The 57,671-nt window shown below is 41.9% G+C and carries 44 protein-coding genes; 15 read left to right on the forward strand and 29 right to left on the reverse strand.

The annotated features are described in order from the left end of the window. Positions 1-145: 145 nt before the first annotated feature. From D0T57_RS04620 to D0T57_RS04630, 3 genes are read left to right on the forward strand one after another with little or no spacing between them, the layout of a single operon-like run. The gene (locus D0T57_RS04620) at positions 146-1,777 is read left to right on the forward strand and encodes a C69 family dipeptidase (RefSeq protein WP_163271362.1); all 1,632 of its coding nucleotides are present in this window, start codon (positions 146-148) and stop codon (positions 1,775-1,777) included. Positions 1,778-1,835: 58 nt separating this feature from the next. After that, positions 1,836-2,867, forward strand: a complete 1,032-nt coding sequence (locus D0T57_RS04625; RefSeq protein WP_163271364.1) for an iron ABC transporter permease — start codon at positions 1,836-1,838, stop codon at positions 2,865-2,867. A 3-nt stretch (positions 2,868-2,870) separates the two neighbouring features. Continuing rightward, complete coding sequence (locus tag D0T57_RS04630; protein ID WP_185154628.1) at positions 2,871-3,893, forward strand: ABC transporter ATP-binding protein; 1,023 nt, start codon at positions 2,871-2,873, stop codon at positions 3,891-3,893. Between the two features lie 4 nt (positions 3,894-3,897). On the opposite strand, the gene rodA is transcribed toward D0T57_RS04630, so the two are convergent. From rodA to carA, 17 genes are all read right to left on the reverse strand, one after another. Continuing rightward, a complete protein-coding gene (gene rodA / locus D0T57_RS04635; RefSeq protein WP_163271366.1) occupies positions 3,898-5,352 on the reverse strand; it encodes a rod shape-determining protein RodA in 1,455 nt (484 codons plus the stop codon). Positions 5,353-5,355: 3 nt separating this feature from the next. Further along, positions 5,356-7,293, reverse strand: coding sequence for a penicillin-binding protein 2 (gene mrdA, locus D0T57_RS04640; protein ID WP_255490493.1), 1,938 nt, complete (start codon positions 7,291-7,293; stop codon positions 5,356-5,358). Positions 7,294-7,365: 72 nt separating this feature from the next. Further along, on the reverse strand, positions 7,366-7,899 hold the full coding sequence (gene mreD / locus D0T57_RS04645; RefSeq protein WP_163271370.1) for a rod shape-determining protein MreD: 534 nt from the start codon (positions 7,897-7,899) through the stop codon (positions 7,366-7,368). Then, on the reverse strand, positions 7,886-8,743 hold the full coding sequence (mreC, locus tag D0T57_RS04650) for a rod shape-determining protein MreC (RefSeq protein WP_163271372.1): 858 nt from the start codon (positions 8,741-8,743) through the stop codon (positions 7,886-7,888). Before mreC ends, mreD begins: the two co-directional genes overlap by 14 nt. Positions 8,744-8,822: 79 nt before the next feature. Further along, positions 8,823-9,848, reverse strand: coding sequence for a rod shape-determining protein (locus D0T57_RS04655; protein ID WP_163271374.1), 1,026 nt, complete (start codon positions 9,846-9,848; stop codon positions 8,823-8,825). A 35-nt stretch (positions 9,849-9,883) separates the two neighbouring features. Beyond that, positions 9,884-11,407: a bifunctional phosphoribosylaminoimidazolecarboxamide formyltransferase/IMP cyclohydrolase gene (purH, locus tag D0T57_RS04660; protein ID WP_163271376.1), complete on the reverse strand. Its 1,524-nt coding sequence runs from the start codon at positions 11,405-11,407 to the stop codon at positions 9,884-9,886. A 243-nt stretch (positions 11,408-11,650) separates the two neighbouring features. Continuing rightward, positions 11,651-12,571, reverse strand: coding sequence for a cation diffusion facilitator family transporter (locus tag D0T57_RS04665; RefSeq protein WP_163271378.1), 921 nt, complete (start codon positions 12,569-12,571; stop codon positions 11,651-11,653). Between the two features lie 97 nt (positions 12,572-12,668). Then, on the reverse strand, positions 12,669-14,600 hold the full coding sequence (gene rho / locus D0T57_RS04670) for a transcription termination factor Rho (protein ID WP_163271380.1): 1,932 nt from the start codon (positions 14,598-14,600) through the stop codon (positions 12,669-12,671). A gap of 383 nt (positions 14,601-14,983) precedes the next feature. Next, a complete protein-coding gene (locus D0T57_RS04675) occupies positions 14,984-15,409 on the reverse strand; it encodes an amino acid-binding protein (RefSeq protein ID WP_163271382.1) in 426 nt (141 codons plus the stop codon). Between the two features lie 46 nt (positions 15,410-15,455). Then, positions 15,456-16,757 carry a phenylacetate--CoA ligase family protein gene (locus D0T57_RS04680; RefSeq protein WP_163271384.1) on the reverse strand — a complete coding sequence of 434 codons (1,302 nt, stop codon included), beginning with the start codon at positions 16,755-16,757 and terminating at the stop codon, positions 15,456-15,458. Between the two features lie 146 nt (positions 16,758-16,903). Beyond that, positions 16,904-18,214, reverse strand: coding sequence for a pyridoxal phosphate-dependent aminotransferase (locus D0T57_RS04685; protein WP_163271386.1), 1,311 nt, complete (start codon positions 18,212-18,214; stop codon positions 16,904-16,906). Positions 18,215-18,282: 68 nt separating this feature from the next. Then, on the reverse strand, positions 18,283-18,870 hold the full coding sequence (locus D0T57_RS04690; protein ID WP_163271388.1) for an indolepyruvate oxidoreductase subunit beta: 588 nt from the start codon (positions 18,868-18,870) through the stop codon (positions 18,283-18,285). Between the two features lie 93 nt (positions 18,871-18,963). Next, the gene (locus D0T57_RS04695) at positions 18,964-20,541 is read right to left on the reverse strand and encodes a thiamine pyrophosphate-dependent enzyme (RefSeq protein WP_163271390.1); all 1,578 of its coding nucleotides are present in this window, start codon (positions 20,539-20,541) and stop codon (positions 18,964-18,966) included. A 4-nt stretch (positions 20,542-20,545) separates the two neighbouring features. Then, a complete protein-coding gene (locus tag D0T57_RS04700; RefSeq protein ID WP_163271392.1) occupies positions 20,546-21,307 on the reverse strand; it encodes an amidohydrolase in 762 nt (253 codons plus the stop codon). Between the two features lie 129 nt (positions 21,308-21,436). Further along, the gene (locus D0T57_RS04705) at positions 21,437-22,198 is read right to left on the reverse strand and encodes a hypothetical protein (protein ID WP_163271394.1); all 762 of its coding nucleotides are present in this window, start codon (positions 22,196-22,198) and stop codon (positions 21,437-21,439) included. Positions 22,199-22,475: 277 nt separating this feature from the next. Continuing rightward, the gene (gene carB / locus D0T57_RS04710; protein ID WP_255490496.1) at positions 22,476-25,694 is read right to left on the reverse strand and encodes a carbamoyl-phosphate synthase (glutamine-hydrolyzing) large subunit; all 3,219 of its coding nucleotides are present in this window, start codon (positions 25,692-25,694) and stop codon (positions 22,476-22,478) included. A gap of 24 nt (positions 25,695-25,718) precedes the next feature. Continuing rightward, positions 25,719-26,789 carry a glutamine-hydrolyzing carbamoyl-phosphate synthase small subunit gene (gene carA, locus D0T57_RS15790; RefSeq protein ID WP_255490497.1) on the reverse strand — a complete coding sequence of 357 codons (1,071 nt, stop codon included), beginning with the start codon at positions 26,787-26,789 and terminating at the stop codon, positions 25,719-25,721. A 244-nt stretch (positions 26,790-27,033) separates the two neighbouring features. Here carA and tilS point away from each other — a divergent pair, with 244 nt between their 5' ends. After that, positions 27,034-28,350: a tRNA lysidine(34) synthetase TilS gene (gene tilS / locus D0T57_RS04715; RefSeq protein ID WP_163271396.1), complete on the forward strand. Its 1,317-nt coding sequence runs from the start codon at positions 27,034-27,036 to the stop codon at positions 28,348-28,350. Positions 28,351-28,400: 50 nt separating this feature from the next. On the opposite strand, the gene D0T57_RS04720 is transcribed toward tilS, so the two are convergent. The 4 genes from D0T57_RS04720 to D0T57_RS04735 form a co-directional block, all read right to left on the reverse strand. Continuing rightward, positions 28,401-29,282, reverse strand: coding sequence for an HAD-IIA family hydrolase (locus D0T57_RS04720; RefSeq protein WP_163271398.1), 882 nt, complete (start codon positions 29,280-29,282; stop codon positions 28,401-28,403). 14 nt (positions 29,283-29,296) lie between these two features. Further along, positions 29,297-30,562: an MFS transporter gene (locus D0T57_RS04725; RefSeq protein ID WP_163271516.1), complete on the reverse strand. Its 1,266-nt coding sequence runs from the start codon at positions 30,560-30,562 to the stop codon at positions 29,297-29,299. A gap of 146 nt (positions 30,563-30,708) precedes the next feature. Then, positions 30,709-32,067 (reverse strand): sn-glycerol-1-phosphate dehydrogenase, encoded by a 1,359-nt coding sequence (locus D0T57_RS04730; RefSeq protein WP_163271400.1) that lies wholly within the window; start codon positions 32,065-32,067, stop codon positions 30,709-30,711. A gap of 50 nt (positions 32,068-32,117) precedes the next feature. Then, the gene (locus D0T57_RS04735; RefSeq protein ID WP_163271402.1) at positions 32,118-32,999 is read right to left on the reverse strand and encodes a glycerophosphodiester phosphodiesterase family protein; all 882 of its coding nucleotides are present in this window, start codon (positions 32,997-32,999) and stop codon (positions 32,118-32,120) included. A 235-nt stretch (positions 33,000-33,234) separates the two neighbouring features. On the opposite strand from D0T57_RS04735, the gene D0T57_RS04740 reads away from it, so the two are divergent. The 5 genes from D0T57_RS04740 (at position 33,235) to D0T57_RS04760 (ending at position 37,448) form a co-directional block, all read left to right on the forward strand. Beyond that, on the forward strand, positions 33,235-33,999 hold the full coding sequence (locus tag D0T57_RS04740; RefSeq protein ID WP_163271404.1) for a DeoR/GlpR family DNA-binding transcription regulator: 765 nt from the start codon (positions 33,235-33,237) through the stop codon (positions 33,997-33,999). A 148-nt stretch (positions 34,000-34,147) separates the two neighbouring features. Then, complete coding sequence (locus D0T57_RS04745) at positions 34,148-34,930, forward strand: formate/nitrite transporter family protein (RefSeq protein WP_163271406.1); 783 nt, start codon at positions 34,148-34,150, stop codon at positions 34,928-34,930. 227 nt (positions 34,931-35,157) lie between these two features. Continuing rightward, a complete protein-coding gene (locus tag D0T57_RS04750; protein ID WP_163271408.1) occupies positions 35,158-35,904 on the forward strand; it encodes an ABC transporter permease in 747 nt (248 codons plus the stop codon). Next, positions 35,901-36,674, forward strand: a complete 774-nt coding sequence (locus tag D0T57_RS04755) for an ABC transporter ATP-binding protein (protein WP_163271410.1) — start codon at positions 35,901-35,903, stop codon at positions 36,672-36,674. Before D0T57_RS04750 ends, D0T57_RS04755 begins: the two co-directional genes overlap by 4 nt. Before the next feature lie 9 nt (positions 36,675-36,683). Beyond that, positions 36,684-37,448, forward strand: coding sequence for an exodeoxyribonuclease III (locus tag D0T57_RS04760; RefSeq protein WP_163271412.1), 765 nt, complete (start codon positions 36,684-36,686; stop codon positions 37,446-37,448). Here the strand turns inward: D0T57_RS04760 and nadC are convergent, their stop codons facing one another. From nadC to D0T57_RS04780, 4 genes are all read right to left on the reverse strand, one after another. Further along, positions 37,449-38,315 (reverse strand): carboxylating nicotinate-nucleotide diphosphorylase, encoded by an 867-nt coding sequence (gene nadC, locus D0T57_RS04765; protein WP_163271414.1) that lies wholly within the window; start codon positions 38,313-38,315, stop codon positions 37,449-37,451. Next, positions 38,302-39,885 carry an L-aspartate oxidase gene (nadB, locus tag D0T57_RS04770; protein ID WP_163271416.1) on the reverse strand — a complete coding sequence of 528 codons (1,584 nt, stop codon included), beginning with the start codon at positions 39,883-39,885 and terminating at the stop codon, positions 38,302-38,304. The genes nadC and nadB overlap by 14 nt, the downstream gene beginning before the upstream one ends. 90 nt (positions 39,886-39,975) lie before the next feature. Further along, positions 39,976-40,977, reverse strand: a complete 1,002-nt coding sequence (gene nadA, locus D0T57_RS04775) for a quinolinate synthase NadA (RefSeq protein WP_221412284.1) — start codon at positions 40,975-40,977, stop codon at positions 39,976-39,978. A 266-nt stretch (positions 40,978-41,243) separates the two neighbouring features. Then, a complete protein-coding gene (locus tag D0T57_RS04780) occupies positions 41,244-42,464 on the reverse strand; it encodes a hexokinase (RefSeq protein WP_163271420.1) in 1,221 nt (406 codons plus the stop codon). A gap of 279 nt (positions 42,465-42,743) precedes the next feature. On the opposite strand from D0T57_RS04780, the gene D0T57_RS04785 reads away from it, so the two are divergent. The 5 genes from D0T57_RS04785 (at position 42,744) to D0T57_RS04805 (ending at position 49,958) form a co-directional block, all read left to right on the forward strand. Beyond that, positions 42,744-43,862, forward strand: a complete 1,119-nt coding sequence (locus D0T57_RS04785; protein WP_163271422.1) for an efflux RND transporter periplasmic adaptor subunit — start codon at positions 42,744-42,746, stop codon at positions 43,860-43,862. A 19-nt stretch (positions 43,863-43,881) separates the two neighbouring features. After that, positions 43,882-46,929: an efflux RND transporter permease subunit gene (locus tag D0T57_RS04790; protein ID WP_163271424.1), complete on the forward strand. Its 3,048-nt coding sequence runs from the start codon at positions 43,882-43,884 to the stop codon at positions 46,927-46,929. 31 nt (positions 46,930-46,960) lie between these two features. Continuing rightward, positions 46,961-47,440: a hypothetical protein gene (locus D0T57_RS04795; protein WP_255490498.1), complete on the forward strand. Its 480-nt coding sequence runs from the start codon at positions 46,961-46,963 to the stop codon at positions 47,438-47,440. 211 nt (positions 47,441-47,651) lie between these two features. Beyond that, complete coding sequence (locus tag D0T57_RS04800; RefSeq protein WP_255490499.1) at positions 47,652-48,737, forward strand: glycosyltransferase family 4 protein; 1,086 nt, start codon at positions 47,652-47,654, stop codon at positions 48,735-48,737. Between the two features lie 72 nt (positions 48,738-48,809). After that, a complete protein-coding gene (locus D0T57_RS04805) occupies positions 48,810-49,958 on the forward strand; it encodes an iron-containing alcohol dehydrogenase (protein WP_163271426.1) in 1,149 nt (382 codons plus the stop codon). Positions 49,959-50,016: 58 nt separating this feature from the next. On the opposite strand, the gene D0T57_RS04810 is transcribed toward D0T57_RS04805, so the two are convergent. Beyond that, positions 50,017-51,948: a DUF349 domain-containing protein gene (locus D0T57_RS04810; protein ID WP_163271428.1), complete on the reverse strand. Its 1,932-nt coding sequence runs from the start codon at positions 51,946-51,948 to the stop codon at positions 50,017-50,019. A 447-nt stretch (positions 51,949-52,395) separates the two neighbouring features. After that, entirely contained in the window at positions 52,396-53,415 is a 1,020-nt protein-coding gene (pheS, locus tag D0T57_RS04815; RefSeq protein WP_163271430.1) for a phenylalanine--tRNA ligase subunit alpha, read from the reverse strand. 313 nt (positions 53,416-53,728) lie between these two features. Here pheS and D0T57_RS04820 point away from each other — a divergent pair, with 313 nt between their 5' ends. Then, entirely contained in the window at positions 53,729-54,589 is an 861-nt protein-coding gene (locus D0T57_RS04820; protein WP_163271432.1) for a hypothetical protein, read from the forward strand. 74 nt (positions 54,590-54,663) lie between these two features. Here the strand turns inward: D0T57_RS04820 and D0T57_RS04825 are convergent, their stop codons facing one another. Both D0T57_RS04825 and D0T57_RS04830 read right to left on the reverse strand, forming a co-directional pair. Further along, on the reverse strand, positions 54,664-56,235 hold the full coding sequence (locus D0T57_RS04825; RefSeq protein ID WP_163271434.1) for a hypothetical protein: 1,572 nt from the start codon (positions 56,233-56,235) through the stop codon (positions 54,664-54,666). 13 nt (positions 56,236-56,248) lie between these two features. Continuing rightward, positions 56,249-57,412 carry an ATP-binding cassette domain-containing protein gene (locus D0T57_RS04830; RefSeq protein ID WP_163271436.1) on the reverse strand — a complete coding sequence of 388 codons (1,164 nt, stop codon included), beginning with the start codon at positions 57,410-57,412 and terminating at the stop codon, positions 56,249-56,251. Positions 57,413-57,671 lie beyond the last annotated feature (259 nt).

A 57,671-nucleotide genomic window follows, 5' to 3' on the forward strand; every position in this document is an offset into this window, starting at 1 on the left:
TGTTTGCAGACTTCTAAATAACTACTTAGGGCTGAATCCACCAAATGGAAGCAGCCCTAAGTATTTGTAGGCTAAAAAGTTTTACCGGACAGCAATAATTACAAATTAATGAGTTATCTTTACACTAAAATTTAAAAATAAACAAATGAAAAAGGGATTACTCGTATTATTAATTTTAGTCGCGCAGAATCCGATATTTGCGTGTACCAATTTATTAGTAGGCAAAAAAGCGTCTGTCAACGGGTCTACTATGATAACATATTCAGCCGATTCCTATGCCTTATTTGGCGAATTGTATCATTGGCCGGCTAATACTTACGCCAAAGGCACTATGCTGAAAGTATATGATTGGGATTCTGGTAAATATTTAGGTGAAATAGCTCAGGCTCTTCAGACATACAACGTAGTAGGCAATATAAACGAACACCAGCTCACTATTGCCGAAACAACATTTGGAGGCCGCGAAGAACTGGAAGACTCGAAAGGCATAATAGACTACGGTAGTTTGATCTATATAACCCTTCAACGGGCTAAAACTGCGCGCGAAGCCATCAAAATAATGACTGACCTGGTTGCCGAATATGGCTATTATAGCGGAGGCGAATCATTCTCTATCGGCGATCCAAACGAAATATGGGTATTGGAGATGATAGGAAAAGGTACAGGCAACAAAGGTGCTGTTTGGGTGGCTATACGTATTCCCGACGACTGCATCACTTCGCATGCCAATCAGGCACGTATCCATCAATTCCCGTTAAAAGACCCGGAAAACTGCATTTATTCTAAAGATGTTATCTCATTTGCCCGTCAAAAAGGTTATTTTTCAGGTAAAGATGAAGATTTTAGCTTTGCCAATGCGTACAACCCTCTCGATTTTGGTGGACAACGCTTCTGCGAGGCACGGGTATGGAGCTTCTTCAATCGCTATAACAAGGATATGGCTAAATATGTAACCTATGCACAAGGAAAAACACAAGAGCCTATGCCGCTGTACATCAAACCAGACAGAAAACTGTCTTTAACCGATTTGCAGGAAATGATGAGAGATCACTATGAAGGTACAGAACTAGACTGGACAAACGATGTGGGAGCAGGCCCTTTTAAGTCGCCTTACCGTTGGTCGCCCCTTACATGGGAATCCGATTCTGTTCAATATTGTAACGAACGTCCTATTGCTACACAACAAACAGCATTTACATTTGTTTCGGAAATGCGCTCGTGGTTGCCCAATCCTATTGGCGGAGTGCTTTGGTTTGGAACAGACGATGCCGACCAGACAGTATATACACCGATATATTGCTCGATAACCGAAACTCCGGAGTGCTATCGTGCTGGCAATGGCGATCTATATACCTTCTCGTGGACATCTGCTTTCTGGATACAAAATTGGGTATCGAACATGGTCTACAACAGATATAGTGATATGCATACCGACCTGGAAAAGCTACAAAAAGAACTGGAAAATAAATTCTTGGCAGATCAGGAAAAGACTGAACAGGAAGCATTGGCTCTATACAATGAAAAACCGGCAAAAGCTGTTGAGTATCTGACAAAATACAGCTCTTCGCAAGCGCAGTATGCTTTCGACAAATGGAAAAAATTGGGTGAGTTCCTTATTATTAAATATATGGATGGTATCGAGCGTAAGGAAAAGGATGGAAAATTTATCCGTAACGAATATGGCCAGCCATCTTCTCCTTTGCGCCCGGGTTATCCGGCAGATTTCCGTAAGAAGGTTGTAAAAGAAACAGGTGATAAATACAAAGTATTATATTAAAAAATTATATAAAACCCCTCCATCAACCAGAGGGGTTTCTTCTATAAATGAATAAGAAATGAAGAAAGGGATTATCTATATCCTTATTTTTATTGTTGGCTGTATAGTATTGTTTATTGCTAACCTGTTTCTGGGCTCCGTTTCTATTCCATCCCGCGCGATACTGGATATATTAATGGGGAATGAGGTGGAAAAAGAAGCCTGGAAGTTTATAATTCTGGAATCGAGAATACCTCAAGCCGTCACAGCACTGTTCACCGGAGGAGGAATTGCCGTTTCAGGGCTTTTATTACAGACGGCTTTCCGAAACCCATTGGCAGATGCGGGTATCTTGGGCATAAGTGCAGGTGCTAATTTAGGTGTTGCATTGGTCATTCTCCTGCTCGGAGGAAGTGTAGGCTCACTCACCGGATTCGATTTGTCGTATTCTTTGGCGATTGTACTGGGCGCTTTTATCGGCGCATCGGCCATCCTTGTTATCATTATGGGATTTGCATCTGTAATCCGCAATAGTATCATGCTTTTGATTATAGGCATTATGGTTGGCTACCTTACATCTTCTATTATCTCTATCTTGAAATTTTGGAGTACAAGCGAAAATGCTTATTCTTTCATGTTGTGGGGAATGGGCAATTTTTCGAGTGTGTCGTCCGACCAATTACTGTTTTATTGTATAGTGGTCTGCATTGGGCTGCTTTTATCTGTTTTGCTGATAAAGCCGTTGAATGCGATGTTGTTGGGTGAACGATATGCTGCAAATTTAGGTGTGAATGTCAAGTCCACACGCTTCCTTCTACTTCTATGTGCCGGATTGATAACGGCAATTACTTGTGCCTTTTGCGGCCCGATAGCATTTATTGGCTTGGCGGTTCCTCATATAGCCAGGCTTTTATTAGGAACTTCCAATCATAAATCGCTACTCCCGGTAACAATCCTGGCAGGTTCATTTATCGCTTTGCTGTGTAACCTGATAAGCATATTGCCCGGAGCATTAGGCTCACTGCCTCTGAATGCTATAACTCCTATTTTTGGTGCGCCTGTTATTATATATGTGATTATCAACCAGAAAAAGATACAATACTTTAACTAACTGATGAGCAAAAAAGTTGTCATATCGGCAGAAAGCATTAGCATTGGCTACTCTACAACAAAAAAGGGAGACAGGAATATTTTATACAATAACCTGAATTTCGATTTATATCAGGGCGAACTTGTTTGCTTGCTTGGAGCAAACGGAGCAGGAAAATCGACTTTGCTAAGGACAATAAGTACATCGCAGCCTGTACTAAACGGGCAAATTTCCCTTTACGAAAAAAATATTGTATCATATTCTAATAAAGATATTTCCCGAAATATAGGATTGGTACTTACAGAAAAAACATCTACAGGAGGCTTGCTTGTCAGAGAACTTGTAGAGCTTGGGCGATATCCATATACCAGTTTCTTCGGTCGATTGGGTAAAACAGACAATGAAATAGTATCGAAAGCAATGTACGATGTGGGCATCGGGCATAAAGCCGAATCTTATGTTGCCGAACTATCGGATGGTGAACGGCAGAAAGTTATGATTGCCAAGGCGCTGGCTCAGGAGTGTCCTATCGTTATATTAGACGAACCCACTGCTTTTCTCGATATAGAAAGCCGTATAGAAATTATGAACCTGCTGCATCATCTGGCAGTTTCTCAAGATAAAACGATATTGTTGTCTACTCACGATATAGATGTTGCACTGCTTTTGGCAGATCGCCTGTGGCTTCTTTCGAAAGAAAACGGATTACGCTGTGGCACAACAGAAGATATTGTTTTGTCCGGTGCCATAGATAATTTCTTCAAGAAAGGAAATATTGAATTTAATAAAGAAACAGGTTCTTTTCTGCCAATAAGGAATTTTGACAGGAAGATATATTTATCAGCAGAAAATCAGACATTGTATTTCTGGACAAAGAACCTACTATTGCGGAATGGGTTTGCCCTGACGGATAATAAATCCGACTCACCTCTCATTCTTGATATAAGAAATGAAAAGTGTATGGAGTTGGATGCTATGGATGAGAACGAGACAAAGGAATTTGAATCTTTTCAAGATTTATCCGACTATATAAAAAGCTTGAAGTAATACTTTAACGCCGTTTTCTTGCCATATCTATACGAAGAAAAATAAAAAGCAATATTGTAAAGCCCCACAATGAAGATCCTCCATAACTAAAAAACGGCAAAGGAATACCGATAACAGGCGTCAATCCAATTACCATCCCGATATTGATGACTAAGTGAAACAGGAATATGCAAGCCACACAATAGCCATACACCCTGCCGAATATATTTTTCTGCCTTTCGGCTAGATATATCAGGCGCAGTATCAGTGTGAGGAATAATAATAAAACTAAGGAAGAGCCCACAAAACCTTGTTCTTCGCCCACCGTACAAAATATGAAGTCTGTATCTTGTTCGGGTACGTATTTCAATTTGGTTTGAGTTCCATTCAGATATCCTTTTCCTAAGAATCCACCCGAACCAATTGCTATTTTCGATTGGTTGACATTGTATTCTGCTCCCATAGGGTCTTCGGCCATACCCAATGTTACCTTTATACGCATTTGCTGGTGTGGTTGCAAAACGTCTGTAAACAAATAGTCGATAGAACTGACAAACAACATGCCACCAATGGCAAATGTTACGATAAGCAAATGAACTTTCGACCAGTTTTTCCTAGCTAAAAATAGCAGGTAGGCTATTATTATACCTAAGGCTATTAGGCCGAAAAGTCCCCAATTGATCGGGATAATTAGTGATATTAGATATAAAATTCCGAAATATCCTACACTACCAAGCAAAATATATTTTGCATTCTTCCAGTCCTGCTTGTAGTTGATTAGTAATATTGAACTGGTGATAATAATAAGTAGCAATGTGACAAATTCTCCAAGGGAAAGCATTCCCATCTCAGTCTCTGAAAACTTCAAGCCGACAATAAAAAATACGACAGCCGATACACCTAAGAATAGAATTATACCGGGCAGCCCTTCTCTGTACAACATCAGTATAAAAGCCAGATATACAAGTGCCGAACCTGTTTCCTGCTGTAAGATGATAAGCAACATCGGCAATAATATTATACCGGCAACTAGTAGTAAATTTTTGGTTCTGAGCAACTTGAAATTATATGTATTCAACAACCGGGCTAAAGCCAATGCTACTGCAAACTTAGTAAACTCTGCCGGCTGAATTTGTATTGTACTTGTTATTTTCAGCCACGAACGCGATCCCCTGGTATCTGTGGCTATAGCCAAAGTGAGCAAAAGCAAAAGGATAAAAGCAGCATAAATATAATAAGCAAGAATGTCGTATATATTGCTATCCAGTTTCAATATAATGAATCCCAGCACAATAGATGTACCCATCCATACCAACTGCATTCCTGCACGTCCTGAAAGGTCGAACATACTGGTTGCATTTTCGTATTGATAACTGGCTCCATATATACTAAACCAGCCTCCTATAATAAGAATGATATACAAGCTTATTGTAAACCAATCGAGACTTTTTCTTATGCTCTCTTCTTCTCTTTGATACATTTTCTATTCGTTTCCTCCGGGTTTAAAAGCCTCTATTTTTCTCTCTTTGTTGACTGACGGGCGTGTTGCAACAGTATTGCGGTTAGCACTACGCATATGGTTATAATATATCTGTGGCTTTATTTCCTTTTTTGCCATCACCATTTCCAACCCTTTTTCATTGGCTGGAACTTCTCCCTTCAGGTATTTCTGTAACATCAGGCGTCCTAACGGTACAGCGTTAGTCGCTCCAAAACCACCATTTTCCACAATAACAAAGATGGCAACCTTCGGATTATCTTTAGGCGCAAATCCCATAAAAATGGAGTGGTCTTTTCCGTGAGGGTTCTCGGCAGTACCCGTTTTTCCGCAAACTTCTATGTCTGGTATATTGGCTCCCCGGCAAGTACCTCCGGTTACAGCCCTAGCCATTCCTTCCACTACCGATTGGTAATGCTCCTGCTTGATTCCGGTATAACGTTTTTCGGTATATATATTGTCCATAGGGGTATCCTGTATTTCGCGTACAACGTGAGGTGTGTAAAAATACCCCCGGTTGGCTATCGTAGCAGCCAGATTAGCTACTTGCAGTGGCGTAGCTGTAATTTCGCCCTGTCCGATAGCTATAGATATAATGTTGGATGCTGTCCAGTTATCTTTTTTGAATGCCCGCGAATAGAATTTGCTATTGGGAATAAATCCCCTTTTCTCCGAGGGAAGGTCAACTCCTAAGGCGTAGCCAAATCCCTGACCTACCATATGGTTTTTCCATACCTCGAATGCTTCGGGCGTATTTGCGTATTTCTTACGGTTGCTCAGCATTGCATTCAGCCCGTAGCAAAAATACGAGTTGCAAGACGTTGCTATAGCAGGTATCAGTGGCAATGGTGCTCCGTGAGGGTGACATTTGGGGCGTCCGCCCAAAGGAGGATAGCCTCCGGCGCATGAGTACATTGTATTGGCTGTTATAATATCTTCTTCGAGAAATATAAGCCCTTGAGTAGTCTTGAAGGTAGAACCCGGTGGATACATTCCCTGTACAGCCCTGTTAAGCAATGGCTTGAGGGGATCTTGGGCTAAATCGGCAAACCGCTTGCTAAAATCACGGCCTATCAGCATCGAAGGGTCGTAAGTAGGCGAAGTTACCATACACAGCACTTGGCCGGTAGATGGTTCTATCATAACAATACTGCCTACCTTTTTGTCCATAAGGTATTCGCCATATTTCTGCAATTCGATGTCGATGGATAGTGTTATATTTTTTCCCGACACCGGTGCTTTATCGTGCTTTCCATCTTCATATTTGCCCTGTATGCGCCCATGTGCATCTCTAAGTAATATTTCTATTCCTTTTGTTCCTCTCAGGTGCTTTTCGTAAGAAAGTTCTATACCCGATTTTCCTCCATAATCGCCTCTTGCATAGTAGCTGTCTTCTTCCATCTGGGTTTTGTTTACTTCGGCTACGTAGCCTAACAATAAGCCCGCATTGGTATAAGCATATTGTCGCAGTGTCCTTTTTTGGATGAAGAATCCGGGAAATTTATAGAGTTTCTCTTGCAATAACCCGCTCTCCTGCGATGTGAGTTGGGTAGTAAAAGTTTGTTGTGTATAGCGCGAATAGCCGGGATTTAGCCGTTTGTCTTTTATGTCTCTCAACTTTTTGTCAAACTCTTCTTTGGAAAATCCTATAATCCGGCACATTTCGAGCGTATCGAATGGCTGTACCTCGCGTGGAATATATACGAGGTCGTAAGTCGGTTGATTATATACTAGCAAGCGTCCTTCCCGGTCGGTCATCACACCACGGGATGGGTACAAAGTCCTGTTGAAAAACGCGTTGCCATCGGCAAATTCTTTATATTCGCTTTTTATTATCTGCAAGTAGAATAGCTGGGCTATATATATAAGGACAATACCACAAGCTACTCCACCTATGATATATTTCCTTTTACTTAAAGTCATTTTATCTAAAATCATAGATATATACCTCCTCGCTTGTTGTGTCTTAATAAATTAACCTATGATTATATCTGGTCAGGCTGTTTTCTGCCACGAACTTTTTTGCTTTTTCTTTCTGAATAGTCCCTCAAAAGCAAGAATTAAAGCAGTAGTAATCAAAAAAGAAGCAAAAATCCTGATCAATAATAGTTCTATGTTGAAGCAGGAAAAAGATTCCAACGACATCAATACTATATGGTGTACCAATGTCAGGAATATAGTGTATTTTACAAAAGCTCCTACATGTATGCTCATAGCGGGCGCTTGCCCGTTATAGTCGTCGGTAGCAAAAATAAGTTTCTGGATAGGAATGCACAAAAAACCGATCAGGGTCGTTGTTGCGGCATTTATACCCGGTGTATTGGTAAATATGTCGATCGTAAAACCAAGAAGGAAACCCAGCAGGGTGGTTATATTCCTGTTAGTGCCAATTGGTAGCTTTATGATAAAATAAATGTATGCAAAGGGAACTGCATAATAGAGAAAGGTAATCCTGTTGAATACCAGTACTTGTAATAATACAAGCAATACAAACATGAAAGTATATCTTACAGCATTACTTTTTAACATTTCCGACTTTATTTTCCAATTCCGTTATTTCTTCTACTCTATTTTTTATGAGAAGTACATTTTTCAATGTTCCAAAATCTGTAAAAAGTTTTACTCTGACACTATAAAAGTTGTCATCCGTTTCGCTTTTGAAGTCTTCGACTGTTCCTACAAGCAAGCCCGAAGGAAAAAAGTCTGAAAATCCGCTGGTAACAACCGTGTCTCCCTTTTCAAATTTCTCGTATTTGGGATATTCAGTAAGTTCGGCGTAGCGAGGGTCTTTCCCGCTCCACACCAAAGTACCATCGGCACTGGAGTTTATAATACGGCAACTAAATTTGCTGTGAGGATTCAAAACCGACTGGATTATAGCGTAATTGGCACTGGCACCCCTAACTACTCCCACGATGCCTTGTTGCGAAACCACTCCCATATCCTCTTTCACTCCATGACTCTTACCTTTGTTGATCACTATGTAGTTTTCGATCATGGAGATACTATTCTTTTCTACCCTGGCAGAAATAAATAGAGGACTAACCTTTCGCACGATAGAATCGCTTAAAAACGAATCTATTTTTACAGAATCGCTTTCAAGTGAATACAAATGGTTTCTCAGTGCCGACAATTCGGTTTGTAACTCAATATTTTTTTGTATGAGTTCCTGATTTTCTTCTTTTAGTCCGAAGTATGAAGATACATCGCCGGAAAGCGTATATACCCAACCGGTGAATTCGGTTGACGATTTAAGGAAAACACTTCTTTGGTAAGAGTTTCCACTGAAAACAAGATAAAAACAAAATACTTCGAGCAATATAAAAACAAACCAAGAACTATTCTTTAGTAAGAAATTTATAAGGTTCTTCATGATTTACTTTTATATTGCTTGTGAGTATTTTGTTATTAATTATCTGTTTTGAAATTATTTACCTATCCCAAGTGAGAGATTATCTCATCAGGAAGTTAAATTTATCTATATTCTTAAGGGCTATGCCTGTTCCTTTGGCTACAGCGTGAAGCGGATCTTCGGCTACATGGAACTGGATTCCTATTCTGTCGGAGAAACGTTTGCTCAAGCCTCTCAACAATGCGCCTCCACCTGTAAGGTAGATGCCATTTTTAACAATATCGGCATAAAGCTCGGGCGGAGTTTGTTCCAAAGCGCTAAGGATAGCCGAATCCATTTTCGAAATAGATTTGTCGAGACAGTGAGCCATTTCCTGATACGAAACAGGGATATCCATCGGCAACGATGTCATTCTGTTAGGCCCGTGTACGATAAAATCGTCCGGGGCTTCTTCTTCCGGCAGGTCGGTAAGGGCTGAACCTACTGCTATTTTTATATTTTCGGCTGTGCGCTCCCCTACTTTTATGTTGTGTTGGCGACCCATATATTCCTGTATATCTTCAGTAAGGTCGTCTCCTGCAATCTTTATAGATTTGTTTGATACGATACCTCCGAGAGAGATAACAGCAATTTCTGTTGTACCACCACCTATATCTACTATCATGTTTCCTTCCGGTGCTTCCACATCCAGCCCGATACCCAGAGCGGCAGCCATAGGCTCATATATCATATATACATCGCGTCCTCCGGCATGCTCGGCAGAATCGCGGATCGCACGGGTCTCAACCTCAGTACTTCCCGATGGAATACAAATAACGATACGTAAAGACGGGGAAAACAAACGGCTCCTGTTGTTGAACATCTTGATCAGTCCTCTGATCATTTGCTCCGAAGCTGTAAAGTCGGCAATCACACCATCTTTCAACGGGCGGATTGTGCGGATATCTTCATGGGTTTTACCGTGCATCTGACGGGCTTCCTGCCCCACTGCTATAACCTTTCCGGTCTTTCGTTCGAGTGCCACGACGGATGGTTGGTCTACAACAATTTTGCCGTTGTGGATTATGATAGTATTGGCTGTCCCCAGGTCAATTGCTATTTCTTGCGTAAAAGAGAATAATCCCATAATGGTTTTCTGTCTATTATATTTTGTTATGAAATTTAATGTTTAAAGTGGCGGATACCAGTCATTACCATTGATATATTGTGGTCGTTACAATACTCTACCGATAATTTGTCGTTAATAGATCCTCCTGGTTGCACAACAGCGGTAATTCCGGCATTACCTGCAATCTCTACACAATCGGGGAATGGGAAAAATGCATCGGAAGCCATAACTGCTCCCTGTAGGTCGAAGTTGAATGCTCCGGCTTTTTCTATTGCCTGCTTCAATGCGTCTACGCGCGATGTCTGTCCTGTTCCTCCTGCACACAACTGCTTGTTTTTCACAAGTATTATGGCATTCGATTTAGTATGTTTCACAAGCTTGTTAGCAAAAAGTAAGTCTTCTTGTTCAGATCCCTGTAAAGGACGGTTGGTTACTAATTGCAAGTCTTCTGCTGTTTGTATGCTCAAATCTTTATCTTGTACCAACACGCCGTTCAACAACGAGCGGAACTGTTTTGTGCCGGATAAAGATTCTTTCTGCACTAAGATAATACGATTTTTCTTTTGTTGCAATACTTCCAATGCATCTTTATCGTATTCGGGTGCAATTATTATTTCGAAGAAGATTTTATGTATCTCTTCTGCGGCCGCTTTATCTATCTTTTTATTGCTGATGATTATGCCTCCAAATGCAGATATCGGGTCTCCTGCCAAAGCGTCTTTCCATGCTTCTGCTACAGATGGTCGGGATGCTATGCCGCAAGCATTGTTATGTTTAAGGATGGCTACGGTAGTTTCGTCAAACTCACCGATCAGCGTTATTGCCGATTCTATATCCAGCAGATTGTTGTATGATATTTCTTTTCCGTGCAACTGGTCGAACAGCTTATTGAAGTCTCCATAGAAAACACCTTTTTGGTGAGGGTTTTCGCCATAGCGAAGCGACATTGCACTGTCTTGGGCATAACGGAATGCTGTACCCTCGTTATTGTCCATATGGTTGAATATGGCTGTATCGTATGATGATGAAACTGCAAATGCTTCTTTAGCAAAGAATTTACGGTCGCTGATATCTGATAGTCCTTTTTTATTATCCAGCAATTCTTTCAAAGGCTGGTATTGTTGCTTCGATGCCACGATAATTACATCGTTGAAATTCTTGGCTGCTGCACGGATCAATGAGATTCCGCCTATATCTATTTTTTCTATTATATCTTGTTCGCTTGCTCCCGATGCTACAGTTTCTTCAAACGGGTACAAGTCTACAATAACCAAGTCTATTTCTTGTATATCGTATTGTTTTATTTGCTCTATGTCTTCAGCAAGTTCGCGGCGGCAAAGGATACCTCCAAAAATTTTAGGATGCAAAGTCTTCACTCTTCCTCCTAATATTGAAGGGTAACCTGTAACATCTTCAACGGCTTCGCACTGGAAACCTAATGATTCGATAAAACTTTTTGTTCCTCCTGTAGAAACAAATTTTACTCCTAGAGTATTCAACTGAGTGAGTATTTCATCCAAGCCATCTTTGTGATAAACCGAGACAAGTGCTGTTTTAATTTTCTTTTCTTGCGACATGATGTGTTAATATCCTTATTTTAGGCGAACAAAGTTACAAAAACTATTATTATAACAGAGCTTTTTAATATAAATTTTGATGAAGAAATTGCCTGATGGATAATAACATCTTCGGGAATACAAATATTATGTTTTTACAATATTATTTTAGAGTCTGTTTAAATTTTATAGCAAGTCTTTTTTATAGCTATTTTCAATTAAAGAACCTATAAGAAATATTTTCGCTAAAATTTAAACAGGCTCTTAGTTACATATTTTCTCGTAGCTACATACATCTTTACCCTCTATCTGTACTGTAAGATGCTGGATACCAAACTTCTCGAAAATCTCTTTTTTAGCTTCTTCCAAAACATTGTCGCGGTCTGCCCTTTTGTTTACTTTGAGATGCACCGTCATAATAGTAAATTCCGATGTTATCATCCAGATGTGCAAATCGTGTATATCCTCTACCCCATCTACTGACTTTAGTGTTTCTATAACGCTGTCTGTATCAATGTCCGATGGCTTGGCCTCCATCAATATGTTTACGGACTCTTTCAGCACATTCCATCCGCTGTAAAGCACGAGCAACGAAACTATCATACTGGCTATAGGGTCGGCAATATACCATCCGAACAGCATAATCAAAAGTGCAGCAACAATAGCGCCTACCGAACCGAGCAAATCGCCGATAACATGAAGGAAGGCACTGCGTACATTCAGGTTCTCTTTAGTCGATCCCTGCGAATGCAATATATATGCTACGATAACATTGATAATAAGCCCTGTAACAGAGATCATCATCATACCTTGCCCAATTACCTGAGGAGGAGAGGACAGACGTTCTATAGCTTCTTTGAAGATAAAAACAGCCAATAGTACCAATACGATACCATTGAGCAATGCCGCCAATATTTCGAACCGCTTATATCCATATGTTTTAGAGGGGGTTGCTGCCCGTGCGCCAAATATAAGAGCACTAAGGCTTAATCCCAATGCTACAGCATCGCTCAGCATATGTCCCGCGTCGGAAATAAGGGCTAGGCTATTGGTGATATATCCTCCGACAAACTCTACTACCATAAATCCGGCAATAAGCACAAAGCTTATGGTCAACGCTTTCTTATTTGCGTTATGAGCATGGTTGTGCGAATGCCCGTGTTCATGTTTATGATCGTGTCCCATAATTGTATTGTAGTTAATTATTTATATAACAGAAATGCGGGGATAAAGTTAAGCTTTTCCCCGCATTTTCGTGTTATATTCACTCCTTAATACTCTTTCAATCGTTCATCGAGATTAGGAATTCTTCATTGTTTATAGTCTTCCGCAGCCTGTTTTCAAGGAATTGCATAGCTTCTACCGAGTTCATATCCGACAGGAAGTTACGCAACACCCACATACGGCTAAGCGTATCATTATCAAGCAACAGGTCGTCGCGGCGCGTACTCGATGCAATGATATCCACAGCAGGGAATATACGTTTGTTCGACAATTTACGGTCGAGTTGAAGCTCCATATTACCCGTACCTTTAAATTCTTCGAAGATAACATCATCCATTTTCGAACCTGTCTCCGTCAAAGCAGTAGCGATAATAGTCAGCGACCCTCCGTTTTCGATATTACGTGCAGCCCCGAAAAAGCGTTTCGGTTTGTGCAGCGCATTGGCATCCACACCTCCGGTCAGCACCTTACCCGATGCCGGCTGTACGGTATTGTATGCACGCGCCAGGCGGGTTATAGAGTCGAGCAGGATAACAACATCGTGCCCGCATTCTACCATGCGTTTCGCCTTGTTCAGCACTATCTCTGCAATCTTAACATGGCGGTCGGCAGGTTCGTCGAACGTAGAAGCTATAACTTCGGCATTCACGCTGCGTTCCATATCTGTCACCTCTTCCGGACGTTCATCTATCAGAAGTACAATCATATAGACCTCTGGATGATTGTTCGCTATTGCATTTGCGATATCTTTCAACAAGGTAGTCTTACCTGTTTTTGGTTGTGCAACGATAAGTCCGCGTTGCCCCTTTCCTATTGGTGAAAACAAATCGACTACACGGCACGATAGGTTATCGTTGCGCCCTTTGGTCAATCTGAATTTTTCGTCAGGGAAAAGCGGTTTCAGGTGGTCGAACGGAACGCGGTCGCGCACTTCCTCGGGTGTGCGGCCGTTTATTTTGTCCACTTTTACCAGCGGGAAAAACTTCTCAGATTCTTTTGGCGGACGTATAGGCCCATCTACTATATCTCCTGTTTTCAGCCCGAACAGGCGGATTTGGGATTGCGAAATATATACATCGTCGGGCGACGACATATAGTTGTAATCCGGCGACCTCAAAAAGCCATAGCCTTCCTGCATTATTTCGAGTACTCCCGAAGCTGTCAGGATACCATCGAAGTCGAAAGGTTTTTCTTGCGGCTGATTGTTGTTCGCTCTATGATTATGGTTGTTGTTATTCGTATTATTTTGCTGATTTTGAGGCTTATTGTTCTTCGGGGCAGCAGTCTCCGGTACGGATACTTCTATTGGTGCTACTTCCGGGTCAATTTCGAGAGGAGAAAGTAATGGCAACCCGGGAACCGGTTCTTGCGCTTCGGGCTCTCTCACCTTCTTCGACCTGAAAACCAATTGAGTAGGTTTGGCTGTTGTAGCAGCGGCCGGTTGTTGTTTGTTAGCATCTTCCTGCTTTTCTTTTGGTTGCTCTACATTACTCTTCTTCACAAGCCCTTTTGGTTCGGCATTCTCAGTAGCAGCAATAGCCTGAGCGGGTGCAGGCTTCTTTTCTTCTTCTGCGTCTATTGCCTGTGCAGCTTTTTTTTTAGGTTCAACCTTCACTTCAACTTGTTGAGTTTTAGGTTTGTCCTGTTGATTCTTTTTGTTATCCTGCGGCTCGGTTTTGCCCTTTGCAGTTTGTTTCTTTTCATTTTTTTTAGGCTCTTCCTTTACGTCTGTTGATTCTTCCGAAGTTTTAGCCTTTTTATTTTTGGATGCTGCCTGGGTTTTCTTCTGTTTTTTTTCTATCCGGTCTTCGCTTTGGTAGCTTTCCGAATTTTTGTTTTTAGCTTCCATTATGGCTTGTTCATCAAGGATTTTGTATATCAATTCATCCTTTTTGTAAGCATCAGGACGCCTGATACCCAGTTCTTTCGCAATGGTTCTTAGTTCTATTGTAAGCTTTTCGTTAAGCTCAAGAATATTGTATATACGCATGTGTATATCTTTAGATATTTAAAATATGTATTTTTTGTGTGAAAAAGAAGTTCTATATAAGCTGGTAGTTATTCAAAATATTTTGGAAATAATATATACTGTAATTTTAACGTATTATTTCAAAAAAAGCTATAAGATTTGGTTATTTCCTAATTCCATTCTTACAATAAAACAATAATTATGCTTTACAGAAAAAGGTTATTATAATCTCGCTTAGTTATTTTAAAGAAGAATATCTTAATCCCTCAGGAAATTCGGAATGCAAATATACTAATTCTTTTTCAATATAACTGTAAAAATTACCGTTTATTTTTCTCTACCGGGTCAAAAAATATATAAAAACACCATACTATTACAATAACATTCTAAAAAAACGAGCTTTATTATTTCTGGTTTAAATTATTGCGGCTCAACAGGTCGCATTTGTTCAACGATAATATCTCTATACATTTTTCTGTATTGGTAGGCCGTATCACAACATTGGCCGTATCGCCCTGCGAAAATGCGTACATATACTCTATAAATATATTTTCTTTTGCCAGATAGTCGAGGATCGTAGACAAAGCCCCCGGCTCATTCGGGCAATTCAGGCAGACAACATCTGTTACGCTTACCCCGAAATGGGCTTTGCGAAGTACTTCCATTGCCTTGCTTACATCGGAAACGATCATGCGAAGGATACCGAAATCAGCATTTTCGGCAAGGCTGAAAGCAGTCATGTTGATGCCGTTCTTGCCCAATATTTTGGTTACTTCGTTTATCCTTCCTGTTTTGTTTTCTATAAATACTGAAAGTTGTTTTATTGTCATAGTTTTACATTTACAAGTTTTATTAAAACCAAGGTGTAGGAATTTACTAATTAAATTCCCGTTTGTCGATTACCCTTTGTGCTTTTCCTTCGCTGCGTTTGATAGTATATGGTTCTACCAGTTTTATGTCGGCACTTATACCTAGTACGCTTTGTAGGCGTCCTGCTATTTTTTTCTTCAAAGCCAGCATTTTGCTGATCTCGTCGGAATAGAAACCATCGCGCACTTCTACCTGTACTTCGAGTATGTCGAGATTATTAACCCTGTCGACCACCAATAGGTAATGCGGCTCAAATTCTTCCATTTCCAGTATTACACTTTCTATCTGCGATGGGAAAACATTTACCCCGCGTATGATTAACATATCGTCGCTACGCCCTACTATTCTGCTCATGCGTACATTGGTACGCCCACACGCGCATGGCTGGTCTGTTAATGTACAGAGGTCTTTTGTGCGGTATCGCAATAGTGGCAAGCCTTCTTTCGTAAGCGTAGTGAATACAAGTTCGCCCTGCTCGCCGTACGGAAGCTGCTCCATTGTTTCGGGAGAAATTATTTCCGGATAAAAATGGTCTTCTATTATATGCGAACCATCTTTACATTCGCATTCGTGCGAAACTCCGGGTCCCATCACCTCGCTCAACCCGTATATATTGTAGGCATCGACTCCCATTTTTACTTCTATTTCCTTACGCATATTTTCGGTCCAAGGCTCAGCGCCAAAGATGCCTATTCGCAATTTAAACTCTTCGCGCGGAATCTCTGTTTTTGCCATTGCCTCTGCCAGATAGAGTGCATACGAAGGGGTACAGGCGATAGCTGTAGGGCCAAAATCGTGCATCAGTTGTATTTGCTTGGCCGTATTTCCGCTCGACATGGGAATGACTGTCGCGCCCAGGTGCTCCACTCCATAATGCAAGCCCAAACCGCCTGTAAAAAGCCCGTAACCGTATGCCACCGAAAATATATCGTGCCTGTCGGCTCCGAAAGCACTCAGGCTGCGGGCAATCATTTCCGACCAGATAGACAGGTCGCGCCGTGTATATCCTACTACGGTAGGCAAGCCGGTAGTTCCCGAAGATGCATGAAGCCTGATGATTTCCGACATGGGTACGGCAAACAAACCATAAGGATAGTTGTCGCGTAAATCCTGCTTCGTGGTAAAGGGCAGTTTCACAATATCGTCTACCGACCGGATATCGTCGGGGGTAACATCCATTTCCTGCATTTTGCGGCGGTAAAATGGTGTACTGTGATATACTCTTTCTACGAGTTTACGCAAGCGTTCGCTTTGAAGCTGCCGCATATCCTCGCGGCTCATACATTCTTTCGGTTGGTTCCAGATCATTATATTAGTTTTAATTGGGTCTCGAAAAAGTAACAAAAGTAACACTTTTTACATACTTTTTTTCTGTTACTTTTTCCCGTTTTTCTCATTTCGTATAAGTCCCGCAATGGGAACTCAGAGGATGCCTATATAGATAAAGAAATCAGTTAATGATCGGCAGCAAAAGCCTTTAATCTTTCATCCAAGACATCGTACAATTCTTCGCTCATACGCGAGCAGCAAGCCCTTATGCCCTGCTGCCGGCTTCCTGTAGTAGACAGGGCTATCGAACTTATGCCATAATACAACAATTCCTGCATGAGTTCGCCGCACGACATATCCTTGTATCCTATCGTAAAAAAGAAACCGTCGGATATATCGCGGTCTATATCTTTATCGTAAACCACACGGAAACCATATTTGCGGAACGAATCTTTCATTCGTTTGGCTCTGCGGGCATACTCGCTTGTCTCTTCCACAAAATTGAATTGCCCATCGGATGCAGCTTTCAGCATGGCGGCATACCCGTATTGAGTAGTGTGGGTAGTACCCGAAGTAATCATATAAAGGATGGAGGCAACGAACGTAGGGCCGAAGATACCTGCTCCCGAATACCTCTCGGCCAGTGCTTCAAACTTTCTGGAAAACAGCTTATCCGACACACAGACCACTGCTGCCCGTTGCCCTGCATAGCTGAATATCTTCGACGACGAGAGCATCAATATATAGTTATCGGTATAGCGTGCTACTGTTGGGATATATGGAGGGCGGAACGGATGCCCGAAATCGGTACGGAAATCCATGCCAAAATAGGCTAAATCTTCTAAAACGATAGTATCGTATTGCGTGGCGAGTTCGCCTATTATTTTCAGTTCACTTTCGGTCAGGCAAATCCATGCAGGATTGTTTGGGTTGGAATAAATGATGGACGAAATATTGCCTTTTTTTAGATAACTTTCGAGCTTCTCCCTTAGCTTCTCCCCTCTGAAATCGTGTATATCAAATTCGAGGTAATTTATACCTAATACTTTGAGTTGCGATTTTTGGATAGGAAATCCGGGATCGATAAAAAGCACAGTATCTTTTTCTCTATCACGTTGGTTACACGCAATGAAAGCGCCAAACGAGCCTGCTACCGAACCTGTTACCGGAATACATGATGCAGGAGAGACATCAATATCGAGAAATGCTTTTACAAAACGAGCCGATTCGTTTTTCAATACAGGAATGCCTTCTGCTGCGGGATACATAGATGCCACACCTTTGTCTAAGGCTTCTTTTTCTGCGTCGAGGCCTATCCGGCAAGGTTTTAGCCCCGGTACTCCCTGATCCATGCGGATAAAGGGAATGCCTGTTGCTTGTTCGAGACGCGAAGCAAGCAAAAGCACTTCGCCGATAGTCGCGTTTTCGAGGTTGGTGATTTTCAGTTCATCAACTACTTGGTTTACTAATTCCTGACTGAATACTCTGTTTTGCATATATTTTAGTTACGAGTTACAAGTTACTTCCACGATTCATCACTACCGCCCGGAATGACAGGGTATTTTTATTTTTTCACCTGCTGCTCCCCTACTTTGCGTCCTGCACGGAAAGCATTTATATTCATTTCTACAATTTTCTCACCCTTGCGCAAAAACACCTGTGTTATAGCATCTTCCAGTTTTGCGTCTTCAATACCTAGAATCACAGAAGCCGCGCCTAGCAGTACCATATTGGTAGCACGTGCCGAACCAGCTTCTTTTGCCAGTGCATCTACATCGAGAAGAATAACATTTGGCAGGGATTTCAACTCGGCAATAATATCTTCTATTGCAGGGTAATTGGGTATGTTGACAAATGGTGTTGTATTAGTTACAACCCATCCGCTTTGCGACAAATAAGGCAGGTAGCGCAATGCTTCCATCGGTTCGAGCGAGATGATGGCATCGGCGCTGCCTTTAGCTATCAGGTCGGAATATATCTGGTCTGACGATATCCGCAGATTAGACTGCACATCCCCACCCCGCTGGCTCATGCCATGCACTTCGGCTTGCTTTATATGTAGGCCTTCTTTGAGGGCTGCTTCGCCAACAATGGCTGCTATAGACAGTATTCCCTGTCCGCCAACGCCCGAAAGTATTATATCTAGTTTCATATTTATTAGTTACGAGTTACTTCGCCCTACGGGCAGTTACAAGTTGATTGTTAGTTGACAAATAAACCTAGTACAAATTGACTAATATGCCAATTACTTTTTCCTTTTCAATGTCTGGATACATTCCCTGCGCGGAATAATTACCGATACACCGTTGTATTCTATTTCGTCTTTTATTACTTTCTTTATTTCATCCATATTTTTAGGCAGTGGAACGACCACTCTTACATGGCTTTTCTCCACACCTACACCATAGCAGATATTTTCCAGTTTTTCGGTTCCTGCCGAATCCTGTCCGCCTGTCATGGCAGTAGTCAGGTTGTCGGAAATTACTACAGTAATATTTACTCCCGAATTTACGGCATCGAGCAATCCTGTTATCCCCGAATGGGTGAAGGTGGAATCGCCGATTACCGCTACCGAAGGGAACAGTCCGGCATCGGCAGCGCCTTTAGCCATAGTAATGGATGCACCCATATCCACACAGGTATCTATCGCCCTGAATGGAGGAAGCGCTCCGAGGGTATAACATCCTATATCGCTGAAAACTTTAGCGTTACTATATTCTTTTATTACTTCGTTCAATGCTTTATATACATCGCTATGCCCGCAACCCGAACATAGTGCCGGCGGACGGGGTACGATATTTTTACTGCTATCGAATTGTTTTTCCACATCCAGACCTAACGCTACGCGCACATTGTCGGGCGTTAGTTCGCCTACCCGTGGAAGCTCACCTGTCAGTCGTCCTTTTATCTTACCGCTTTGGTCGAGAAGTCCACGTACTTGTTCTTCCACAAATGGCTGCCCGTCTTCCAGAACCAATACTTCATCGCACTCGTCTACCACCTTTTGTATAAGCTGTTTAGGTAATGGATATTGCGATATTTTGAGAATCGTATAACCACATTCGTTGGTCGAATTCTCCATGAGGTAATTGTAGCCTATACCACAAGCTATTACACCTTTTTTATTACCTTGCTTATAGTTATTATATGGTGATTCTACCGATATCTTTTCCAGTTCGGGCTGTACGGCTAGTAGTTCGTTATACCTTCTTCTGGCATTTACAGGAAGTAGTACCCATCGCGATTTGTCTTCCGGGAATTTTATAGGGTTTTGTTCTCTAGCCTCGTATGTCGCAACCTCCGAACGCGAATGTGCCATCCTCGTTGTAAGGCGCATAAGTACAGGCAGTTCAAATTTTTCGGAAACATCGAACGCATAACGTATCATGTCATACGCTTCCTGTTGCGACGATGGTTCGAAAATCGGCATAAATGCAAATTTACCGTAAAAACGCGAATCCTGCTCATTTTGCGACGAGTGCATCGACGGGTCGTCGGCCACAAGTACTACCAATCCTCCATTCGTTCCCGTCATCGAGGAATTTACGAAAGCATCGGCGGCTACATTCAGTCCTACGTGCTTCATGCAAACCAACGAACGTTTACCTACATACGAAACGCCAAGGGCAGCTTCCATTGCTGTCTTTTCGTTTGCACACCATTGGCTGCGAATTTTTCGTTCAGTGGCTAATGGCGAATCTTGTATATATTCTGTAATTTCGGTCGAAGGGGTTCCCGGATAGGCATAGACGCCTGTTATTCCGGCATGTATAGCTCCCAGGGCAATCGCCTGGTCGCCAAGCAAAAGAAGTTTTTCTTTCATTTATTTATATCAGTGTAAAGTTATCAGCATCTTTCAGAACAGGGAATTTCTTTCTGAATCCTTCCAGCTCTTCCATATTTATCTCGCCCAAAACGGCTTCTTCTTTATCGGGTTGTGCTGCAACGATGTGTTGCCCCAAATAGTTGATTAAGGCTGTGCCGCCGCTATACGCGTTCGAGGGGTCGTTGCCCGTGCGGTTTACCCCTGCCACATAGCATACGTTTTCTATGGCGCGCGCTTTGAGCAGTGTGTTCCATGCTTCGAGCCGCGAGGTAGGCCAGTTGGCTACATATATTGCCATGTCGTAGTCGTCCCTGTTGCGCGAGAAAATAGGAAAGCGCAAATCGTAACATATCTGGAGCAGGATCCTGACTCTTTTATATTTTACGATCACACGCTGTTGTCCGGCTTCATATTCTTCATGTTCGCCGGCATACGAAAATAAATGCTTTTTATTATAAACCGAATATTCTCCATCCGGCTGTACAAAGTAGAAGCGATTATAGAACTTCCCGTTGTCAACGGTGGCAACGCTTCCGCATACGGCTGCGTCTTTCTCCCTCGCTATTGCCTGCATCCATTGCAGGGTAACTGTATCCGCTTCTTCTGCCACACCTTCGGGTGCCATACAAAAACCGGTGGTAAACATTTCGGGAAGGATGATGATATCAGCCTGTGGCGAAGTATTTATTATTTTTTGCGCAGCTATCCTGTTATCTTCCGGCATTTGCCATCTGATATCCGTTTGTACGAGTAAAATATTCATGTATATGTCAGATATTCAAAACAGGATTCAAATATACAGAATTTTACCTAAATAATGAAATGATTGTATTTTTATTAGTGAATACAGAAGTTTGTTTACAATATTACCTGTAAATGTCACAAAATTTGGTTATTTGATTTTGATATAGGTAAATTCCTTTGCAAGTTCTCCGTTGTAGTATTGTTTCAGAGGATAACCATCATCGTCGTAGTCGTAGGTAACGTTTATAATCAATGTATCGGGCAACAGATTTTCTACTGTTGATTTTTTCAGGTTATTTCCTCCTATAAAATCGCCGCACCATTTCATGTGGCTCATGTGTACTGCCCAAAACCAAGCTGGCAAGTTTATACCGGATAAAATAGATTTATCGTTGTAAAACTCGTTTGTGGTAATTATATCACTCTTGCCAATAGCCGAATGTTGAATGTACCTGACGATGTTGTTATTCGTATCGTATCGAAATTCTTCCCATAGTTTTCCGTCGTCGAAAATCGTTTTTGTAAGCCTGTTTTGAGAGTCTATGTAGATCTTGTTTTCTTCTGTCAGTTTTTCTTTCAGTTTCTTGCCCTTGCTTTGCTCTGTTTCGAGAATGTACCCTTTGTTGGTATAGTCGAATTTTGAATTTGTCGTTAGCTCTCCCCTATCTTCATTCATTGTGTATTCGGCTATTTGCCCCGTGGCTTTATCGTATTTGAACGAATATTCGCTGAATGTCAATATTCCTTTTACGGAAAAAGAGGCAAGCCTGTTTTTTTCATATTTGAAAGAAACAAGTTCTTTTGTATTTTTTGAGTCGATAGCTACCAGAAGCTTTTTTTCCTGAGCATATAGCGTTGCGATAAAAATAAAGAAGAAAAAGGAAAAGAATAAGAATCTGAGATTTTTCATATATACATAAGTTTTATTTCAATAACGTTTTATAAATACTCTTAGTATATGTTATAAGCTGATATTTTACGACAAAGAAAGTGTCCCCCAAATAATCATCTGCTTCATTGCTCCATTTATTAGCCATCGGTCACATACTTTTGCATGCTCCCCTCGGTCTAAAAATGAGCGGTTTGGCATCTAGTCTCTTTTTGAACACTTCACTACATAAACTCAAAGAAGGTGTCCTTTCTTACTTTTGGGACACCTTCTTTGTACAGAATGTTATATAAGTCTACTAATCGTATTCATTCCAAGCTTTGATCTCTATTTCATCCACATTCATTTTGCAGAATGCCTGGATAAATGCCGAAGCTAGGCGTGAATTTGTAAGTAAAGGCACATTGAAGTCGATAGCAGCACGGCGAATCTTATACCCGTTGTCGAGCTCGCTTGTAGTAAAATTCTTAGGGATATTTACTATAAGGTCTATTTGCTTGTTGTGTATCATCTCCAGCGCACTTGGCTTTTGGTCGTCGGTCGGCCAGAATACCTGGATTGCCGGAATACCATTTTCCTGAAGGAATTTTTGCGAACCGCTAGTAGCGTATATATCATATCCCTTCTGGTGAAGCAGGTGTGCGGCTTCGAGCAAGGCTACTTTCGATTTTGCAGGCCCGGTAGAGAACAATACCGACTTTTTAGGGATGCGGTGTCCTACCGAAAGCATCGACTTGAGCAGTGCATCGTGGAAGTTGTCGCCTATACATCCTACTTCCCCTGTAGAAGCCATGTCTACGCCCAGTACAGGGTCGGCTTTTTGCAGGCGGGAGAAGGAGAATTGAGAAGCTTTAATTCCCACGTAATCAATATCGAAGTCGTTTTTGTTTGGTTTCTGAACCTCTTTACCCAGCATTACCTGAGTTGCCAGATCTATGAAGTTTATCTTCAAAACCTTAGATACGAATGGGAATGATCGAGATGCCCGAAGGTTGCATTCGATAACTTTTACATCGTTATCTTTGGCTAAGAACTGCATATTAAATGGTCCTGATATTTGCAGTTCTTTCGCTATTTTATGCGCTATCTTTTTTATTCTCCTCACAGTCTCTATATAGAGGCGTTGAGCCGGAAACTGTATAGTAGCATCGCCTGAGTGTACTCCGGCAAACTCTACGTGTTCGGATATTGCATACATCACTATTTCGCCTTTGTTGGCTACGGCATCTATTTCTACTTCCTTCGCATTTTCTACAAACTCGCTTACTACTACAGGATGTTTTTTCGACACTTCGGCTGCCAATCCGAGGAAGTTTTCGAGTTCCTGATCGTTGGAGCATACATTCATCGCTGCTCCCGACAGTACGTAAGACGGGCGAATGAGTACCGGATAACCAACTTCGTCGACAAAGCCTTTTATATCGCTCAGCGAGGTAAGTTCTTTCCATCGTGGTTGGTCTACCCCGATACGGTCGAGCATGCTTGAGAATTTGTGACGGTCTTCGGCATTGTCGATGCTTTGCGCCGTAGTTCCCAGAATGTTTACCTTAGCTTCGTCTAAACGAAGAGCGAGGTTGTTAGGTATCTGTCCACCTACAGAAAGGATTACTCCATGAGGATTTTCGAGTTCGATGATGTCCATTACACGCTCGTAAGTCAGTTCGTCGAAGTACAGGCGGTCGCACATATCGTAGTCGGTAGAAACCGTCTCAGGATTATAGTTTATCATTACCGAACGGTAACCTTCTTTGCGGATGGTCTGCAAAGCATTCACCGAACACCAGTCGAACTCAACTGACGAACCTATGCGGTATGCACCCGATCCGAGTACGATTACCGATTTGCGGTCGCCCAGATAGTTTACATCGTTTTCTTCGCCGTTGTATGTTATATACAGGTAGTTGGTTTGTGCCGGATATTCGGCTGCAAGCGTGTCTATCTGTTTCACACAAGGTACTATGCCGTTATCTTTGCGGATGCGGCGCACATCGTGCTGTATCGACTCTACCAGGCTTGGTTCTTTACAAACTATTTTGGCTACCTGAAAGTCGGAGAATCCCATTTGCTTTGCTGTTTTCAGCAAGCTGAGCGGAAGGGATTTCACATCGTCGTATTTTTCCAGTTCTTTCGAGCAGTCGAATATATATTTCAGCTTTTGCAAGAACCAGCGGTCTATTTTAGTCAGGTCGTAAATCCTGTCGACTGTATATCCGCGTTTGAATGCTTCTTCGATGAAGAATATACGCTTGTCGGTAGGGTTGCTCAATGCTTCGTCAAGGTCGTTTACTTCGAGCGGTTTGTTGGCTGCAAATCCGTGCATACCTATATTTATCATCCGAAGCCCTTTTTGTATGGTTTCTTCGAATGTGCGGCCGATAGCCATAATTTCGCCTACCGACTTCATACTCGAACCGATTTCTTTAGATACGCCGTGGAATTTACCTAAATCCCAGCGAGGTATCTTCACCACTACATAGTCGAGTGCAGGTTCGAAGAATGCGCAGGTAGATTTTGTTACCGAGTTTTTCAGTTCGAACAACCCGTAACCCAGTCCCAGCTTAGCTGCTACGAAAGCCAAAGGATAACCAGTTGCTTTGGATGCCAATGCCGAAGAGCGGCTCAGGCGGGCATTTACTTCGATCACGCGATAGTCTTCCGATTCAGTATCGAAGGCAAATTGTACGTTACACTCCCCTACTATACCTACATGCTTAACGATACGGATAGATAGTTCGCGCAACTTATGGAACTCGTCGTTGGTCAGTGTTTGCGATGGAGCAACTACGATACTTTCGCCGGTGTGTATTCCTAGCGGGTCGAAGTTTTCCATGTTACACACTGTCATACAGTTGCCATACTTGTCGCGTACTACTTCATACTCTATTTCTTTCCAGCCTTTCAGCGATTTTTCGACCAAAAGCTGCGATGAGTACGATAGTGCTTTTTCGGCAAGTACGCGCAATTCCTGTTCGTTGTCGCAAAATCCCGAACCTAGTCCGCCCAGCGCATAGGCAGCACGTATAATAATCGGATAACCTAGTTCTTTTGCAGCACTTACAGCATCTTCTATCGTACCTACTGCCGTGCTCTTGATTGTTTTGACGTCTATTTCGTCAAGTTTCTTTACAAACAGTTCGCGGTCTTCGGTGTCCATTATGGCTTGTACCGGGGTACCCAACACACGCAGGTTGTATTTTTCCAGTATTCCGGTTTCGTATAGCTGTACACCACAGTTTAGTGCTGTTTGTCCCCCGAAAGCCAACAGTATTCCGTCCGGCTTTTCTTTTTGGATGACTTTTTCTACAAAATATGGTGTAATCGGCAGGAAGTATATTTTATCGGCACTACCTTCCGAGGTTTGTACTGTTGCAATATTGGGGTTGATAAGTACTGTTTCTATCCCTTCTTCTTTCAGGGCTTTCAAGGCTTGCGAACCTGAGTAGTCGAACTCTCCGGCTTCACCGATTTTCAAAGCACCCGAACCGAGGACTAATACTTTTTTTACATCTATATCCATTTATATTATTTTTTATATGGTGGATTACAATTTTTCTACAAACAAATCGAATAAGAAACCTGTATCGGTAGGCCCACTGGCGGCTTCGGGGTGGAACTGAGCCGAGAAGAACGGTTTTGTCTTATGCTTGATGCCCTCGTTAGTTCCATCGTTAAGGTTGACAAACAAAGGTTCCCATTCTTCACCCAGAGATGCGCTTGTTACAGCGTATCCATGATTTTGGGAAGTGATGAAACATTTTTCTGTATTTACCATCTTCACCGGCTGATTGTGGCTACGGTGTCCGTATTTCAATTTATATACAGTTGCACCTCCTGCTTTAGAAAGCAACTGGTTGCCCATACAAATACCGCATATAGGCTTGTCGCCTTCCATTGCTTTACGGATGTTTTTTACAGTCTCTTCACAAAAGTCGGGACTACCCGGCCCGTTGGATATGAAGAGCCCGTCCCATTCCAGTTGGTTGAAATCGTAATTCCATGGCACGCGTATAATGGTTACGTTTCTTTTCAAGAGGCTGCGTATTATATTATGTTTTACTCCACAGTCGACCAAAAGCACTTTCTTGTCGCCATTGCCATATGTCAGCACTTCCTTGCAACTGGCTTTAGCAACCTGGTTTTCGAGGTTGGGATCGTAAAATTCCACTTCATTTTCGTTTTGGAAAACTATTTTGCCTTTCATCGAACCTTTTTCGCGAAGTATCTTAGTCAGTTTGCGGGTATCTATTCCGTAAATGCCTGGCACATCGTGTTCTTTCAACCAGTCGCCAAGGCTTTTCTTTGCATTCCAGTGAGAATATTCGCGTGAGTAGTCGGATACTATAAGTCCGCTGACCTGTACTTTTTCCGATTCGTAAAAATTAGAAACCCCATTAGTAAAAGAATCTTCCGGCACTCCGTAATTACCTACGAGCGGGAATGTGATAACAAGTATCTGTCCGAGGTATGAAGGGTCGGTAAGGCTTTCTGTATATCCCACCATTGCGGTACTGAATACCACTTCGCCGGCTTTTGCTGTTTCCGAACCGAATGATTTGCCTTCGAAAACTGTCCCGTCATCAAGAATTAGCTTAACTGGTTTGTCTGAATACATTTTTTGTTTGAAATATAAAATTGTGAATACTGTTGTTTATAATGCAAAAAAAAGGAACAGGATATTTAGCATATCTGTTCCTTCTTGTATAATATATTGTATATTTTTTTTTTTTCATCATTCAAATATCCGTATTCGCTTATGAATATCTGAGGTGCAAAGATAGAAATAAAAAATGATATATCTAATGTTTAGCAATTAAATTTTGCGATAAGAAGTTAAGAAAAAATATTACTTTTGAATTATGAATATATCAACCATAGAAGATTATATTGTCCGCAATGGCCTACTTACGGGTGGCGAGAAAGTTATAGTCGGAGTAAGCGGGGGTGCCGATTCGGTTGCGCTGCTCGATATCTTGCATAGTTTCAAAATAGAATGTGTAGTGGCTCATTGCAATTTCCACCTCAGGGGGCAGGAGTCGAACCGCGATGCTTTTTTTGTGGAAGAATTATGCCAGCGGTACAACCTGAAATTCGAGCGTATAGATTTCGATACCGAAGCTTATGCCGAAATCAATTCCATATCCATAGAAATGGCTGCACGGGATTTGCGCTACAACTGGTTCGAAAAACTACGGGTAATACACCTTGCCGACAAGATTGCTGTCGCCCATCATCGCGACGACTCGGTAGAGACTATCCTCCTGAATCTGACCAGAGGAACAGGGATACGCGGGCTGACAGGTATTGCACCGATGAATGGCTACATTATCCGTCCTTTGCTCTGCATCGGCCGCGATGAGATATTGGGATATCTTGCCGAACGGAAGCTAAAATATGTGGAAGACAGCACCAACAACGAAGACTTATACACACGAAATAAAATAAGGCTCAATATTCTGCCTTTACTGGAATCTATAAACCCATCGGTGAAGGAGGCTATAATACGTACTGCCGAAAACCTGTCGCAGGTGAACAATATTTACCAGATGTATATGGCACAGGTAAAGAAAGATGTATTTGCGGATAATAAGATTGATATCACAAAGCTTATTCAATACCTCGAGCCTGAAGCAATATTGTATGAGTTTCTTTCTCCATATGGTTTCAACAGTGCTACAGTAAGGCAGATATTCGAATCCATTGTCGGCCAGCCGGGCAAAATATTCTACTCCGAAACACATGAATTGCTCAAAGACAGGGGATTCTTTTTGCTAAAAAAGAAAGAAAGCCTGATGATAGAAAGTTTCACGGTATATGAAAACGACGCAACTATTACGCATCCTATAAACCTGAAAATAGAAAAACATAAAAAAGAAGGCCCATTCCCAATAGAGAAAAGCCCTGATGTCATTTATCTGGATAAAGCAAAGGTTAGCTATCCCCTCACCCTTCGCCATTGGCGCCAAGGCGATTGGTTTGTTCCTTTTGGCATGAAAGGCAAGAAGAAAGTGAGCGACTATTTTTCAGACAACAAGTTCAGCCTTTTTGATAAGGAGGATGCATGGCTACTTTGTTCGGGCGACGATATACTTTGGATAGTGGGACATCGCGCGGATGACAGGTTTAAAATAGCAGTCGGAACAAAGGAGGTAATTAAAATAAGTTATAGTAAATAGAACATAAAAGAACAGCAAGGTGGGTGTAGCTTCGCGGTTTTCTTATTTCATCAATCATCTAAGGAACTATTACTAAAAGCTTTCTCCAGCATTTTCTGAAATTCGGCTAAGTCTTGCGCAATAATATCGGGGTTCAAATCTGATTGTGCAACAATATCCATTGTTGTTTCGCCCGACATAACCAATACGCCTATAGCACCAGCATTGTGCGCCATCCTGACGTCTGTATAAATGCGGTCGCCAATCATCGCCACCTCCCTAGGTTGCAGGCTATAGCGCAATAAAATGCCATCGAGCATACGCGGATCAGGTTTGCCTATCACCACATCGGGTTTGCGCCCCGTGGCATGTTCGATAGCTGTATAAATAGATCCACAATCGACTAATATTATATCCTTATCAGTAGGACAAACTTTGTCGGGATTGGTAGCTATATAAGGGATATCGCGGCTCGCCCACCATGCTGCGCGACACAGCCCGCTATATGTCAGAGACATATCGAAACCGACAACAAGCATATCGGGAATATCCGCAGCATCGTCGGCAATAGATATAAATCCGGCAGCCTCAAATTCGGCTATCATGCTGGGCGTACCTAATATAAAAAGCCGTTTGGCTTGTGGATAATTTTCTTTTATATAACCTATCGTAGCTTGTGCCGAAGTGTATATTTCTTCCTTTTGGGCAGATATTCCCATCCTCGAAAGGTGCGCCAGATAATCGTCTGTGCTTTTCGAAGGATTATTGGTTAAAAAGGAATATCCTATTCCCATTTCTTTAAGTTTATGAAGAAAGGGAATTGTGAAAGGGAATAATGTACTACCATTGTAGATGGTCCCATCCATATCCAAAGCTATATGCTTTATTTTTCGGAGGTGGGCGTACAAATCTTCCGGAGTATTAAACCCCATTTTGTTAATATATTTATACATAATGTTTTACAATATTATTCTTCGTATCCTGTAGCTTTTGCTTTCCATGCCAGTGCAAATATCAGCGAACCTATCACCCCTGCACCAATCAGAAGTATAAAAGAGTTATCCCATCCGTATGTTTGAACCAGATATCCGAAACCGAAACCCGAAATTGCCGTACTTGCATATCCGAACAAGCCCGTAAATCCGGCTGCTGTAGCCGCCGCCCGTTTGGTAGCCATATTGGCTGCTGCTATACCTATCAATGCCTGCGGCCCGTAGATGCAAAATCCTGCTCCCATCAGCACGGCCGTAGCCAGCCACATAGGTGGATGATTGAGCATCCAGAATATAGAAACGAACAACGAAGCCAGCACCATGCAGATGAGACATACACGAGGCCCCCTTCCTCCGAAATACCTGTCTGTAGCCCATCCTGCAAGCAACATGCCTGTAATACCTGCTATCTCGAAGGCAAAAACCATCCATCCGGCATGGTGTAATGCTACCCCTTTCCATTCGCTAAGGAGAGTAGGCCCCCAGTCGAGTACGGCAAAACGCACTACATACACAAAGAAGTTTGCAAGCCCTAATATCCATATATATGGGTTTTTAAATACCATTTTGCGAACAAAAGCTTTATATTCGGGAGACTTGCGATCCTGATCATTCGCCTTTTCATCGTTGCCCACAACTATTTCGGGAAGTCCTACCGAACGTGGTGTATCACGCAGGGAAAACCACAGGAATACCGCACCCAACAAGGCTATGGCAGAGGGAATAAAGAAGCACCAACGCCACCCCAACGATACTATATATCCGCAGATGACTACGACAAGCCCCGCCCCTATAGAATGGGAAGTATTCCAGATAGACATTTTTGTAGCCAGTTGATGTGGAGGAATCCAGTGCGTCAGCAGGCGGGCACACGGAGGAAAGCCCATTCCCTGAAACCATCCGTTGAGCATCCATACCACACCAAACATCACTACGGCAGAGCTGAAACCGAACATAATATTGCATAAAGAGCACAATACCAGCCCTGTTACCATAAAATAGCGTCCATTGAACCGGTCGCCCAAAATGCCATTAGCAAAACGCGACAAACCATATATCAGGCCGTGCAATGTAAGGAAAATACCCAGATCGGCTTTAGTTATACCTAAATCTGCCTGAATGCCCGGCATAGCCATACTCAGGTTTTTGCGGACAAAGTAAAACATGGCATACCCTATCATTGAGGCAATGATAGTGCGCGCTTGCCAATATTTGAAACGTTTGGCAGTTTCAGGACTCATGTTTAAATAGGATTCTTTAGAATCTGTGTTCATAGTCTTCGTTAGTATTAGGAGAGGTTACTTATCGCTTCGAATAATAACAAATATAATATATTTTATTAAAATCGACTTTCCTTTTGGAGTTAATATATTGTTTCGTTTTCTTTCTAAATTTCCGCTGCGGTTTTTTTCTTTATTTCCCAAAGGCCTTTTTCTCCAAACAGGACATCCAGCCATCGATCAAGCATATTTGTACGTACAGCTACATCGAGAATAGTAAAACGCCTGCGGATATATTGTGCCCTGATAAATGTTTGTTTCAGATACTCACGAGAAACACCTATATCTTCGGGATCTGTTGGTGCTCCCACCATGCCGAGGTATTCCTTTACCTGATTGTATGGCACTAATTGTTTCGATAGTTTTTCTTTTATTTCCGTCCAGTTATCTTTTAGCGATTGCAACTGGCCGGCAAGCTCCTCTTTCGAAATATATTTTGCAAGCGTCTCCTGCTCTCCTATTTTCGGGAAATCCGTATTCCTGAATATTTCTGTAGCTTCTTTGTCCAATTCTTCTGCTGTCGGCCATGCATCGCAACAGGCTTTTATATCAAGGTCTTCCATCGGAGTATTCAGCATCACTTCGTACAAAGCTGTAATGGATAACGTGCCGATAGCTACCTGAAAGCCATGTGATATTTGCTCCCCTTCGTTGGTATGATGCTCCATATTCCACAAGTGGCTGAACTGGTGTTCTGCACCCGATGCCGGACGGCTCGATTTAGACCATTGCATGGCAAAACCACCGAGCATAAGCCCCTCGGTAAGATTATATATAGCCTCCCTATCTCCTTCCGATACGGCTTTGGGCGAAAACAAAGCATCGTGCAATCCATTTTGTACAATGTCCCAGGCCTGTTTATCTATCGGCTCTACCCTTAAGCTGTCGGCGAGAATCCAGTCGGCTCCTGCTGTTACTTTTGCAAACAGGTCGGCATAACCCGAAGCTGTCATTTCTGGTGGTGCTTGCCGTATGATATCAATATCTGCCAGGCAAGCAATGGGGGCCGGACAGCTAAAGGTTTGTTTTGCCCCGTTTGCGGTTATCGACGCTCCAAATGCGGTATACCCATCCATAGAAGCTGCTGTAGCCACGCACAGATATCTTCTTCCCGCCAAATGTGAAGCCAGCTTTGTTAAATCGTTTATAGTTCCCGAACCTACAGCGATAGGTATTGCGTTGTGTGTTTTCAAAGAATCTTCGAGTATCTCCACATACTTATATTCTGCATATAATTCAGGATCGGAGAATATGAAAGGTGCTTCCATCTCTATACCTGCCGAAGCTAATATTTTTACAACTTCTTTTCCGGCAACCCCGAACGTATTTTCGTCGGCTACCACAACAGCCTTACTACCGGGAAATTGCGTGGAAAATAATTCTGCTACCCGCTTCAATATACCAAAACCTATTTCGAGTGCTTTTGTTTCGTCGGCAGCTTTCAATGCCTGTTCTATCTTAGACATATTTGTAATATTTTGTATTTGTGATAATTATATATAAAAGGAGACGTATTTTACTTTCTCAACAATTCTCCGAGTTCAATAGGGATATCCGTTTCTATAATATCCGGTCTTTTCATTATTTCTTTTTTGTATGCTTCTTTTCGCATCTCTTTTGTTTCCAGTTTATCGTGGGTGGGAGCAAATGAAACCATGCAGCGAACACCGTTCTTACGCAGTTTTTCTACAACAGCGGCATTCTTTTCGTCGATTGTGGCTCCTACATATGCTATCATATTTTGCCACGGAACACCGCTTATTGCTATGTCTTCATATTCCTTCTCGTTGCGTGCAAACACCGAAAACATAACATCCGGAAGGCGATCGTAGTAATAGCGTGCTTGTGCTCCCGTATGCACTGTGAGCATTACATGTTTTTCGGCATCGTGCTTTTTTATCAAAGCGGTTATCATATGCAGGGGCACATCTTTTTTGTCAAGGTTGACAATCGTCTTTCCTTTGCTCCATATGATAACATCTTCCAATAGAGGGATCCTGAATGGGGTAATATTCCCTTCCGAATCTTTGAGCCTGACAGCTTTCAGTTCGCTCCATGTATAATCCGAAACCTTACCCTTGCCTGTAGTAGTCCGCTCCAGTGTTCTGTCGTGCATCAAGACAATAACACTATCTTTTGTTAGCCGGGGGTCTATTTCGAAAATTGCAGGCAATTTGCTTAACACATTTTCGAAGCCTTCGATACTATTTTCGGGAAACCCCTTTTCTCTCCCACCCCGGTGACCGCTTATTATTATAGCATTATCGGGCTTATGGGAGAAAAACCGCTTTAGGCTGGTTGTGTTTTCGAAACTCAGGTAATGCTGAGAATGCGCATCAGAAGCAACCAACGCCAGGCATATAAATATTAAGATTGATATAAGAACATTTTGTTTCATAATATTATACTAAGTTTATCTATTTAAATATTAACTAAAACAAACCTTTATTTTTTTATTCTGCACACAAATATAGTTTTATTTCGAAAAATACACAACAAAACGAAACTTTATTTTCATTATCTTTCTTTTGTATTAAAAAAACAATAATAAACGGCTTCGTTTTACATTTTGTTTTATCCGTTTTATTTCTTTTCTTTGTATATAGTAATAATTAACAATATATACTTTTAATATGTTGAGCATAGCAGAAAGGCATAAATACATCCTGGAAGTACTGAATAAGGAAGGGTTTATTAAAGTTATAGATATAGCAGAGCTGTTGAATGTAACTACAGTAACGATACGGAAAGACCTGAAACTATTGGAACAAAAAGGGTTGCTATACCGTACACATGGAAGTGCCAGCCCTGTAAATCCGCATACCGGAGACAGGAATGTAAGCGAAAAAGAAAAAATCAATATATCGGAAAAGAAACGAATCGGAATCGTTGCCGCCCAACTGATAGAAGAAAATGATTCGATAATAATGAACTCCGGATCTACTATCTGCACTTTTGCCGAACAAATAAAAGCTAAAGGCCAGCTGATGGTGGTAACGGCTTCGTTAAAAGCGACGCTCATTCTCTGCGACCAGGAAAATATTAATATACTACAACTGGGAGGCAATTTCCGCCGCCGCTCGATGTCGGTGATAGGCAATTACACGTTGGGATTCCTGAATGACATTACCTGCTCTAAATTATTTCTGGGAGTGGACGGTGTCGATCCCGACTTCGGTGTAACGACATCGAATCTCGAAGAAGCTGAACTGAATAAGGCTATGATGGGGATTGCCCTGAAAACAATAGTACTGTGCGATTCGTCCAAATTCGGAAGAAAAGGCTTCGGCAAAATATGCAATCTGGATAAAATAGATACAATAATAACGGATGCCGGGATATCGCCGTCGATGGCAAAGGCTATAGAGGATGCCGGTATCGAATTAATTATTACATAAACAAGAATTTAATACAACCTTTTACAGAAGAGCTTTGGTAGTGGATGCTATCAAGGCTTTTTCTTTATGCTATCGGCTAGCAGCATTTACAAGCAATAGGTAAATATTTTATTTATTTTTAATATCTTTGTGCGCTAAAATTAAAGATATGACTTACAGCCGCCCCAAAGATATTGCACAAACATTCTCATTGACAGGTATAAATAAGACCCAGACCCCGTTATCCAGGTTTGCAATCCTAGCTTTTCTGGGCGGAACGTTTATTGCTTTTGGCGGGTTGCTCAGCGTTATGGTCGCTGGAGGTATGCCGGGTATAGGCGCAGAAAATCCGGGATTGGTAAAATTTGCAGCAGGAGCTTTGTTTCCTGTCGGGCTGATTATGGTTTCGGTAGCCGGTGCCGATTTATTTACCAGCGATTGCACAGGCATGATTCTCCCCTATCTGGATAAACAGATAAAAATGAAATCGGTACTCAAAATCTTGATATTGTCTTACTTCTTCAATTTTGTAGGTACACAATTTATTGCCTATTTCATGACATACCAAACGGGGATAATATCATATGATCCCTGGCTCTCGTACCTGCACAATTATAGTGAAGCAAAAGCAAATCAGGATTTCTGCAAGGTGCTGATAAAAGGTATCGGAGCCAACTGGCTTGTTTGCCTGGGCACATGGATGGGATATGCAGGAAAAGACATTATGAGCAAAAGTATAGGTATATGGATTCCGGTTATGCTTTTCGTTACCCTTGGCTTCGAACACTCCATTGCCAATATGTTTTTCATTCCTGCTGCCATATATACGGGCGCCGATATTTTATGGAGCAACTTTATAGTAAACAACCTTATTCCGGCCACCATAGGCAATATTATTGGGGGTATGGGATTGGTAGGATGTGCATATTGGTATGTGTATATGAAAAAATAATAACTGTCTATACATAAAAAGTTGTTAACAACCTTTATAAAACAAAAACAGAACTAATCTTTTATAAATACGTTTACTGATTGTAGGTGTGTATCTTATATGCTAAAATATTGATAAAAAATCACTATGGAGGCTTCGTAAACTGCCGGAGAAAAAATAATTTTATAAAAAAAGCGTATCTTTGTCAGGCTTTAAGAAATTATTACAATAACAGAACTATATAATATATGTTGACTGCATTATTCGAAAAGTTAGGATTTTATGTATTACTGATGCAGAAAGTCCTGACCAAACCTCAAAAATGGAGTGTCTTTGTTCGTCAGTTGCTTACCGAAGTCAGCAAACTGGGGATAAATTCGATATGGATAGTGGTGATTATCTCATTTTTTATCGGTGCGGTGATTGTTGTACAAATAAAACTCAATATTGATTCGCCCTTTATGCCCCGTTATACTGTGGGATATGTATCGCGCGAGATATTGATACTCGAATTTTCATCTACTATTATGTGCCTTATCCTTGCCGGAAAGGTGGGGTCGAATATCGCATCGGAAATAGGTACTATGAAAGTTACCGAGCAAATAGATGCTTTGGAGATAATGGGGGTAAATTCGGCAAACTACATCATTTTACCCAAAATCATTGGTTTGATGATTTTCATACCTGTACTTGTAATAATGAGTATGTTTTTTGGTGTGATCGGTGGATTTGGCGTTTGTATAATCGGCGATGTGATGCCTGCCGACACCTTCCAGTACGGATTGCAGTTTTTCTTCAAAGAATTTTATGTCTGGTATGCAATCGTGAAGACAATTGTATTTGCTTTCATCATAGCCTCTATAGCCTCATTCTACGGATATACGGCAAAAGGAGGGTCGCTCGATGTAGGTAAAGCCAGTACAGATTCGGTGGTAATGAGCAGCATACTTATACTTGTTGCCGACTTATTGCTCACACAATTGATGATGTCATGATAGAAGTAAAGAATTTATATAAATCGTTTGAAGGCAGGGAGGTATTGAAAGATATCAATATCATATTCGAGGCCGGAAAAACAAACCTCATTATCGGGCGAAGCGGATCGGGTAAAACTGTCTTGCTTAAAAACCTCGTCGGACTGATGCGCCCTACGAGTGGAAGTATTTTATACGACGGGCGCGACCTGACAAGGATGAAGACCAACGAAATGAAAGCCCTCCGCCAGGAAATGGGTATGATCTTTCAAGGATCGGCACTGTTCGACTCAATGACCGTTTTCGAAAATGTAGGATTCCCGTTGATGATGTTTTCAAACATGTCGAAAGCTGAGCAAAACAAACGTACGCAATTTTGCCTCGACCGTGTAAACCTTTCCGATGCCGGGCACTTATACCCTTCCGAGATTAGTGGGGGGATGATGAAACGTTCGGCTATAGCCCGCGCAATAGCCCTTAATCCGAAATATTTGTTTTGCGACGAACCAAACTCAGGGCTCGACCCGCAAACATCGTTGGTTATTGACGAACTGATCCACGACATCACTAAGGAATATAAAATAACCACCGTAATCAATACGCATGATATGAACTCGGTAATGGGTATCGGCGAACGTATCAACTTCATCAAAGAAGGAGTATTGGAATGGCAGGGAAGCAGTGGAGACGTAATGTCGTCGACCAATGAATCCTTTAACGATTTTGTCTTTGCTTCCGACCTCTTCAAAAAAGTAAAAGCAGCCGAAAACGAAGGCATCAAATTAACATAAAATACTGAGATGAAAATAATATCTTATAATGTAAACGGAATACGTGCAGCCGCAAGCAAAGGTTTGTACGAATGGCTCGAAAAAGAATCGCCGGATATCCTTTGTTTGCAGGAGATAAAAGCGACAGAGGAGCAAATCGACGTTCTTTCGCTACAGTCGCTTGGATATCATTATTATTTTCATCCGGCAGAAAAGAAAGGATACAGTGGCGTAGCTATCATAACCAAGAAGAAACCGGATCTGGTAAAAGTGGGTATGGGTATGCCTGTGTACGACAAGGAAGGGCGCGTGCTTCGTGCCGACTACGGCGATATGACTGTTATTTGCGTATATATACCTTCGGGAACGATGGGCGATGTCCGTCAGGATGTAAAAATGAAATTTCTTGCCGACTTTACCCTTTTTATTAACGAACTGAGAAAAGAACGCCCGCAATTATTAATATGCGGAGATTATAATATTTGCCACAAACCTATTGATATAAACCACCCCGAACGCCACACCAAAAGTTCAGGTTTTCTTCCGGAAGAACGCCAGTGGTTCGATGAATTTATCAGCTTGGGCATGGTTGACACTTTCCGCGTTTACGACCAGAGTGCCGAAAAATATACATGGTGGAGCTACCGCGCAGGGGCGAGAGCAAAAAACCTTGGCTGGCGCATCGATTACCATATAATAACGGAAGAGGCAAAATCCCGCCTGACAAATTCATATATCTTGAACGAGATAACCTTCTCCGACCACTGCCCCATCCTCGTAGAAATGGATTTTTAGTCAGAAAGCTTTCAGGCTAAGGTCGATATTTGGCGCTGCATATATTATTGCACCTGAGGATATGTAGTCTACCCCAGTCTGTGCTATATCGTGTACGGTTTCTTTTGTTATACCGCCCGATGCTTCTACTTTTGCTGCTCCATTGATTAGTTGCACGGCTGCAGACATCTCGAACAGCGACATATTGTCGAGCATTATTATATCGACAGCATTGGTTGCCAACGCTTCTTTTACTTCGTCCAGGTTACGGGTTTCCACTTCTATTTTCAGGTCTTTCCCCTTCTCTTTCAGATATTTCACAGTGGCTTCTACCGATTTGGTTATGCTTCCCGCATAGTCGTTGTGATTGTCTTTCAGCATTATCATATCGAACAAACCATAACGGTGATTTTGTCCGCCGCCGATATATACAGCCCATTTTTCGCACATACGGAAAATAGGAGATGTCTTACGGGTGTCCAATATGCGTGTATTTGTATCGGCAAGCAAGCCAACCATTTCGCGAGTATAAGTAGCTATGCCGCTCATTCGCTGCATACAGTTGAGTACCAGGCGTTCCATTGTTAAGATAGATTGTGCCGAACCCGAAACTATAAAAGCAACGTCTCCCTCTTTTACACTATCTCCGTCATTTTTGAAGAACTCTATTTCCAGGTCTTTATCATAGTAGTGGAAGATTTCCTGCGCCAGTTCTACTCCGGCAAGTATGCAATCGTGTTTTATCAGCAGTCGTGCTCTTTGTTGCAGGTCGGCAGGTACGCTGGCCAATGTAGAATGGTCGCCATCGCCTACATCTTCTTTTATTGCCGCGTCTATGAATTTGTACAATCGTTCGTCGGTAACGTAAGGTGGTCTATTTTTTTTCATCCAAGTCTTTATTATAGAATGTGCCTTTGTTTTCTTTTTGCTCCATGCTCTGGGTAATAATCAGGTACGCAATACTAGCCTGATTACGCAGTTCGGATAATTGCGGCGAAAGGATTGAAAAATTGTATATCTCCTTTACCGAACGGTATATTTCTTCTTCCTTTTGTTTCGCCAATTTTAGCCGCCTGTTGCTGCGCACAATGCCTACAAGGTCGCTCATCAAAGTTTGCAACTCTTTTCTGAGATAGTTGAGCAGTACCATCTCTTCGTTTACCTTCATTCCCTCCTGATTCCATTCGGGTATCTTGTGTAGCTGTTCGTAATTGAAGTTGTCTTCCTCGAGCCGTTCTATCGTCTTCAAGGCTGCCCGGTGAGCAAATACAAGTGCTTCGAGCAGCGAATTTGAGGCAAGGCGGTTTGCACCGTGCAGCCCCGTATTTGAACATTCGCCCACGGCAAACATATTTTTTATCGTGCTCTGGCCGAACAGGTCGACATCTATACCACCGCATAGATAGTGGCTTGCAGGTACTACAGGTATCAGGTCGCGAAACATATCCAGACCCGCATCCTTACACTGTTTATAGATATTAGGAAAATGCTCCATGAATTTCTGATGATCCAGATGACGGCAGTCAAGGCATACATAATCATTGCCCCGCAGTTTCATCTCGCTGTCGATAGCACGGGCTACTATATCGCGCGAAGCCAGTTCTTCCCTATCGTCATATTTGTGCATAAAAGGTTCGCCCGAAGCCGTCCGGAGTTTTGCTCCGAATCCCCTTACAGCCTCCGATATCAGTGGTAATTGTCCTGTAATCGGGCTATAAAATGCTGTGGGGTGAAACTGGATAAACTGCATATTGCTTATCTTGGCTTTTGCCCTGTGTGCCAACCCTATACCATCGCCTGTAGCAATAGTGGGGTTAGTCGTATTTTTATATACATGCCCGCAACCGCCTGTTGCCATCAGGGTGATTTTTGCCGACATTTTTTTTATCTGCCTGGTCTTTAAGTCTAAAACATAAGCCCCGTAGCAATTCAGATTGTATTTGTCGAACTCAGCATCGGGCACCTGATGTTCGGTAAGAAGGTCGATAACATAGTGGTGATTGAGCAGTTCTACATTTTCGAGCCCTTTCATAGCTTTGAGCAATGCCCGCTCGATTTCTGCTCCTGTCACATCTTTGTAATGCACTACACGGTTTTCGGTGTGTCCGCCTTCGCGCCCCAGATCGTAATCGAGCATATCGTTCTTGTCGAAGTTTGCCCCCCACTCCACTATCTCGCGGATACGCTCAGGGCCTTCTTTTACAACTACTTCTACCACTTCGCGTTTGCACAACCCATCACCTGCACGCAGGGTGTCTTCGATATGCTTGTCGAAGCTGTCTTTGGTGAAGTCGGTAACAACAGCTACGCCGCCTTGTGCATATTTTGTATTCGATTCTTCGTCGTCCGATTTGGTAATAACCGTTATTTTCGTTTCGGGACGTTGCGCAGCTATTTTAAGAGCATACGACAATCCCGATATCCCCGAGCCTATTACCAATACATCTGTGTATATCATTTGTTTAATTAAGAATGAGGAATTAAAAATGAACAAAGTGGTAAAATATGTGTAATAATTTTAAACTCTTCATTTTTAATTCTTAATTAATTATTTTATCGCTTTCGAAAGTTCGAGCATCCTATTTATCGGACGCAGGGCTTTCAGCCTTATTTCTTCATCCATTGTTATTTCCGGCAACTCATATTTCATACACAGGTAAAGTTTCTGCATTGTGTTGAGTTTCATAAAATGACATTCGCTGCAATTGCAGGTATCGTCTATGGTAAGTGCCGGAATAAGCTTCTTATGAGGTGCGCGTTTACGCATTTCGTGCAATATTCCTTCTTCTGTTGCCACTATAAATTCCTGATATTCGCTGTCGGCTACATAATTGAGCATATTAGCTGTAGAACCCACATAATGAGCGACCTGCAATACCGGCTTTTGCGCTTCGGGGTGTGCTATCAACCGTGCTTCCGGATTATCGAGCATTTGCTGTGCAATCTTTTCCAGCGAAAAGGCTTCATGTACGATGCAAGCACCGTCCCAAAGTATCATATTGCGTCCTGTAACCTGATTGATATATCGCCCCAAGTTGCGGTCGGGAGCGAAAATTATTTCCTGATCCTCAGGCAATGAGTCTATTATATGCCGGGCGTTGGACGATGTAACGATTATATCGCTTTCGGCCTTTACCGACGAGTCGCAGTTTATATAGCTTACCACTATTGCATTAGGATGCTGCTTCCTTAACTCGCGCAATCCCTCTCCCGAACAAGAATCGGCTAGCGAACATCCTGCAAGTAAATCGGGTAATACGACTTTCTTCGCAGGGTTTAGTATCTTGGCTGTTTCTGCCATGAAATGCACTCCGCAAAATACAATAAGGTCGGCATCGGTCTTCTCCGCTTCGCGAGCCAGTTGAAGGCTATCGCCTAAGAAATCGGCTATATCCTGAATGTCTCCCGTCTGGTAATAATGGGCAAGGATAATCGCATTTTTTTCCTTGCGCATGCGGTTTATCTCTTCTATCAGGCCTGTTCCTTTGGGAATTTCAATATCCAGATAGCCTTTTGCCTGAAGATTGGATATTGCATTGTCAAGATTCATCATATTATTCAATAGCTATGTGCAACTTGTCTGATTTTGGGCACAAAAATACTCATAAAAAGTGATTTACACCACCCTCTAAAGAAGAAACTGAGGTAAGATGTTTGGTTTGTGTTGGAAATTATACCAGAATAAAAAAAGAAAGTATCAAAAAATAATTCTTACTATCTTGTCATCCTGAGCATAGAGTAAAAAGCCTCTTTCAACACGACAGACTGAAATTATTCTTTGATACTTTCTCTAAAATCTTTATTTCCTAACAGTTACTAAGATAAAGCTGCTATTGCCGAACCTATAAGGTTTGCGTTATCCATTTGGGCTACATCTACAGAAACGTCCTTTATATTCATTTCTATTAGCAAAGCCTGCAACTCTTCCACTACAAGGTCTTTATAGTCTTTTCCTTTGCGGTACTCGCTCCAGAAAAGGCTACCTTCAGCAACAAGGCGTATTTTCTTTATACTCTTATTGTGTTTCACCATTACGGCTACCAGCCCGGCAAGCGATGCAGCTACCAATTGCGCCGAACGCTTGTATATCCAGCGCGATACGTCTACATACTTCTTTTTGTGGCGATCGGGGTAGTTCATTATGCTAGTAAGCTTTTGGGCATCGAATCTTGCTTCAAATTCGTCGCAAGGGAATACAGCCTTCAGTATTTCGCCCAGATACATACCCGACACTGCTTTTTCGAAACGCTGCGATCCGCGTGAACCCGAAAGAGCATCTACATTTTCGTCGATAGATGTAAGGTGTGGAGGATTGAAGTTGCCTGACTCCAGGTTTATAGGGATAAGCCCCGTAATTTTTTCACCTTCTCCCTTTTCACCTTTTATTTTTTTTATCTTTTCGGCTGGTACAAATGTTGCCATATTAGTTCCTGTGCCTACTATAAGGCCTATATAGGCATCGTAGCTGTTGTCTGTCAATCCGGCGAAAAGGCTGGCAACAGTATCGTTGATTACCTTTATACCTGTAAATTTGGGTTTGTTCTCCTTATTCAGATACCCCAAAAGACGTTCTCCTACTTTAGAGCCTACCATTTCTTCTATATTTACGTCTTTTGTCCAATAGAGCAACTCTGCATCGCCATTAGGCAACGATTTTGCAGGATATGAAAAACAATAGCCGATAGGCATTTCTTTCGTCCGCTTAATTTCTTTTATCGGGTCGTTCTGCTCTTTAAACAGGTCTTCTTCGGTAAAGTCTTCTTCCTTCATTACCGACAAATCCTTTTTCCATCCGTTCTCAGGGTGAATAGTCGCTTTTCCGTCTTTGAAATCGACAACGGCTACCCGGTAATTTGTTCCCCCAAGATCGAGAACAGTAGACTGCCCTTCTTTGATTTCGGCTTTAGGGTTAATAAATGTAGGAAGGCAAGCAATTTCGGTATCATCTTTTTCCAATCCGCTTTCCACCTTCTTTTGTAGGTCTTTGGCAATGTCTACCAATTGCTTCTTTTTTAATTGAAAGATATTCTTCTTCATCGATGGTATTTTTTTATTAAAAAAAGGTTCTTAGATGTACAAAGGTAAAAATCTATATTAACTTTTTGTCATAAATACATAATTATATTGATCTAAATAAGTAATTTTATCACTCAAACGGAAACTTTTGTTTTTCTTGCTCAGACTCTCATTAACGAATGTTTGTAGATGTTAATAAACCTTAAATTTAAGGTTTTATTTTAAACCTTTTCGCCCCCGATTTGTCGCATTTGGGTGATACTATAATGTGTAGTAGATTAAAATACGAAGTATAATCTTATGACTAAAAAAACGAAAATTATCCTCATTGTTATTATTGCACTTATTATAGCTGCAATGGCTTTATATTCCCCTGTCAAAAACCTGATATCGGCAGAAATAAAAGACACCGAGACTCCTCTGCCACAACAGAAAGGAGGTGGAAGTACAGGGCGCAAGCCATTGAATGTAAATGCAATAATATTGAAACCCGAAACCCTGAAAGATTATATAAGGGCAAAAGGGCTGTTGATACCCGACGAAGAGGTAGATTTATCGTTCGAAACATCAGGGAAAATTACGGAAATACACTTCAAGGAAGGTTCGGCTGTACGCAAGGGGCAACTGTTGGCAAAAGTAAACGACAAGCCATTGCAAGCCGAACTAAAAAAATTGGAAGCACAAATACCTCTGGCACAAGACCGCGTATATCGCCAAAAAGCTTTGTTGGCAAAGGATGCCGTGAGCCAGGAAGCATATGAATCGGTAAATACCGAATTGGAAAAACTGAAGGCCGATATAGAATTGGTAAAATCGCGCATATCCCAAACCGAACTCCGGGCACCTTTCGATGGTGTCATCGGGCTGCGCCTTGTTAGTGAAGGAACATATGCTTCGCCCACAATCATCGTATCGAGGCTTACAAAAATATCTCCTTTGAAAATAGAATTTTCGGTAAACGAGTCGAATATAAATGATGTGAAAGCAGGAACACCTATATTATTTACTATCGACAACGACCTGAATAAATACAGAGCGAGTGTATATGCCGTAGAATCGAATCTCGACAGGTCTACTCTTACATTGAAAGCCCGTGCCTTATATCCAAATCCGGGCGGACAACTGAAACCGGGGCAATCTATCAATGTAGAAATAGAAACACAGGAAATAAAAAATGCACTCGTAGTGCCCAGTTTATCGGTCATCGCCGAATTGGGCCGCGACATCGCGTATGTATATAAGGGAGGCAAAGCGCATCAGGTAGTGCTAAGGAAAGGAATGCGTACTGCCACATCGCTGCAAATCATCGACGGGCTAAGTGCCGGAGACACGCTGCTCACTACCGGGGTAATGCAGTTGCGCGACGGTCTGCCGGTAGTGATAGACAACATTACAGATAGCAATCAAGATATAAATTAGATAAAAAGCCAAGATATACATGACAATATCCGAACTTAGTATCAGGCGTCCTGTACTTGCTACAGTGATCGTGTTGATCATTTTTCTTTTAGGTTTTATTGGTTATACCTATTTAGGTGTCCGCGAATACCCCAATATAGACAACCCCATAATATCGGTAAATGTATCGTATCCCGGTGCAAATGCCGAAATAATAGAAAACCAGATTACCGAGCCGCTGGAGCAAAACATAAACGGGATACCCGGTATCCGCTCGCTGTCGAGTACCAGCAGCCAGGGATCGTGCCGTATCATTATAGAGTTCGAATTATCGGTAGATATGGAAACCGCCGCCAACGATGTACGTGATAAGGTATCGCGTGCCCAACGTTACCTGCCGCGTGATGTAGACCCGCCTACTGTATCGAAAGCCGATGCAGACGCTTCGCCCATCATACAAATAAGTATACAAAGCGAAAAGCGGTCGTTGCTCGAATTGAGTGAAATAGCGGAACTTACGGTAAAGGAGAGGTTGCAAACCATACCGAACGTAAGTGCCGTGGAAATATGGGGGCAAAACCGTTACTCTATGCGACTCTGGCTCGACCCATTGAAAATGGCTTCGTATGGAATCACTCCTATGGATGTAAAAAATGCACTCGACAGGGAAAATGTAGAATTGCCCTCTGGTAGTATCGAAGGCGATGCCCTCGAACTTAGTATCCGTACATTGGGATTGATGCAGACACCCGAAGAGTTCAACAATATGATTATCAAAGAAGATAATTATAATGTTGTGCGTTTCCGCGATATCGGCATCGCCGAACTGGGTACGGAAGACCACAGGAGTATTATGCGCCGCAATGGCATTCCTGCTGTGAGTACAGTTATTATTCCACAGCCGGGAGCCAACCAGATCGAAATATCTGACGAAACAATGGTGCGCCTCGAACAATTGAAAAAAGATTTGCCCGAAGATGTTATACTCGATGTGGCTTTCGATAATACGAAATTTATCCGTGCCTCGATTGCCGAAGTAGAGGAAACTATATATATAGCCTTCCTGCTGGTTGTTGTAATCATATTTCTGTTTCTGCGCGACTGGCGTGTGACCCTTATTCCATGCGTAGTAATTCCAGTTTCGCTGGTCGGGGCATTCTTTGTGATGTATGTCGCAGGTTTCTCCATCAACGTATTGTCTATGCTTGCCGTAGTCCTTTCGGTTGGGCTGGTTGTAGACGATGCCATTGTGGTCACCGAAAATATCTATTTGAAAATAGAAAACGGCATGAGTCCTCGCGAAGCAGGTATTGAAGGGTCGAAAGAGATATTCTTCGCAGTAGTATCTACTACCATTACGTTGGTTGCCGTATTCTTCCCTATAGTCTTTCTCGAAGGTATGACCGGAAGGCTTTTCCGCGAATTTAGTATTGTAATTGCAGGAGCGGTAGTGATATCCTCTTTCGTAGCTCTTACATTCACACCAATGCTATCGACCAAGCTATTGAAAAGAAGGGATAATCCGGGATGGCTATATCGAAAAACTGAACCTTTTTTCGAAGGGATGACCTTCAGTTATCAAAAAGGGCTTGAAAAATTTCTGAAAGCCAGATTCGTTGTATGGCCTGTAATAGCAGCAACTCTTATCGGCATAGTATATCTTATATCTGTCATCCCATCCGAAATGGCTCCATTGGAAGACCGGTCGCAAATAACAGTAAGGACAAGTGGGCCACAGGGGGCAACATATGAGTTTATGAGGGATTATACACAAAAGATATCCCGCATAGCCGACTCTATAGCTCCCGAAAGACGGATAAATACATTACGTGTATGGACAGGCGGAGGAATGGTCAATCTGGCTTTGCCCGATATAAAAGACCGAAAACGTAGTCAGATGGAGATAGCTGACGAACTGACAAAAGCAGTACGCCCACAGACCGAAGCGCGTGCATTCGTACAACAACAGTCTACTTTCGGCGGACGCCGTTCGAGTATGCCCATACAATACGTATTACAAGCACCTAACATACAGAAACTTGAGGAATTTATCCCTGAATTTATGCGTAAGGTGCAAGAAAGCCCGATGTTTCAGATGGCTGACGTGAATCTGAAGTTTACAAAGCCGGAAACCCGTATTATTATCGACAGGGATAAGGCTGCACTACTTGGCGTCAGCACACGCGATATAGGACAGACTCTGCAATACGCGCTCAGCGGGCAACGGATGGGTTATTTCTATATGAATGGTAAGCAATATCAGATTTTGGGCGAGATAAACCGCCAACAGCGGAATACTCCCCTCGACCTGAAATCTATATACCTGAAAAACCTTTCGGGAAATATGATCCAGATGGATAATATTGTACGATTGGAAGAGAGTGTTGCCCCTCCTCAATTATACAGGTACAACCGCTTCAACTCGGCCACGGTTACAGCCGGATTATCGCCGGGTGTAACCATTGGCGCAGGCCTCGACGAAATGGATCGCATAGCCAAAGAAACACTCGATGAAACATTCCGTACAGCATTGGCAGGAGATTCGAAAGACTTTAGAGAAAGTTCGTCGAGCCTTGTTTTTGCGTTTGTCTTAGCCATCGTATTGATATTCCTGATATTGGCTGCACAGTTCGAAAGCTTCAAAGACCCTCTGGTTATAATGCTTACTGTACCTTTGGCTATAGTAGGAGCATTGCTCTTTATGTACAGCAAAGATGTGACGATGAATATTTTCAGCCAGATAGGTATTATAATGCTTATAGGGCTTGTGGCTAAGAATGGTATATTGATTGTAGAATTTGCCAACCAACGGCAAGAAACAGGTATGAGCAAACTCGAAGCTATACAGGGTGCTGCTGTACAACGCCTTCGTCCGATATTGATGACAAGTTTCTCTACCGTATTGGGATTGTTACCACTGGTTTTTGCCAGTGCCGAAGGGGCTAACGGACGTATGGCTATGGGGGTGGCAGTGATCGGAGGAATGGTGTTCTCTACCCTGCTTACCATATTTGTTGTGCCTACCATGTATCTGTATATCTCTACCGACAGAAAGAAGAAAGAGGTAAAACGGTTGGAAAAAAAATAAAATTAAAAAAGACTCTAAATGCAGATAAATTATGCCGAATAAAATCTCATTGACAAAAGGAAAATCCGTCTTTATTGTAGATTTAATACTTATACCAATATTTATATTGGTAACATACAGCGGATTGAAGCTTCATATAGCTGGCGACGTCGGCAACCATGATATATGGTCGTCTTGGGCGCACTTTCATATCATTGTCAGCATTATTTCCCTTATTGCAGGATGGCTGCATATAAAAGCTCATTGGGGATGGTACAAAGGACTGTTGAAAAAAGGTTTAGCGAAGAAAAGTAAAGTGACAGTAGCTCTATCCATCTTATTTCTGGCATTGGTAATAACGGGTATCATTCTTGTACTGTTTGCCGATGGCGGAAATTCTGCTACCGGATTGTGGCATTATCGGTTAGGTCTTATTATGGTAATATTGCTTATTGTCCATTTCGTAACACGATTTTCTTTGTTGAAAAAAGGATTGACAAGAAAAAAAATAATAGTTGGCGACAAAAATTAAAAATAGAGATCACATTTCCTTCATAATTTTATCTATAGATACCATAAACTATTTATAAATTTGAAGAAAAAATGTAACAAGCGAAAAATATACGAAAAACTGTTACTTGTGTTACTTTTTAACTATATATTGTAAAAATAGGTTAAAACAATAACAGTTTCAAGACGGACAGAATCCGCCTCGAATGAAAAAGTAACAAGTCGTTTCTATTATGATGACAGCAAAAAAAACCAAGATAAACTTCATACTGCCTTTCAAGCCACGCCGCCCGGCAGGGGGATTCCGTGTGATGTATGAATATGCCAATCGTTTATCGGCCAGAGGATATCAGGTACATCTTACATTCCCCATCAAGACACCATATATGGAGTACCGCCTTCCTTATATTGCCAGATATATATTGTCGAAGATAGAAGGTTTTTCGCACGACAAATGGTTCGAGTTCCTGCCTGACATTACGATGTCGTATGCCCCCTCGGTAAAAGACAAGTATGTGCAGAATGCCGACATTGTGATAGCCACATGGTGGGCTACAGCATTGGAAATGGGGAGCCTTAGCCCCTCGAAAGGAAGAAAGATAAACCTGATACAAGGTTTCGAAAATTGGGAAGGACACGAAGATCTGCTACATAAGTCATACAACATGCTCGACACTGTGAATGTGGTGGTAGCCTCTTACCTCGAAAAAAAGGTAAAGCACTTTACCAACAACCGTGTGGAACTGATAGAAAACGGCATAGACACCGGTATATATTATGTGAAAGATGAAATAGAGAGCCGCAATCCGCTATCGGTAGCTATGATGTATTCCATTCAGGAGATAAAAGGTTCGAAGTATGGACTGGAGGCTTTAGGCATGGTAAAGGAAGAAATTCCCGAATTGCAGGTCGAATTGTTTGGCATCTCCCCCGCCCCCGACAATCTGCCCGAATGGATAAAGTATTACAGGAATCCTGATGCTTTGAGCGACTTGTACAACCGCAATGCCATTTTCATATCCAACAGCTTTACCGAAGGCTTCGGACTGGTATCGGTAGAATCTATGTTTTGCGGATGTGCCCTTGTAGGCACCGATATAGAAGGGCATAAGGAATACGCATTCGATGGCAAAACGGCATTGCTCGTAGAGCCGGGCAACGCCCGGATGATGGCCGACAAAATAATTTCGCTAGTAAGGGACAATGAATACCGTATCGCTTTGGCCAAGAATGGCAACAGCTATGTGCAACGCTTCAAATGGGAGAATGCTGTAGACAAAATGGAGGGGATAATTATCAGTCTGCTAAAAGATTTATAATTTAACTATATAGCAAACAGAATATTACATAGTTTTCTTTAGTTGAAAATCAGTATATAAAATAGATATAGTATGGAAAATTTTTCAATGGTGAATCCCGTAAAAATCATCTTCGGGAAAGAGACTATCGGGCAAATAGCAAATGAAATCCCTCAAGGGAGCAAAGTATTAATGATTTATGGCGGAGGGAGTATTAAGAAAAATGGAGTCTACGACCAAGCAGTAAAAGCACTTGAAGGCTACGAGTGGCACGAATTTTCAGGAATAGAACCCAACCCGCATTATGAGACATGTATGAAGGCTGTTGCCATGATTAAGGATAAAGGCATCAACTTCCTGCTTGCAGTAGGTGGAGGCTCTGTACTGGATGCTACTAAATTTATCGCAGCAGCAGCTTGTTTCGAAGGCGGAGACCCTTGGCAAATATTATCGAAAGGAGCAAAAGTGGCGAAAGCTCTTCCTTTTGGCGACATTATAACATTGCCTGCTACTGGCTCTGAAATGAACTCAGGCGGAGTAATTACCCGTGCCGAAACCGAAGATAAACTGGCTTTCAATTCCCCGCTTACCTTTCCCCGGTTTTCGGTTCTCGACCCTACCGCCACTTTCTCCATGCCTGTCCGCCAGATAGGCAACGGGGTAGTAGATGCCTTTGTGCATGTTATGGAGCAATACCTCACTTATAATCAAGGAGATTCGCTTCTACAGGATTATATGGCGGAGGCAATAGTAAAAACGCTGGTAAGCGAAGGGCCGAAGGCATTGGCCAATCCTACCGATTACGATGTACGTGCCAACCTGATGTGGGCTTCTACATGGGCGCTCAACGGATGGATTGCCTGCGGCGTGCCCGAAGATTGGGCTACACATATGATAGGGCACGAAATAACTGCTTTTTACGGATTAGACCATGCCCAGACGCTTGCTGTCGTATTGCCGGGTGTAATGACCGTGCTGCAGGAACAGAAAGCCAAAAAGATAACCCGCCTCGGCAAAGAGGTTTTCGGCATAGAGGGTGGCAATGCCATAGAAAAGACGATAGAGGCTGTGGAAGGATTCTTTGAGGAAATGGGAGTAAAAACCCACCTGTCGGATTACGGATTGGGCAGCGAAGCTATCGACAAGGTAGTAAACAGGCTATCGCAAAGAGGATGGATGTTGGGCGAATCTCATAATATCACATCGGAGGTGGTAAGAGAAATCCTTACATTGAGAAAATAGGACATAGAAGGAGAAGGTGTCCCCAGAAGGACACCTTCTAATGTATATTAAGCCGGATTTATTTCTCCAATTCATTCAGGTTTTCATCAACAGTCTCAATCTTCTTCACGAGTAGCTCCAATTCATTTTTCAGACTGTCTATCTTCAGGTTGACATCTTTGAGCAAACCGCTACCCCCCTTCGACGATACCGACAGGAAGTTCATATTGTTTTCGTAAGTCTGCAAATCCGATTTCAACTTATTGTACTGGTGCATCAAATGGTCGCGCTCCTTATACAAAACCCTTTTCGGATTATCCTGTTTCGCCATATCTTTCACGTTCGACTTGAAAGACTCGAATCTGCGCTCTGTCCTGTTGATCTTCAGACGGTCGTAATGAGCATCTACAGCTTGATGGAACTCCTTATAAATCTTGTCTTTTTCCTTGAATGGAACAAAACCTACGTTGTGCCATTCGTCTGCAAGCTCTTTCAGCTCTGCAACCAATTCGGAAGATTCCTTCGACTCGTCCAGGCTCTTTATTTTTTCAATAATTGCCTTCTTTGCTTCCAGATTAGCCAGTTCCTCTGTCTTTTGAGTTGAATCGTTCTTTTTCTTTTGCTCGAAGAAGTAGTCGCAAGCCGTTACAAACTCTTTCCAGATGGCATCCGAATATTTACGAGGCACGGGGCCTATCGTTTTCCATTCCTTTTGTATCGCAATCAACTTATCTGTTGTCGATTTCCAATCGGTACTGTCTTTCAATGCCTTTGCTTGCTCTGCCAACTCCCGTTTCTTCTCAAGGTTGGCATCCATATCTTCCCTTACTCCTTTGAAAAACTCGCTTTTCTTTTCGAAAAACGTATCACAAAGAGAACGAAACTCTTCGAATATTTGGGTATTTATCCGCCTTGGAACGAATCCGATAGTCTTCCATTTAGCTTGTAGCTCTATCACTTCTTTACTTTTCTCGTCCCAATCCTTAAATGTCTTCAATGTATCGTAGTCGATGGCTTTAAGGGCTTCACAGATTTCGTTCTTAGCCGCCAGGTTTTCTTCTTCTTTTCCTTTCAGCGATTCGAAGTGTGTCTGGTAATTCTTGTTGATCTGGGTAGATGCGTCTTTGAATCGCACCCATATTTCTTCGCGCAATTCCCTGGCTACCGGCCCTATATCCCTCCATTGCTGGTGGAAGTTTTGCAATTGGTGGAATGCTGAAACAGAGTCTTCATCTTCTACCAATTTTTCTACCGATTCTATTATCGCCATTTTCAGTTCAAGGTTTTTCTTGAAGTCATAATCGCGAAACTCATTATTGATTTTTATCAGGTCGTAAAACTTCTCTGTATATATCTGGTACGATTTCCACAAGTCTTTCACCTTTGCCTGAGGAACTTGCGAAATATCATTCCATTGTTGTTGCAGGTCTTTAAACTCTTTATATAGCTTATTGAAATCGTCTGAACTCTCAGTCAGGTTTTTGATAGAGTCTATTATCTGAAGTTTCTTCTTATAATTCTCTTCTTTCAGCCTTTCCTCTTCGGCAACATGGGCAGCACGCTTCTGCTTGATATCGTTAAGGAATGTTTTCAGCACTTCTTCTGATGGATCTGGCGCAGGTACAAAATTGCCAGGATCATTACCGGCTTCCAGGTATGTCGCTTTCTGTGCATCTACATCAGCCAGTCGCAAACGGTAAAAAGCCTGTTTCAAAGCCTCGGTTTCCGAACGTGGAGGAACCTCTTCTTGCAAAGCCAGATTCTTCAGTTTTTCTATAATTTCTTCTTTCGTCAAAGATTCATGTTTAATCTCCGACGGCTCTGTAGCTGGCTCCTCGGGCTGCACGCTTTCTTCCACAGATGGAGTTTCTTCGACAAGTACTGTTTCCACAGATTCATCTACTGCAAGCTCTTGTTGCGGAGCATTTTCTACTACAGCATTCACCTCATCGTTTTTAATCTCCCCTGTTGGCTTATCGGCTGGCAATCCGGGTTCTAGGATCTCATTCATATAGTTAGTTTTTTAATAAGGGGTAAACCCTATGTTTTTCACTCGCCAAATTAGTGTTTTTTTTTGTAACAAAAGAGAGCAATGTTAAGTTTTTTCATTTTTGCCTGCAAAAAAGCCTGAATGTAAGCAACTGTTAGAAAATATCACAAATCGGTTTTCATCAAAAAAACAGAAGTTTTTCGGGATATGAGATATTTACTAACAGCTACTTAGACAAAAATGAGATAATCGCATTGCGAATACACAACAATCTACCCGGCTTCTACAGACTATTATTATTGTCTGAAGGACAGCCCCCCTAAAACAAACTTGGGTAATTATAGTAAAGATATTTTTGAAGTTTTGTCGGAAAAACAAATCGCCATTTGATACCTTTTTCCATAATGCTTTATCATTCAGGTTGAAAAATCAACTTAAAATATTGTAAAAGCGATATAGTTACCCAAATCAATTAGCACTTTCGAATTGTTCGAGGAAACGTTTGTCATTTTCCGAGAACAGACGCAGGTCGCTCACCCTGTATTTCAAGTTAGTAATACGTTCTATACCCATACCAAGGGCATATCCGGTATAAACGCGACTGTCTATCCCGCAGCTTTCCAATACATTCGGATCGACCATACCGCATCCTAGTATCTCTACCCAACCTGTATGCTTGCAAAACGGACACCCCTTGCCTCCGCAGATATTACACGAAATATCCATCTCGGCACTTGGTTCGGTAAAGGGAAAATATGACGGACGCAGACGTATCTTTGTATCAGCGCCGAACAACTCTTTCGCCAAAAACAGCAAGGCTTGCTTCAAGTCGGCAAAAGACACATTCTTGTCTATGTATAGTGCCTCTACCTGATGGAAGAAACAATGTGCACGGTACGATATGGCTTCGTTACGATAGACACGTCCCGGACAAATGATACGGATAGGTGGTTGCTGTTTTTCCATAACCCTAGTCTGCACCGACGAGGTGTGAGTACGTAAAAGCACTTCGGGATTGCGGGCAATAAAAAATGTATCCTGCATATCGCGGGCCGGATGGTCGTCGGCAAAATTAAGCGCCGAAAATACGTGCCAATCATCTTCTATTTCAGGCCCTTCGGCAATGGAGAATCCAAGCTTGCGAAGGATGTCGCAGATTTCCTTCTTCACAATAGAAATCGGATGGCGTGTACCTAAAGCAATAGGCGCAGCCGTACGCGTAAGGTCTATAGCATCGTCAGACGCCTGATTGTTTTCGAGCGACTCCCTCAGTTGGTTTATTTTATCCTGAGCCTTTTCTTTCAGCTCGTTTAGCCTCATACCAACTTCGCGTTTCTGGTCTGCCGCCACATTGCGAAAATCATTCATCAAAGCCGACACTTCACCTTTCTTGCTCAGGTATTTAATGCGCAAAGCCTCTATTTCTTCTGCCTTTGCTGCCTTAAGATTGTCAATTTCAGACAGTAATTGGTTAATCTTGTTAATCATATATGTTAATTACAATATTTACAAAAAATAAGATACAAAGTTACATCTTTCTTTGCTTTATTCCAGATAAAAGACAGGAAATATTATCATTTATTCTTCCCTGTCTGCTTCTGAAACTGAAAAAACAGAGCCAAAACTTCTTAATCTCATTTTTTATTGTATCTTTACTTTTCGTTAAAACAAACGTTAAAACGCGAAACTGAATTTTGTATATAATATCTTAAACATTACACAAACTAATGGGTTATACTAATGGAGAAACAGATAACCCCATCTGCAAAAGAAAAGAACCTAATTAAATAAATAGATTTAAATGGAAAACAAGAAGAAAATTACCCGTGTAGAAGGTGGAGAAACTTCGTCGGGAAACCCAACTAAAACATTTGTGCCTACTGCCGAAAGCAAAGGCCGTGCAACGCGCTTACGGTTAATCGCCGGAATACTTTGGTTTCTGGCAATAGCAGCGCAGGTTACAGCAATCATATTCTTATTGAAACCACCGGTAAATATGATATTAATCATCGGACTGATTGTTGTCGATCTCATTCTGGTGATTATTGGATCTGTGCTTTGGAAAAAGTCGAACAGGCTCGACCCTGCTTCCGAAAAGCAAAAATTCAAGTTTTTTATGCAAAACCAACTAGGATTGTTTGCTGCCATAATAGCATTCCTGCCTTTGGTAATTGTAATACTGACAAATAAAAATATCGACGGGAAGCAAAAAGCAATATTGGGAAGTATAGCTGCCGTGGCATTGGTTATTGCAGGTATAGTAGGCTACGACTTCAATCCACCGTCGATAGAACAATATACAGAAGAAACCAATCGTGTGGAATGGCTGAACAACGGGAACGATTTTGTATATTGGACTAAATCGGGCAAGGTATATCACTTATTCAACGATTGTTCTTATATAAATACCAACAAGACCGACGAGATTTTCGAAGGAACAGTAGCCCGGGCGCATGAATTGAAAAATATCAACAGCCTTTGCAGCCGTTGCGAAAGCAGAGCTATAAAAGAACGTGGACTCGATGAAGGTAAGTATATAAGTACCAAAGAGCACGATCATGTACATGACAGCAGCGATGCTAAAAGTGCCGAACCTGAAAGCAATGAGGAAGAAGAAGCTGCTCCTGTAGAAAAAAGTGAACAGCCTGCCGACATTGAATAAATAATTTGATATAATATAAGAGGGGGCGTGTCAAAACAAAGTGACACGCCCCCTGTATTTTTTTAACAGATAATCTATTCCTCCGGAAGGCTCTTCCACCGGCGAACGAATACAGAAATACCCGCCATAATAATTACCACGACAAATACATTTATCCAGAACATATTAAGAATATCTCGATCGGAAACATTAATAAATATCGCATACGAAAAATAAAGGAGTGGCAGTAGGCAAGGCACCAGCCAAAGCAATATATTCACATAGATATTCGATCGCCCTTTATTCTTTCTCTCTCCTATCTTATTCATTATCCTGACAAATAAAGCAACAAAAAGCATTACCCAGAATAGTATAGCAGACATCAACACTATATCTCTCGTACCCCAATCTAAATATTCTATAAGCATTACACCTACCAGGCAAACAATGAAAAACAATATGCCTGTGGCAACAAAAGCTACCAGCCAGAACCTACCACCGGTAACACGGACTGCGAAAATAAGAATAGATATAGCCAAAGCGAAACAAATACACAATAATAGCATCACCTCCATATCCTGATCGTATTCATAGCATTCTTTTACATGCGAATACCCGCTTGTCAGTTCTGCATGTTGCAAGAAAGGATTTCGCTTGATATACCCGGAATGATAATCAACATCTGTATCGTCTATAGGTTCTGTTACAATATTATCGTAGCTGCAATAAGTTGCATTCTTTTCGTAATCGTAAGGCTGGTTGTTTTTTATAAAGACCAAACCGTTGACAGGGAAGAATGGTGGTTTATATATCCGCGCAAACCACTTGTCGGGCGTAATATTGATGGCCATACCATGCTTTTGCTGCAACTCATAAAATCCGGTCATAACAGCCATAATACTGTCTTTGTTCCCCTCGCGAAGCCACTGCTTTACCTGCTCGTATCGCTGTATTTTTATTGTCGACTCCGGGGATAATATATCAGAACTTACTTCATCGTTGTTTTTATAATAATCGTATAAATACTCCGATCGTTTATAATATAAAAATGAAGGCCCTATGTATCCTTCTATAGACAGATGATTGCGGGTATAATTCAGCGAATACAAACCGAGATTCAGTGTGTCAGGGTCTAGCTGCATACTATCGGGAATGAGAATCATATCATCAATTCCCGGGGAATATGTATACAAAGACATATCATTATCCTCTCCGGGAATCAACACACCAGCTTTGTCCAATAAAGCCAATGCTTCTTCGGCTTCTGCGAGTGTTGCCGTCGATTTCCATTTAAAGATAGTTCCCTGAGTCAAAGTATATGGTAGCGATGTAATACCAATAGTAATAATAAGGATCAGTATCCATTCCAGATAAAGATGTCTTGCCATACGCGGGTATAAAATTTTAAAACCATTGTTCCTGCTGTAGAGAACGAGCCAGCCAACCAATATCAAAACAGAAACGAGGATGCAGACAAAGTAAAGCATCTCTTCGTTGTGCATTATGGAATAATAATAGCTGCGATCGAAAGCGTTGTCGGTGGTAACATAGCCGATAACGAAAAAGACCAGATGTGTAGCCAAAAGAATAAGGAGCATCGGCGCCAGTCTTATATTCCAAAGCATGGGGTAATGCAGCAATAAGTATTTTTGTATTTTGTTTATCATAATATCAGCAATTTTAAGAAAGGAAAAAACGGCGGGTAGAACTGGATATATTCCTGAAATAATTTACAGGGATTTGTTTATCCAAGATTAACCGTAAAAAGTCTTCTTGTGTTATATTCTGGGGGAATGAGGCTACATAAGTGCCACCATTTATCTGCAATCTTTCGATATGTAAAGCAGCAAAAGCAGCATGCAACTTATCTTGCTGCCAATCCGATTCAAATTCGACAATAAATTTAACTACCTCCGTATAAAGGGCATCCGTATCCTGCGGCAAGTTGCGGGGCGCACCCTCTTTCAAGAATATCACTTTATCCGATGTCTTCTCCACTTCATAAAGTTGCTGCGAACTCAACACAATACCTACCGGACGAAATAAGGAAGAAGCGATGTCTTTAAAATCGTCTAATACAACCTGCTGCGCCAATATATCCAGATTGGCAAGAGGTTCGTCTATCAATAGCAGGTGCGGAGTGCGTAGTAAGGCTCTGGCAAGTTCGAAACGCATCTTATATCCCGACGACAGATTTTTCCATTTATACTGCCTGTATTTACGCAATCCCATACGTGCAACCACCAAATCTACCATCAGCAGGTTCTCTTCGCCCGTGATACCATACATAGACGCTGTAAAACGCAGGTTGGACAGCAACGAACCTTGCCAGGAGGCAGTACGCTGCGGAATATAAATCAGTTTGGAACGCAGGTCGTAGCTATCCCTGTAGGGAAACAGATATTCCAATTTGCCGCCGCTGGGAGCAAGTTCGCCGCACAACGATCGCAACAGGGTAGTCTTGCCATTACCGTTTTCGCCTACCAGACCGATTATTTCCCCGGATTTCACCTCCATAGAGATAGGCCCTAAGGCGAAAGATGAATTTTGGTAAGACCTTATAAAATTGTAAGTAGACAAAAGTTGCGTATTATAATAGGCATCTACTGGCTTATCTTTAAGGAATGCATATAATTCGTCTAATAAAGCGATATATTTTTCATTTTTCTCGCCTACATTGTTCTGATTGGTATCGAGCCAATCGAGAAATTGCGCCATACGTTTATAAAAACGGATATCACCTGTATCTAAGGTGAAATCAATCAGGCGTTTGGTTAAGAGTGTATAATTCTCATAATCGACCAATTGCCTGACCTGCTTATACTGTTGTTGCAGAATTGTCATAGAGGTAGTTGTGTTATTTTCTGACTAAGAACTGTCTAAACGACAAATATATCTATTTTCCGGGGATATTTCCTAACAGTTCAGGGCAAACGCATGAAAAAATGATATTCCAGTTTTGACTACTGTAGGGCGAATTGAAAATCGACGGAGGCAATTATCATTCGCCCGCAGATTTTTTCTATTTCGGGCGAATGATAATTCTCCCCTACAAAGCTCAGAATTGCGTTCGGATAAATTTCATGCGTTTGCCCTGGTGGCA

The organism is Dysgonomonas sp. 511 (assembly GCF_010501105.1).
In the GTDB taxonomy this organism is placed as follows: domain Bacteria; phylum Bacteroidota; class Bacteroidia; order Bacteroidales; family Dysgonomonadaceae; genus Dysgonomonas.

Bases quoted from the DNA above. Each gene is read 5' to 3' on its own strand.
- D0T57_RS04620 (WP_163271362.1), top strand. From the start codon at position 146: ATGAAAAAGGGATTACTCGTATTATTAATTTTAGTCGCGCAGAATCCG.
- D0T57_RS04625 (WP_163271364.1), top strand. From the start codon at position 1,836: ATGAAGAAAGGGATTATCTATATCCTTATTTTTATTGTTGGCTGTATA.
- D0T57_RS04630 (WP_185154628.1), top strand. From the start codon at position 2,871: ATGAGCAAAAAAGTTGTCATATCGGCAGAAAGCATTAGCATTGGCTAC.
- rodA (WP_163271366.1), bottom strand. From the start codon at position 5,352: ATGTATCAAAGAGAAGAAGAGAGCATAAGAAAAAGTCTCGATTGGTTT.
- mrdA (WP_255490493.1), bottom strand. From the start codon at position 7,293: ATGACTTTAAGTAAAAGGAAATATATCATAGGTGGAGTAGCTTGTGGT.
- mreD (WP_163271370.1), bottom strand. From the start codon at position 7,899: ATGTTAAAAAGTAATGCTGTAAGATATACTTTCATGTTTGTATTGCTT.
- mreC (WP_163271372.1), bottom strand. From the start codon at position 8,743: ATGAAGAACCTTATAAATTTCTTACTAAAGAATAGTTCTTGGTTTGTT.
- D0T57_RS04655 (WP_163271374.1), bottom strand. From the start codon at position 9,848: ATGGGATTATTCTCTTTTACGCAAGAAATAGCAATTGACCTGGGGACA.
- purH (WP_163271376.1), bottom strand. From the start codon at position 11,407: ATGTCGCAAGAAAAGAAAATTAAAACAGCACTTGTCTCGGTTTATCAC.
- D0T57_RS04665 (WP_163271378.1), bottom strand. From the start codon at position 12,571: ATGGGACACGATCATAAACATGAACACGGGCATTCGCACAACCATGCT.
- rho (WP_163271380.1), bottom strand. From the start codon at position 14,600: ATGCGTATATACAATATTCTTGAGCTTAACGAAAAGCTTACAATAGAA.
- D0T57_RS04675 (WP_163271382.1), bottom strand. From the start codon at position 15,409: ATGACAATAAAACAACTTTCAGTATTTATAGAAAACAAAACAGGAAGG.
- D0T57_RS04680 (WP_163271384.1), bottom strand. From the start codon at position 16,757: ATGATCTGGAACCAACCGAAAGAATGTATGAGCCGCGAGGATATGCGG.
- D0T57_RS04685 (WP_163271386.1), bottom strand. From the start codon at position 18,214: ATGCAAAACAGAGTATTCAGTCAGGAATTAGTAAACCAAGTAGTTGAT.
- D0T57_RS04690 (WP_163271388.1), bottom strand. From the start codon at position 18,870: ATGAAACTAGATATAATACTTTCGGGCGTTGGCGGACAGGGAATACTG.
- D0T57_RS04695 (WP_163271390.1), bottom strand. From the start codon at position 20,541: ATGAAAGAAAAACTTCTTTTGCTTGGCGACCAGGCGATTGCCCTGGGA.
- D0T57_RS04700 (WP_163271392.1), bottom strand. From the start codon at position 21,307: ATGAATATTTTACTCGTACAAACGGATATCAGATGGCAAATGCCGGAA.
- D0T57_RS04705 (WP_163271394.1), bottom strand. From the start codon at position 22,198: ATGAAAAATCTCAGATTCTTATTCTTTTCCTTTTTCTTCTTTATTTTT.
- carB (WP_255490496.1), bottom strand. From the start codon at position 25,694: ATGGATATAGATGTAAAAAAAGTATTAGTCCTCGGTTCGGGTGCTTTG.
- carA (WP_255490497.1), bottom strand. From the start codon at position 26,789: ATGTATTCAGACAAACCAGTTAAGCTAATTCTTGATGACGGGACAGTT.
- tilS (WP_163271396.1), top strand. From the start codon at position 27,034: ATGAATATATCAACCATAGAAGATTATATTGTCCGCAATGGCCTACTT.
- D0T57_RS04720 (WP_163271398.1), bottom strand. From the start codon at position 29,282: ATGTATAAATATATTAACAAAATGGGGTTTAATACTCCGGAAGATTTG.
- D0T57_RS04725 (WP_163271516.1), bottom strand. From the start codon at position 30,562: ATGAGTCCTGAAACTGCCAAACGTTTCAAATATTGGCAAGCGCGCACT.
- D0T57_RS04730 (WP_163271400.1), bottom strand. From the start codon at position 32,067: ATGTCTAAGATAGAACAGGCATTGAAAGCTGCCGACGAAACAAAAGCA.
- D0T57_RS04735 (WP_163271402.1), bottom strand. From the start codon at position 32,999: ATGAAACAAAATGTTCTTATATCAATCTTAATATTTATATGCCTGGCG.
- D0T57_RS04740 (WP_163271404.1), top strand. From the start codon at position 33,235: ATGTTGAGCATAGCAGAAAGGCATAAATACATCCTGGAAGTACTGAAT.
- D0T57_RS04745 (WP_163271406.1), top strand. From the start codon at position 34,148: ATGACTTACAGCCGCCCCAAAGATATTGCACAAACATTCTCATTGACA.
- D0T57_RS04750 (WP_163271408.1), top strand. From the start codon at position 35,158: ATGTTGACTGCATTATTCGAAAAGTTAGGATTTTATGTATTACTGATG.
- D0T57_RS04755 (WP_163271410.1), top strand. From the start codon at position 35,901: ATGATAGAAGTAAAGAATTTATATAAATCGTTTGAAGGCAGGGAGGTA.
- D0T57_RS04760 (WP_163271412.1), top strand. From the start codon at position 36,684: ATGAAAATAATATCTTATAATGTAAACGGAATACGTGCAGCCGCAAGC.
- nadC (WP_163271414.1), bottom strand. From the start codon at position 38,315: ATGAAAAAAAATAGACCACCTTACGTTACCGACGAACGATTGTACAAA.
- nadB (WP_163271416.1), bottom strand. From the start codon at position 39,885: ATGATATACACAGATGTATTGGTAATAGGCTCGGGGATATCGGGATTG.
- nadA (WP_221412284.1), bottom strand. From the start codon at position 40,977: ATGAATCTTGACAATGCAATATCCAATCTTCAGGCAAAAGGCTATCTG.
- D0T57_RS04780 (WP_163271420.1), bottom strand. From the start codon at position 42,464: ATGAAGAAGAATATCTTTCAATTAAAAAAGAAGCAATTGGTAGACATT.
- D0T57_RS04785 (WP_163271422.1), top strand. From the start codon at position 42,744: ATGACTAAAAAAACGAAAATTATCCTCATTGTTATTATTGCACTTATT.
- D0T57_RS04790 (WP_163271424.1), top strand. From the start codon at position 43,882: ATGACAATATCCGAACTTAGTATCAGGCGTCCTGTACTTGCTACAGTG.
- D0T57_RS04795 (WP_255490498.1), top strand. From the start codon at position 46,961: ATGCCGAATAAAATCTCATTGACAAAAGGAAAATCCGTCTTTATTGTA.
- D0T57_RS04800 (WP_255490499.1), top strand. From the start codon at position 47,652: ATGATGACAGCAAAAAAAACCAAGATAAACTTCATACTGCCTTTCAAG.
- D0T57_RS04805 (WP_163271426.1), top strand. From the start codon at position 48,810: ATGGAAAATTTTTCAATGGTGAATCCCGTAAAAATCATCTTCGGGAAA.
- D0T57_RS04810 (WP_163271428.1), bottom strand. From the start codon at position 51,948: ATGAATGAGATCCTAGAACCCGGATTGCCAGCCGATAAGCCAACAGGG.
- pheS (WP_163271430.1), bottom strand. From the start codon at position 53,415: ATGATTAACAAGATTAACCAATTACTGTCTGAAATTGACAATCTTAAG.
- D0T57_RS04820 (WP_163271432.1), top strand. From the start codon at position 53,729: ATGGAAAACAAGAAGAAAATTACCCGTGTAGAAGGTGGAGAAACTTCG.
- D0T57_RS04825 (WP_163271434.1), bottom strand. From the start codon at position 56,235: ATGATAAACAAAATACAAAAATACTTATTGCTGCATTACCCCATGCTT.
- D0T57_RS04830 (WP_163271436.1), bottom strand. From the start codon at position 57,412: ATGACAATTCTGCAACAACAGTATAAGCAGGTCAGGCAATTGGTCGAT.